At 66.2% G+C, this 55062-nt stretch carries 54 protein-coding genes (2 of these 54 only partly in view); 22 read left to right on the forward strand and 32 right to left on the reverse strand.

Annotated elements, in window-relative coordinates:
* Positions 1-287 carry the final stretch of an amino acid deaminase gene (locus ACZ5R1_RS18925; protein WP_115946721.1) on the forward strand. Its footprint begins 922 nt before the window's first position, so the window shows 287 of its 1209 coding nt (coding positions 923-1209); its start codon lies beyond the left edge, outside the window; the stop codon is at positions 285-287.
* A 170-nt stretch (positions 288-457) separates the two neighbouring features.
* Here the strand turns inward: ACZ5R1_RS18925 and ACZ5R1_RS18930 are convergent, their stop codons facing one another.
* The 4 genes from ACZ5R1_RS18930 to hrpB all read right to left on the reverse strand — a co-directional run bounded on the left by ACZ5R1_RS18930 (position 458) and on the right by hrpB (position 5394).
* On the reverse strand, positions 458-886 hold the full coding sequence (locus ACZ5R1_RS18930; protein WP_027598506.1) for a pyridoxamine 5'-phosphate oxidase family protein: 429 nt from the start codon (positions 884-886) through the stop codon (positions 458-460).
* Between the two features lie 112 nt (positions 887-998).
* Positions 999-1937 carry an AraC family transcriptional regulator gene (locus ACZ5R1_RS18935; protein ID WP_115946720.1) on the reverse strand — a complete coding sequence of 313 codons (939 nt, stop codon included), beginning with the start codon at positions 1935-1937 and terminating at the stop codon, positions 999-1001.
* Between the two features lie 12 nt (positions 1938-1949).
* Positions 1950-2780, reverse strand: coding sequence for an oxidoreductase (locus ACZ5R1_RS18940; protein ID WP_027598504.1), 831 nt, complete (start codon positions 2778-2780; stop codon positions 1950-1952).
* A gap of 109 nt (positions 2781-2889) precedes the next feature.
* Complete coding sequence (gene hrpB / locus ACZ5R1_RS18945) at positions 2890-5394, reverse strand: ATP-dependent helicase HrpB (protein WP_267399408.1); 2505 nt, start codon at positions 5392-5394, stop codon at positions 2890-2892.
* A 102-nt stretch (positions 5395-5496) separates the two neighbouring features.
* Here hrpB and ACZ5R1_RS18950 point away from each other — a divergent pair, with 102 nt between their 5' ends.
* The 5 genes from ACZ5R1_RS18950 to ACZ5R1_RS18970 all read left to right on the forward strand — a co-directional run bounded on the left by ACZ5R1_RS18950 (position 5497) and on the right by ACZ5R1_RS18970 (position 9557).
* Positions 5497-5922, forward strand: a complete 426-nt coding sequence (locus ACZ5R1_RS18950; RefSeq protein ID WP_027598502.1) for a hypothetical protein — start codon at positions 5497-5499, stop codon at positions 5920-5922.
* Positions 5922-6836, forward strand: coding sequence for a cation diffusion facilitator family transporter (locus tag ACZ5R1_RS18955; RefSeq protein WP_042136792.1), 915 nt, complete (start codon positions 5922-5924; stop codon positions 6834-6836). Before ACZ5R1_RS18950 ends, ACZ5R1_RS18955 begins: the two co-directional genes overlap by 1 nt.
* An 80-nt stretch (positions 6837-6916) precedes the next feature.
* Positions 6917-8446 carry an apoptosis inducing factor family protein gene (locus ACZ5R1_RS18960; RefSeq protein ID WP_074584122.1) on the forward strand — a complete coding sequence of 510 codons (1530 nt, stop codon included), beginning with the start codon at positions 6917-6919 and terminating at the stop codon, positions 8444-8446.
* A gap of 9 nt (positions 8447-8455) precedes the next feature.
* The gene (locus ACZ5R1_RS18965) at positions 8456-8926 is read left to right on the forward strand and encodes a metallophosphoesterase family protein (RefSeq protein ID WP_027598499.1); all 471 of its coding nucleotides are present in this window, start codon (positions 8456-8458) and stop codon (positions 8924-8926) included.
* A gap of 10 nt (positions 8927-8936) precedes the next feature.
* On the forward strand, positions 8937-9557 hold the full coding sequence (locus tag ACZ5R1_RS18970; RefSeq protein ID WP_042136787.1) for a flavin reductase family protein: 621 nt from the start codon (positions 8937-8939) through the stop codon (positions 9555-9557).
* Positions 9558-9616: 59 nt separating this feature from the next.
* Here ACZ5R1_RS18970 and ACZ5R1_RS18975 read toward each other — a convergent pair whose 3' ends face one another.
* From ACZ5R1_RS18975 to ACZ5R1_RS19005, 7 genes are all read right to left on the reverse strand, one after another.
* Positions 9617-10555, reverse strand: a complete 939-nt coding sequence (locus ACZ5R1_RS18975; protein ID WP_115946718.1) for a glutathione S-transferase family protein — start codon at positions 10553-10555, stop codon at positions 9617-9619.
* Positions 10543-10863, reverse strand: a complete 321-nt coding sequence (locus tag ACZ5R1_RS18980; protein ID WP_256594448.1) for a GIY-YIG nuclease family protein — start codon at positions 10861-10863, stop codon at positions 10543-10545. The genes ACZ5R1_RS18975 and ACZ5R1_RS18980 overlap by 13 nt, the downstream gene beginning before the upstream one ends.
* Before the next feature lie 2 nt (positions 10864-10865).
* Positions 10866-11558: a phosphatidylcholine synthase gene (gene pcsA, locus ACZ5R1_RS18985; protein WP_085982652.1), complete on the reverse strand. Its 693-nt coding sequence runs from the start codon at positions 11556-11558 to the stop codon at positions 10866-10868.
* 264 nt (positions 11559-11822) lie between these two features.
* On the reverse strand, positions 11823-12590 hold the full coding sequence (locus ACZ5R1_RS18990) for an amino acid ABC transporter ATP-binding protein (protein WP_027598495.1): 768 nt from the start codon (positions 12588-12590) through the stop codon (positions 11823-11825).
* 10 nt (positions 12591-12600) lie between these two features.
* Positions 12601-13701, reverse strand: a complete 1101-nt coding sequence (locus ACZ5R1_RS18995; RefSeq protein ID WP_027602996.1) for an amino acid ABC transporter permease — start codon at positions 13699-13701, stop codon at positions 12601-12603.
* Between the two features lie 9 nt (positions 13702-13710).
* Positions 13711-14898 carry an amino acid ABC transporter permease gene (locus tag ACZ5R1_RS19000; RefSeq protein WP_027598493.1) on the reverse strand — a complete coding sequence of 396 codons (1188 nt, stop codon included), beginning with the start codon at positions 14896-14898 and terminating at the stop codon, positions 13711-13713.
* Positions 14899-14997: 99 nt separating this feature from the next.
* Positions 14998-16026 carry an amino acid ABC transporter substrate-binding protein gene (locus ACZ5R1_RS19005; RefSeq protein ID WP_027602995.1) on the reverse strand — a complete coding sequence of 343 codons (1029 nt, stop codon included), beginning with the start codon at positions 16024-16026 and terminating at the stop codon, positions 14998-15000.
* 384 nt (positions 16027-16410) lie between these two features.
* Here ACZ5R1_RS19005 and ACZ5R1_RS19010 point away from each other — a divergent pair, with 384 nt between their 5' ends.
* The 3 genes from ACZ5R1_RS19010 to rhlB all read left to right on the forward strand — a co-directional run bounded on the left by ACZ5R1_RS19010 (position 16411) and on the right by rhlB (position 19806).
* Positions 16411-17055: an alpha/beta hydrolase gene (locus tag ACZ5R1_RS19010; protein WP_027598491.1), complete on the forward strand. Its 645-nt coding sequence runs from the start codon at positions 16411-16413 to the stop codon at positions 17053-17055.
* Between the two features lie 199 nt (positions 17056-17254).
* Positions 17255-18205 (forward strand): GGDEF domain-containing protein, encoded by a 951-nt coding sequence (locus tag ACZ5R1_RS19015; RefSeq protein WP_037007679.1) that lies wholly within the window; start codon positions 17255-17257, stop codon positions 18203-18205.
* A gap of 95 nt (positions 18206-18300) precedes the next feature.
* On the forward strand, positions 18301-19806 hold the full coding sequence (gene rhlB, locus ACZ5R1_RS19020) for an ATP-dependent RNA helicase RhlB (RefSeq protein ID WP_027598489.1): 1506 nt from the start codon (positions 18301-18303) through the stop codon (positions 19804-19806).
* A 285-nt stretch (positions 19807-20091) separates the two neighbouring features.
* On the opposite strand, the gene moaE is transcribed toward rhlB, so the two are convergent.
* The 4 genes from moaE to ACZ5R1_RS19040 all read right to left on the reverse strand — a co-directional run bounded on the left by moaE (position 20092) and on the right by ACZ5R1_RS19040 (position 22755).
* On the reverse strand, positions 20092-20547 hold the full coding sequence (gene moaE / locus ACZ5R1_RS19025) for a molybdopterin synthase catalytic subunit MoaE (RefSeq protein ID WP_027602992.1): 456 nt from the start codon (positions 20545-20547) through the stop codon (positions 20092-20094).
* A 2-nt stretch (positions 20548-20549) separates the two neighbouring features.
* The gene (locus ACZ5R1_RS19030; RefSeq protein WP_115946716.1) at positions 20550-20801 is read right to left on the reverse strand and encodes a MoaD/ThiS family protein; all 252 of its coding nucleotides are present in this window, start codon (positions 20799-20801) and stop codon (positions 20550-20552) included.
* Complete coding sequence (gene moaC / locus ACZ5R1_RS19035; RefSeq protein WP_027598486.1) at positions 20798-21277, reverse strand: cyclic pyranopterin monophosphate synthase MoaC; 480 nt, start codon at positions 21275-21277, stop codon at positions 20798-20800. The genes ACZ5R1_RS19030 and moaC overlap by 4 nt, the downstream gene beginning before the upstream one ends.
* A gap of 86 nt (positions 21278-21363) precedes the next feature.
* Positions 21364-22755 (reverse strand): PhoH family protein, encoded by a 1392-nt coding sequence (locus ACZ5R1_RS19040; protein WP_007161876.1) that lies wholly within the window; start codon positions 22753-22755, stop codon positions 21364-21366.
* Positions 22756-23108: 353 nt separating this feature from the next.
* On the opposite strand from ACZ5R1_RS19040, the gene yaaA reads away from it, so the two are divergent.
* The 6 genes from yaaA (at position 23109) to ACZ5R1_RS19070 (ending at position 29972) form a co-directional block, all read left to right on the forward strand.
* Positions 23109-23888, forward strand: coding sequence for a peroxide stress protein YaaA (gene yaaA, locus ACZ5R1_RS19045; protein ID WP_115946715.1), 780 nt, complete (start codon positions 23109-23111; stop codon positions 23886-23888).
* Positions 23889-24284: 396 nt separating this feature from the next.
* Positions 24285-25745, forward strand: coding sequence for a mannose-1-phosphate guanylyltransferase/mannose-6-phosphate isomerase (locus ACZ5R1_RS19050; RefSeq protein ID WP_027598484.1), 1461 nt, complete (start codon positions 24285-24287; stop codon positions 25743-25745).
* A 116-nt stretch (positions 25746-25861) separates the two neighbouring features.
* Complete coding sequence (locus tag ACZ5R1_RS19055; RefSeq protein WP_037007677.1) at positions 25862-26725, forward strand: TIGR01459 family HAD-type hydrolase; 864 nt, start codon at positions 25862-25864, stop codon at positions 26723-26725.
* 25 nt (positions 26726-26750) lie between these two features.
* Positions 26751-27725: a 2-hydroxyacid dehydrogenase gene (locus tag ACZ5R1_RS19060; RefSeq protein ID WP_115946714.1), complete on the forward strand. Its 975-nt coding sequence runs from the start codon at positions 26751-26753 to the stop codon at positions 27723-27725.
* 230 nt (positions 27726-27955) lie between these two features.
* A complete protein-coding gene (locus ACZ5R1_RS19065; protein WP_042136772.1) occupies positions 27956-29476 on the forward strand; it encodes a fumarate hydratase in 1521 nt (506 codons plus the stop codon).
* Between the two features lie 127 nt (positions 29477-29603).
* Positions 29604-29972 (forward strand): putative quinol monooxygenase, encoded by a 369-nt coding sequence (locus ACZ5R1_RS19070; protein ID WP_027598480.1) that lies wholly within the window; start codon positions 29604-29606, stop codon positions 29970-29972.
* Here ACZ5R1_RS19070 and ACZ5R1_RS19075 read toward each other — a convergent pair.
* The 4 genes from ACZ5R1_RS19075 to ACZ5R1_RS19090 all read right to left on the reverse strand — a co-directional run bounded on the left by ACZ5R1_RS19075 (position 29947) and on the right by ACZ5R1_RS19090 (position 35760).
* Positions 29947-31197, reverse strand: a complete 1251-nt coding sequence (locus ACZ5R1_RS19075) for an acyltransferase family protein (RefSeq protein ID WP_042136768.1) — start codon at positions 31195-31197, stop codon at positions 29947-29949. The two genes, ACZ5R1_RS19070 and ACZ5R1_RS19075, sit on opposite strands and share 26 nt — an antisense overlap.
* A 148-nt stretch (positions 31198-31345) precedes the next feature.
* Positions 31346-32500 (reverse strand): phospholipase D-like domain-containing protein, encoded by a 1155-nt coding sequence (locus tag ACZ5R1_RS19080; RefSeq protein WP_115946712.1) that lies wholly within the window; start codon positions 32498-32500, stop codon positions 31346-31348.
* Positions 32501-32674: 174 nt separating this feature from the next.
* Entirely contained in the window at positions 32675-34813 is a 2139-nt protein-coding gene (locus ACZ5R1_RS19085; protein ID WP_169853363.1) for a putative bifunctional diguanylate cyclase/phosphodiesterase, read from the reverse strand.
* A 251-nt stretch (positions 34814-35064) separates the two neighbouring features.
* Positions 35065-35760, reverse strand: coding sequence for a YiaD family glycine zipper/OmpA-like lipoprotein (locus tag ACZ5R1_RS19090; protein ID WP_007161866.1), 696 nt, complete (start codon positions 35758-35760; stop codon positions 35065-35067).
* Between the two features lie 218 nt (positions 35761-35978).
* Here ACZ5R1_RS19090 and ACZ5R1_RS19095 point away from each other — a divergent pair, with 218 nt between their 5' ends.
* Genes ACZ5R1_RS19095 through ACZ5R1_RS19105 form a run of 3 tightly spaced genes read left to right on the forward strand, consistent with a single transcriptional unit; the run spans position 35979 to position 38514 of the window.
* Positions 35979-36269: an ArsR/SmtB family transcription factor gene (locus ACZ5R1_RS19095; protein WP_007161865.1), complete on the forward strand. Its 291-nt coding sequence runs from the start codon at positions 35979-35981 to the stop codon at positions 36267-36269.
* A gap of 16 nt (positions 36270-36285) precedes the next feature.
* Positions 36286-37449, forward strand: a complete 1164-nt coding sequence (locus ACZ5R1_RS19100) for an MFS transporter (RefSeq protein ID WP_115946710.1) — start codon at positions 36286-36288, stop codon at positions 37447-37449.
* Positions 37450-37464: 15 nt separating this feature from the next.
* Positions 37465-38514, forward strand: a complete 1050-nt coding sequence (locus tag ACZ5R1_RS19105; RefSeq protein ID WP_007161863.1) for an alkene reductase — start codon at positions 37465-37467, stop codon at positions 38512-38514.
* 167 nt (positions 38515-38681) lie between these two features.
* Here ACZ5R1_RS19105 and ACZ5R1_RS19110 read toward each other — a convergent pair whose 3' ends face one another.
* From ACZ5R1_RS19110 to secA, 4 genes are all read right to left on the reverse strand, one after another.
* A complete protein-coding gene (locus ACZ5R1_RS19110; RefSeq protein WP_007162675.1) occupies positions 38682-39629 on the reverse strand; it encodes a Nudix family hydrolase in 948 nt (315 codons plus the stop codon).
* Positions 39626-40264, reverse strand: coding sequence for a glutathione S-transferase family protein (locus tag ACZ5R1_RS19115; RefSeq protein WP_027598473.1), 639 nt, complete (start codon positions 40262-40264; stop codon positions 39626-39628). The genes ACZ5R1_RS19110 and ACZ5R1_RS19115 overlap by 4 nt, the downstream gene beginning before the upstream one ends.
* 82 nt (positions 40265-40346) lie before the next feature.
* Positions 40347-41564, reverse strand: a complete 1218-nt coding sequence (argJ, locus tag ACZ5R1_RS19120) for a bifunctional glutamate N-acetyltransferase/amino-acid acetyltransferase ArgJ (protein ID WP_027598472.1) — start codon at positions 41562-41564, stop codon at positions 40347-40349.
* Positions 41565-41752: 188 nt separating this feature from the next.
* Positions 41753-44494: a preprotein translocase subunit SecA gene (gene secA, locus ACZ5R1_RS19125; protein ID WP_027598471.1), complete on the reverse strand. Its 2742-nt coding sequence runs from the start codon at positions 44492-44494 to the stop codon at positions 41753-41755.
* A gap of 234 nt (positions 44495-44728) precedes the next feature.
* On the opposite strand from secA, the gene ACZ5R1_RS19130 reads away from it, so the two are divergent.
* On the forward strand, positions 44729-45205 hold the full coding sequence (locus ACZ5R1_RS19130) for a DciA family protein (protein ID WP_027602978.1): 477 nt from the start codon (positions 44729-44731) through the stop codon (positions 45203-45205).
* On the opposite strand, the gene ACZ5R1_RS19135 is transcribed toward ACZ5R1_RS19130, so the two are convergent.
* The 4 genes from ACZ5R1_RS19135 to ACZ5R1_RS19150 form a co-directional block, all read right to left on the reverse strand.
* Positions 45202-45381: a hypothetical protein gene (locus tag ACZ5R1_RS19135; RefSeq protein WP_042136758.1), complete on the reverse strand. Its 180-nt coding sequence runs from the start codon at positions 45379-45381 to the stop codon at positions 45202-45204. The two genes, ACZ5R1_RS19130 and ACZ5R1_RS19135, sit on opposite strands and share 4 nt — an antisense overlap.
* A gap of 211 nt (positions 45382-45592) precedes the next feature.
* Complete coding sequence (gene yjiA / locus ACZ5R1_RS19140; RefSeq protein ID WP_027602976.1) at positions 45593-46585, reverse strand: GTPase; 993 nt, start codon at positions 46583-46585, stop codon at positions 45593-45595.
* A 57-nt stretch (positions 46586-46642) separates the two neighbouring features.
* Positions 46643-46846: a YbdD/YjiX family protein gene (locus tag ACZ5R1_RS19145; protein ID WP_007162682.1), complete on the reverse strand. Its 204-nt coding sequence runs from the start codon at positions 46844-46846 to the stop codon at positions 46643-46645.
* Between the two features lie 12 nt (positions 46847-46858).
* Positions 46859-48916 (reverse strand): carbon starvation CstA family protein, encoded by a 2058-nt coding sequence (locus ACZ5R1_RS19150; protein WP_115946709.1) that lies wholly within the window; start codon positions 48914-48916, stop codon positions 46859-46861.
* 166 nt (positions 48917-49082) lie between these two features.
* On the opposite strand from ACZ5R1_RS19150, the gene ACZ5R1_RS19155 reads away from it, so the two are divergent.
* The 3 genes from ACZ5R1_RS19155 (at position 49083) to ACZ5R1_RS19165 (ending at position 51604) form a co-directional block, all read left to right on the forward strand.
* Positions 49083-50456 carry a cache domain-containing protein gene (locus tag ACZ5R1_RS19155; protein ID WP_115946708.1) on the forward strand — a complete coding sequence of 458 codons (1374 nt, stop codon included), beginning with the start codon at positions 49083-49085 and terminating at the stop codon, positions 50454-50456.
* Entirely contained in the window at positions 50453-51091 is a 639-nt protein-coding gene (locus ACZ5R1_RS19160) for a response regulator (RefSeq protein ID WP_027602973.1), read from the forward strand. The genes ACZ5R1_RS19155 and ACZ5R1_RS19160 overlap by 4 nt, the downstream gene beginning before the upstream one ends.
* A 147-nt stretch (positions 51092-51238) precedes the next feature.
* On the forward strand, positions 51239-51604 hold the full coding sequence (locus ACZ5R1_RS19165; protein WP_115946707.1) for a PilZ domain-containing protein: 366 nt from the start codon (positions 51239-51241) through the stop codon (positions 51602-51604).
* 411 nt (positions 51605-52015) lie between these two features.
* Here ACZ5R1_RS19165 and ACZ5R1_RS19170 read toward each other — a convergent pair whose 3' ends face one another.
* The 5 genes from ACZ5R1_RS19170 to ACZ5R1_RS19190 all read right to left on the reverse strand — a co-directional run.
* Complete coding sequence (locus ACZ5R1_RS19170) at positions 52016-52726, reverse strand: copper resistance protein B (RefSeq protein ID WP_115946706.1); 711 nt, start codon at positions 52724-52726, stop codon at positions 52016-52018.
* Between the two features lie 86 nt (positions 52727-52812).
* A complete protein-coding gene (gene radA / locus ACZ5R1_RS19175; RefSeq protein WP_027598463.1) occupies positions 52813-54174 on the reverse strand; it encodes a DNA repair protein RadA in 1362 nt (453 codons plus the stop codon).
* Positions 54175-54293: 119 nt separating this feature from the next.
* Positions 54294-54563 (reverse strand): hypothetical protein, encoded by a 270-nt coding sequence (locus ACZ5R1_RS19180; protein WP_007162689.1) that lies wholly within the window; start codon positions 54561-54563, stop codon positions 54294-54296.
* A gap of 148 nt (positions 54564-54711) precedes the next feature.
* Positions 54712-54921: a hypothetical protein gene (locus tag ACZ5R1_RS19185; protein ID WP_058792900.1), complete on the reverse strand. Its 210-nt coding sequence runs from the start codon at positions 54919-54921 to the stop codon at positions 54712-54714.
* 94 nt (positions 54922-55015) lie between these two features.
* Positions 55016-55062 carry the end of a YdcH family protein gene (locus tag ACZ5R1_RS19190; RefSeq protein ID WP_115946705.1) on the reverse strand. Its footprint extends 193 nt past the window's final position, so the window shows 47 of its 240 coding nt (coding positions 194-240); the start codon falls outside the window, past its right edge; it ends in the stop codon at positions 55016-55018.

The following is a 55062-nucleotide window of genomic DNA, read 5'->3' on the forward strand; positions in this document are numbered from 1 at the left end:
CCCTGGGCAAGCGCGACATCGCCCACGATGCCGGCCTGCCGCTGCCGCTGCGCCGCTACCGGCCCGGCCAGACTGCAGCTGAAGCCATCGATGTCAGCGGCTGCACGGTCACGGCCATAATGGACCAGCACGCCTTCATGGTCGTCGCCCCGGGGACCGCACTGGCCATCGGCGATCTCATCGCCCTGGGCACCTCGCACCCCTGCCTGACCTTCGACAAGTGGCGCCAGGGCTGCATCGTCGACGAAGGTCTGCAGGTCGTGGAGACCTTCGCGACCTGCTTTTAGGCTTGTTCGAAAGGTCGTCGAACGAAGGTCAGGCAAGGCAAAAATCTGTGAGGAAGCGGATCGGACTCGCGCTCGAGTTTACGAATGGTAAATGAGCATTCCGACTGGGCTGGCATTCCAGCAGATTTTTAACGCAGCATGACCGAGTGCAGGCACCTTTCAGACAAAGCCTAGGGGCGCAGCTCGCCCTCTTCCTCCCCATCCCAGTAACGGATGCGCTCGGCATGCACCTTGATGAGGATCATGCCGGGCGTGTCGGTGCCCTGGGGAAACCAGCGGTCCAGACTCTTGGTCCAGTGCGCCTCGAATTGCGCCTTGTCGCGGATCAGCTCGGCGTGCCCTTCGATGCCGATGAAGATGCCGGGCTTGCCGAGCAGGCTCTTGCCTTCGCTGAAGCTCAGTCCCACCGCCGGATCCTGCTCGATGTCCCGGATCTTGGCCGAGTCCTCGTAGGCATAGAACCAGGAGTCCCCGTCGTATTCGACGTCGCCGTTGTTGCTCATCGGCCGGCTGGTCAGACGCCCGGTACCGGTGGTCAGCATGCAGAAATCCAGATCGCGCATCGCTTTGGAAAGGTCGTGCAGGGTCTTGTCGGCCATGGGGGTCGCTCCGGTTGGGCGGGCAGGCAGTGCCCGTATGCACTCAGACCGGGGGCGGCCGCCGCTTGGTTCCGGCGCAGCGGCGTCGCCCGGACTTTTCGGACGGACAGCCCTAGTGGGAAGCGACATAGACCGCCGTCGCCGGCGGTGCCGGCAGCGCATAGGTGGCCTTCATCCAGTCGATCTCCGCCAGCGGGGTCCGGCCGAACAGCCGCTTGAATTCGCGACTGAACTGGGAGGCGCTCTCGTAGCCTACGGCAAAGGCCGCGTTCGCCGCCGGGAGGGCGTCGCGCAGCATCAAGAGCCGCGCCTGGTGCAGACGGGTCGACTTCAGATACTGCATGGGCGTGGTGCCGGTAATGTCGCGGAAGTGCCGGTGGAAGCTGGGCTGACTCATGCGCGCTTCCTGCGCCAGCGCGGCGACGTCCAGCCGCTCGGCATAGCGGGCGTGCAGGGTGCGCAACGACCGGGCGATACGGCCGAAACGCCCCTGGCGATCCAGGGCCGCGCGCAACGAGCCGCCCTGGGCGCCGGTGAGGATCCGATAGTAGAGCTCACGCAGCAGCGCCGGCCCCAGCAGCCGGGCATCGGTCGGCACGCTCAGGACCTCCAGAAAGCGCAGCGTCGAGGCGCGCAGCGGCTCGTCGATCGGCGAGGCATAGAGCCCGCGGGGCGCCTCCAGCGCCGGCCCGAGTTCGCTGTCTAGCTGCAGCACCAGGTCGCCGAGCAGCCGAAAATCCAGGCGTAGATAGATGGCCAGCAGCGGTGCCTCCGGACTGGCATCGGTCTCCATGGTGAAGGGCACGGGCACGGAGACCACCAGGTAGTGCTGGGCATCGTACTGATAGACGCGGTCACCGAAGTAGCCGCGCTTGCCGCCCTGGCAGACGATGACAACCCCGGGATCATAGAGCACGGGTACGCCGGTCAGCGGGCGATCCGAGCGCAGGAAGCGCACATCCTCCAGAGGGCTGAGGTTGTAGCCTTCCTGGGGCGCCAGCCTGCCCAGCAGCGTCACCAGCCGGCTGGCAAGGGGATCGCTCGGATTCATGGGGCCTCCGCTTCAGCCATCGGTGGAAAGGGTCAGGGCTTCCCAGCGGTCGATTTCCCGGCTGGCCGTGGCCAGGCGTTCGCGAACCAGGTGCAAGGCATCGCTCCCCAGCAGCAAGTGCGTTGGCGGCGCCGGCAGGGCGATGAGCTGCAGCAGCGCCTGGGCCGCCTTGCGTGGATCGCCCAGCTGCTTGCCGCTCTTGGCCTCCCGCGCCGCCCGGATCGGCGTGAACTGCTCGTCGTAGTCGGCGATGCCGCGTGCGCTGCGACGCATCGAGCGACCCGCCCAGTCGGTGCGAAAGGAGCCGGGTGCCACGGCGGTGACCCAGACGCCGAAGGGTACCAACTCCTGGCCCAGGGCCGCCGAGATACCCTCGAGGGCGAACTTGCTGCCGCAATAGTAGGAGATACCCGGCAGGGTAATGGTGCCACCCATCGAGGTGATGTTGATGATATGACCGCGGCGCCGTTCGCGGAAGGACGGCAGGAAGGCCTTGGTCATGGCGACCGCCGCGAAGACGTTGACCTCGAATTGCTGGCGCAGCTCTTCCAGCGGCGATTCCTCGAGAATGCCCTCATGGCCGTAGCCGGCGTTGTTCACCAGGACATCCACCGGACCGTGGGCTGCCTGAACCTCGGCCACCACTGTCGCCAGGCGCGCATGGTCCGTGACATCCAGCAGCACGCCATGGGCCCGGTCCGACAAGGCCGCGAAGGCCTCCAGATCGGCTTCCCGGCGCAGCGTGCCGATGACGCGGTGGCCGGCCGCCAGGGCTTCCCGCGCCAGGGCATTGCCCAGGCCGCTGCTCACGCCGGTGATGAAAAGGGTCTTGTGCTCGTTCATGGTCCACTCCCATCGTTGGAAGCGGCCATGCTAGCGCCGGTGTCTGGCGCCCCCACTGCCGGATCGTCTGGGTGTCTTGCCTAATCCTCTCGGCATCGACGCTCCGTGCTCAGGTCCCCCGCGGCTTGGCCCGCGCCGTGGGTTCGGCGATCAGGGGATCGTCCGGCCAGTAGTGCTTGGGATAGCGGCCCTTGAGATCCTTCTTCACCTCGCCGTAGGTATTGGCCCAGAAGCTGGCCAGGTCCTGGGTGACCTGCACCGGTCGCCGCGCGGGCGAGAGCAGGTGCAGCTTGACCGCCAGCCGCCCTCCGGCGAGGCGCGGGGTGTCGGCCAGGCCGAACAGCTCCTGCAGCCGCACTGCGAGCACCGGTGGCTGCTCGCTATAGTCCAGGCGAATAGTGGAACCGGAGGGCACCGCCAGGCTGCGTGGCGCCAATTCGTCCAACTGGCGCGGCAGCGGCCAGGGCAGCAGCCCCTGGAGCATGGCCGCCAGATCTAGATTGGCGAAATGGGCCAGGCGGCTGACGCGATCCAGATAGGGCAGCAGCCAGACTTCCAGGCTGGCCAGCAGGGCGGCGTCGCTCACGTCCGGCCAGTCGCTCGTCGGCTGCTGCTGCAGATCCAGCTGGCGCAGCAGCGCCACCCGCGCCTGCCACTGGCGCAGCTCCGGCGTCCAGGGCAGCAGCTCCAGCCCCTTGCGCCGCACCAGTCCGAGCAGGGCCCGGCTGCGGGCGGCGGTGTCCAGATTCTTCAAGGGTTCGCGACTCAGCACCAGCTGGCCGATCCGCCGCTGGCGTTCGGCGCGCAACACCCCTTCGCGCTCGTCCCAGTCCAGTTCGTCGTGGCCTGCCACCTGCTCGGCCAGCGGCCCCTCGAACAGCGCCGGATCCAGTTCCGCGGCCAGGTAGATACGCTCTTCGCGCTGGCCCTGGCGACTGCCCAGATCGGCCACCACCAGCCAGGGCGATTTCATCAGTCCATCCGGTTCGCCAAAGCTGGCGGCCCGGCCATTGGCCAGGCGATAGTCCTGGCCGCCGGCCTTGCGCTGCTGGGCGATGCGATCCGGATAGGCGCAGGCCAGCAGCGCACCGGTCCAGCGCGGGTGCTCGGGATCGGCCACCGGCTGCCCGGCCGGGCCACGCAACAGGCCGCGATACTGGCGGACCAGCTGCCGAATCCGCGCCACGCCGCCGCGCGGACCTCGGCCTTCACCGGCCAGGAGCAGCAGGCGGGTGTGCAGATCGGCGCCCTGCCCCGGGGCCAGGTCGCGCTCGCCCAAGAGCGCGGCGACCTCGCAGGCACGCTCGGCCAGGCCCCAGGCCTGCCCCCGCAACAGCAGGTGCGCCAGCCGCGGATGAGCCGGCAGGCCGCTCATGGCCTGGCCGTGAGGGGTGAGCACGCCCTGGTCGTCCAGGGCGCCCAGGCGCACCAGCAGATCGCGGGCCTGCGCCAGGGCGGCGGCGGGTGGCGGATCGAGCCAGGCCAACTCCTCGGCGTTCATGCCCCAGCGCGCCAGTTGCAGCGCCAGTCCGGCCAGATCGGCCTGGAGGATCTCGGCGCTGTCATAGGCCGGCAACTGCTGATGCCCCTCCTCCGACCAGAGTCGATAGCAGACGCCCGGCTCCAGGCGGCCGGCGCGGCCCTGGCGCTGGGTCGCCGAGGCGCGGGAAATGCGCCGGGTGGTCAGGCGGGTCATGCCACAGCCGGGATCGAAGGCCGGCACTCGCGCCAGGCCCGCGTCCACCACCACCCGCACCCCTTCGATGGTCAGACTGGTCTCGGCGATGCTGGTGGCCAGCACCACCTTGCGGCTACCTGGCGGCGCCGGCTCGATGGCCGCACGCTGGGCGGCCAGTTCCAGCTCGCCATGCAGCGGACAGAGCAATACCCCGGCGGGCAGCTGCTCCGCCAGGCGCTCGGCGGTGCGGCGGATCTCCGCCTGGCCGGGCAGGAACACCAGCAGGCTGCCGGCTTCCTCGTCCAGCGCCTGGAGCACCGTGGCGGCCACCCGCGCTTCCAGGCGCTCGTCCTGGCCGAGCGGCCGGCTCCAGCGGGTCGTCACCGGAAACATCCGTCCTTCGCTGCGCACCACCGGCGCGCCGCCGAGCAGCGCGGCGAGGCGTTCGCCTTCCAGGGTGGCCGACATCACCAGCAGCTTGAGCGGGGTATCGCGCAGCAGTTCGCGACCGCTCAGGGTCAGCGCCAGGGCCAGGTCGGCGTCCAGGCTGCGTTCGTGGAATTCGTCGAAGATCACCAGGCCGACGCCGTCCAGCGCCGGATCGTCCTGCAGGCGCCGGGTGAGGATGCCCTCGGTCACCACCTCGATACGGGTGCGCGGCCCGACCCGGCTCTCCAGGCGGATGCGATAGCCCACCGTCTCGCCGACGCCTTCGCCCAGCTCCGCGGCCAGGCGCTCGGCGGCAGCGCGCGCCGCCAGCCGGCGCGGCTCCAGCAGCAGGATGCGCTGGCCGGCCAGCCAGGGCTCCTGCAACAGCGCCAGGGGCACCCGGGTGGTCTTGCCGGCCCCGGGCGGCGCTTCCAGCACGCAGTCGTCGCGGTGGGCGAGGGCCTGGCGCAGCTCGGGCAGGACAACATCGATGGGCAAGGGCGTCATTGGGCACGGCCGGTGGTCTCAACGGGGCGGGCAGTATAAAGCGTCTCGCCCGCCGTGATTCCGGCCGCTATAGTGGCGGCCTCATCCAACCGGAGGTTGTCTATGTCGATGCGTACCCGCGCGGTGTGTGGCGTCCTCGCCGCCGCCCTGTTCACCCAGCTGACCGCTTGCGGCTCGCTGTTCTATCCCGAGCGTCGCGGCCAGATCACCGGCAGTGGCCGGATCGATCCGGGCATCGTCGCCCTCGATGCCATCGGCCTGCTGTTCTACATCATTCCCGGCCTGATCGCCTTCGGCGTGGACTTCGCCACCGGCGCCATCTACCTGCCCGACAACAAGCGCGCCGAGGTCGATCCCGGCGAACTGAACAAGGCGGTCAATCCGGACGGCAGCGTCGATCGCGCGCGCCTCAAGGCCATCATCCAGCAGGCCACCGGCCACAGCCTGCCGCTGGACGATCCGCGCCTGCTGCAGCGCAGCGGCAGCAACGAGCAGCTCGCCAGCCTGGGGCTCGCCCCGCGCGCCTGATGAGCGACCCGCACCGCACCGAGCGGCTGCTGCGTCGCGCCACCGCCGCCTCGGTGGCGGTGGCGACGACGCTGATCCTGGCCAAGGCCGTGGCCTGGTGGTTCAGCGGCTCGGTCAGCCTGCTCGCCGGCTTGACCGATTCGCTGCTCGACGGCCTGGCCTCGGTGTTCAACCTGCTGGCGGTTCACTACGCCCTCAAGCCGGCGGACGACGACCACCGCTATGGCCATGGCAAGGCCGAATCCCTCGCCGGCATCGCCCAGGCGGTGTTCATCGGCGTCAGCGCCGTGCTCATCGCCTGGCAGGCGATCGGACGCCTGCAGCAACCCGAGCCCCTGGGCGCCCATGCCCTGGGCATCGCTGTCACCCTGTTTTCCCTGGCCCTGACCGCCGTGCTGGTGGCCTACCAGCAGCACGTCATCCGTCTCACCGACTCCACGGTGGTCCGCGCCGATGCCTTGCACTACCGCTCCGACCTGCTGCTCAACGTCGGCATCCTGGTCGCCCTGGCGCTGACCGGCTTCGGCTGGTACTGGCTGGATCCGCTGTTCGGCCTGGCCATCGCCCTCTACATCCTCTGGAGCGCCTACGGCATCGCCCGCGACTCCTTTGGCGTGCTGATGGACCAGGAACTGCCCGCCGACATCAGCGAGCACATGCTGCAGCTGGCCTGCCAGGTGCCGGGCGTGGAAGGTGCACACGACCTGCGCACCCGCCTATCCGGCAATCATTGGTTCGTGCAACTGCACCTGGAGCTGCCGGGCGAAATGAGCCTGTCCCGCGCCCATGTGCTGTGCGACGAGGTGGAAGCCGCCATCCGCGCCGAATATCCCCAGGCTGAGGTCTTGGTCCACGCCGATCCGCTGGACGCACCCGACGTTCCGCACCGACATCCGCTGCCGCCCGCCACCTGAGCGGAACCCGGCGCCGCTGCGCTCTCTCGAATCTGCTGAGCCTGATTCAAGAGAGCGCCCAGACGGCGCCGGAGTCCACCATGAAAGCCATGCATCCGGTCGTGCGCCTCGCCGACCTGCGCGAAGACCGTGGCACCGCGGTCAAGATCGAAGACACCGAGATCCTGCTGCTGCGCGTCGGCGACGAGGCCCGCGCCTTCCAGGCCAAATGCCCCCACGCCGGCGCGCCCCTGGCCGACGGCGCGGTCTGCCAGGGGCGCCTGGTCTGTCCCTGGCACAAGGCGAGCTTTGCGGTCGAGGATGGCAGCCTGTGCGAACCGCCGGCGCTGGACGCCCTGCAGCGCTATCCGGTGGAGGTGCGCGATGGCGAGGTGCTGGTCGGCCGCGAACCCCTGCCCGCACAGGCGGCGGAATCCCGGCCCGACGACCGCCTGTTCGTCATCGTCGGCGCCGGCGCCGCAGGTACCGCCGCGGCCGCCGCCCTGCGCGAATTCGGCTATGGCGGACGCCTGTTGCTGATCGGTCGCGAACCGGGCGAGCCCTATGACCGGACAGCCCTGTCCAAATTCGTCCTCCAGGGCGACAAGGCCCCCGACGAAGCCCCGCCGCTGCGCGAGCCCGAGTTCTTCCGCCAGCAGCGCATCGAACGCTTGCATGCCGAGGTGACCCGCCTGGATTCCCAGACCCGTCAGCTGGAACTCGCCAACGGCCAGACCCTGAGCTACGACGGCTGCGTGCTCGCCACCGGTGGCGAACCCAAGCCGCTAGACGTTCCCGGCGCCCAGCTCGAGGGCATCCACCTGCTGCGGACCCGCGCCGACGCGGCCGCGATCCTCGCCGAGCTGCCCGCCGAGGGCCGCGCGGTGATCGTCGGTGCCAGCTTCATCGGCCTGGAAGCCGCGTCCGCCCTGCGCAAGCAAGGCCTGGCAGTGGACGTGGTCTCCCCAGCCTCCCTGCCCTTCGTCAAGCAGATGGGCGAGACCCTCGGCCAGCACTTCAAGACCCTGCACGAGGCCAATGGCGTGACCTTCCACGCCCCCAGCGAGGTAGTGGGCTTCACCGGCGACGCTCACGTCCGCCAGGTCAGCCTCAAGGACGGCAGCCAATTGCCCGCCGACCTGGTGCTGGTGGGTACCGGCATCACGCCGGCCACCACTTTCCTCACCGATCTGCGCCTGGCGGATGACGGCAGCGTCCCGGTGGACGCCGAGCTCCGGGCCGCCGAGGACCTCTACGCTGTCGGCGATCTGGCCACCTTTCCCTTCGCCGGTCAGCCGACCCGCATCGAGCACTGGCGCCTGGCCCAGCAACACGGCCGCCTGGCGGCGCGCAATCTGCTGGGCCACGCCGAACGCTACGCGGACGTGCCCTTCTTCTGGACCCTGCATCACGGCAAGCGTTACGAATACCTTGGCCATCCCCGCCACTGGGACGACATGCATTTGGACGGCAGCCTCGGCGACCAGACCTTTGTCGCCCTGCTGCTGGCCGAGGATCGGGTGGTGGGCGTGGTGGCCTGCCAACGGGAACGCGCCACCGCCATCCTGGCCCAGCGTATGCGTCAGCCGCTGGGACGCGCCGAGGCCCTGGACATCGTCCAGGCCAATTGAGGAGTCGCCATGGCCAATCCCTATCGCGTCGGCCTGATCGCCGATACCCATGGCCTGCTCCGGCCCGAGGCGCTGGAGGCCCTCGCCGGCAGCGACTTCATCCTGCACGCCGGTGACATCGGCAAACCCGAGATCCTCGATGCCCTGCGCGAGCTGGCACCGCTGGCGGTGGTCCGGGGCAACAATGACGACGTGCCCTGGGCCGACGACATCCCCGAGCGCGTCACCCTGACCCTGGACGGCATCGACATCCATATGCTGCACATCCTGCCCGAGCTCGACCTGGCCGCCGCCGGTGCCCAGGTAAGGGTGGTGGTCAGCGGGCACTCGCACAAGCCGCTGATCGAAGAGCGCGATGGCGTACTCTACATAAACCCCGGCAGCGCTGGCCCACGGCGCTTTCGGCTGCCGATCAGCGTTGGCCGCCTGACCCTGGACGCCGGCCAGATCCAGGCCGAGATCCTGGAACTCACCCCCTGAAGGAATCCCGATGAGCATCGATTACCACTTCTACGAACCCAGCCAGGGCCACGGCCTGCCCCACGATCCCTTCAACGCCATCATCGCGCCGCGTCCCATCGGCTGGATCTCCTCCCAGAGCGAAACCGGCGTCCTGAACCTCGCGCCCTACAGCTTCTTCAATGCCTTCAACTACAAGCCGCCGCTGATCGGCTTTTCCAGCCAGGGCTACAAGGACAGCGTGGCCAACATCGAGCGTACCGGCGAATTCGTCTGGAACCTGGCCACCCGCGAACTGGCCGAGGAAATGAACACCAGCAGCGCCATGGTCGGACCCGAGGTGGACGAATTCGCCCTGGCTGGCCTGGAGCCTGCCGCTTCGACGGTGGTCAAGGTGCCGCGTGTCGCCCGTGCCCAGGTGGCCTTCGAGTGCCGGCTGAGCCAGATCGTCCGCCTCAAGACCGCCGCCGGGGACGAACTGGATCAGTGGCTGGTGCTGGGCGAGGTGGTGGCCGCCCACATCGACAAGCGCCTGCTCAAGGACGGCATCTACCAGACCGCGGCCGCTCGCCCCATCGTCCGCGGCGGTGGCCCGGCCGACTATTTCGAGATCACCGAGGCCGCACTGTTCCGCATGCGCCGCCCGGACTGAGCGCTAGGCTCTGAAATGCAAAACGGCGCCCTCGGGCGCCGTTGTCGTTGTCGCGACCCCTAGCCCGCTGCACTGACGCGGAAATTCAGGCGCGGGAAATGCACCTGGATCGCCCCCAGATGCTCGTCGTGACGGCGGATCACCAGAGCCTCGCTATCGGCATGCACCAGTTCACCCACCACCGGATCCACCCCATAGTCGGTTGCCGCCACACTCACCCGGTCACCCCAGGCGAAGCCTTCCACGGCGAGGGCCTGGTCGCGCGGCAAGGCCAGGGGCTCCGCCGCCCTGGCGATCTCCAGCGCCTCGGCGGCGCCGAGTTCCTCATGGGTACCATGACCGAACCCCAGCACCCGGGCGAACCAGGCGGCGATCTCGGGGCGCTCGTCGACCAGGGACGCCAGTTGCGGCGTGCTCTTGAGAAACCAGAAGTTGTGCGCCAGGGCGATGTCGGCCACCGAGGGCGCGCCGAACAGGAATTCGCCGGTGCTGCGCTGGAGCTGGGTCTCCAGGCGGGTCAGCAGGGTCGGCAACTGTTGCCGGGCCTGCTCGGGACTCAGCCGGCTCAGGCTGCCACCGCTGAACAGCGCCTTGCGGTCGTCCAGGAACGCCTGGGCCTGCTCCGGCGGCAGGCTGGCCAGGCGCGGGCCCATGATCTCCGGCTGGAACATCAGCGCCACGGCATGCTGGAACAGCACCGAGTCCGCCCAGGCGGCAAAGGCGGCCACCACCGCTTCCTGGCCTTCCGGAAACAGCGCCGGCACGGCCTTTTCCGCCTCCAGGCGACGGGCGATCAGGGCCGTGTCGCAATAGACATCTGCCCCCACCTGCAATACCGGCGTCTTGCGATAGCCACCCGTGAGCGCCACCAGCTCTGGCTTGGGCAGCATCCGCGGAATGATCACCGAACGCCAGGCCAGCCCCTTGAAGCCCAGCAGCAGGCGCGCCTTCTCGGCGAAGGGCGATTGCCAGTAGTGATGCAGAATCAGCTCGGACATGACAGCTCTCCTGAAGGGGCCGCGGACGCCAGGCCGGCGCGGGCCAGCACCAGGGATTCCTTGGCTTTTTTGGGCAGCTTCTTGATCTGGATTTCGCGACGCAGGGCGGTCGACTTGTCGCCACAGGCTTCCACATAGACCAGCGCCTGGGCCGGACTGGAGGCGAAGAAGCGGGCACCGCGGCCACTGCGGTGCTGGGCGAAACGGCGCTCGGGATCATCGCTGATGCCGCAATAGAGCGCCTGATTCTCGGCACGCACCAGGTAGACATACCAGGTGCGCGCGGGTGGCAGGGGGATGTCGCTCACCGTCAGGCGAACCACTCCCGGGCGGTACGCCAGACGCACACGCCGACGAAGTAGATGCCGCTGGCGAACCAGAGGACCATCAGCCACAGCGGCTTGTCGGGATGCACGAATACCATCATGGCGCTGCTGAGCAGCCAGATGGAGGTCACGGTGATGTTCACCGCCATCAGCTGGCGCACGCGGAAGGGATGCAGGAACTTGACCCGGGTCAGGGTCAGGGCGGCCAGCACCAGCACCACCGCCATGCTGAACCAGGGCGCCAGGTCCAGTACGTAGAAATACAGCGCCACCACGTTCCAGGCCGCGGGAAAGCCAACGAAATAGTTGTCGGCGCTCTTCATGTTCACATTGCAGAAACAGAACAGCGACGACAATAGGATGATGCCCACCGCCACCAGTTCGAAATGCGGCGGCAAGGGCACGAAGCGATAGATGAAGATGGCCGGAATGAACACATAGGTCAGGTAGTCGACCACCAGGTCCAGCGCCGAGCCGTCGAAATGGGGCAGTACCCGCTTGACTTCGAACTTGCGCGCCAGGGTGCCGTCGAGACCGTCGACGAGCAGGGCGATGCCCAGCCACATCAGGCAACCCTTGGGTTGACCGTCGACCAGAGCGAGCAGCGCCAGAAGCGCGAGGATCACACCACTGGAGGTCACCGCGTGGGCGCCCCAGGCCTTGGCTTTTGTCAGCATGAGCGGATGGGAAATGGAGTTCACGGGCGTCTCTCTATGATGACGGCTTCGACTGCCCAGCGCACCGCCCGTTCTGGCGATACGCTACGAAATCGACAATGAAGCCGGTGAACGGCAAGGCGGACCTTGACCGCCGACCCCGGAAACCGGGCGCCAAACGTCGAGGATACCGCGCCTTGCGGCCCTTTGCCCGCCTTCCCGCCGAACGCCCGTGACTGGGTTCGCAGGACGACCGGGGCGGACAGGTCTCCGCCCCGGCCGCGCTTAGTGCAGGATCTGCCCGAGGAACAGGCGGGTACGCTCGTTCTGTGGGTTGTCGAAGAACTGGTCCGGGGCGGCCTGTTCGACGATTTCGCCCTTGTCCATGAAGATCACCCGGTTGGCCACGGTGCGGGCGAAGCCCATCTCATGGGTCACGCAGAGCATGGTCATGCCGTCCTGGGCCAGACCGATCATGGTGTCCAGCACCTCCTTCACCATCTCCGGATCGAGCGCCGAGGTCGGCTCATCGAACAGCATGATGCGCGGCTGCATGCACAGCGCCCGGGCGATGGCCACGCGCTGCTGCTGGCCGCCGGACAGCTGGCCCGGAAATTTGTTGGCCTGCTCGGGAATGCGCACCCGCTGCAGGTAGTGCATGGCGATTTCTTCGGCCTGCTTCTTCGGCATCTTGCGCACCCACATGGGGGCCAGGGTGCAGTTCTGCAGCACGGTCAGGTGCGGGAAGAGGTTGAAGTGCTGGAACACCATGCCCACTTCGCTGCGAATGGTCTCGATCTGCTTGAGATCGTTGGTCAGCTCGGTGCCATCGACGATGATCTGGCCCTTCTGGTGTTCTTCCAGCCGGTTGATGCAACGGATGGTGGTGGACTTGCCCGAGCCGGACGGCCCGCACAGCACGATGCGCTCGCCCTGGGTCACGGTCAGGTTGATGTCCTTGAGCACGTGGAACTGGCCGTACCACTTGTTCACGTCCTTGAGCTGGATCATGACCTTGCTGCTGTCGACCTGCTGCTTGTTGCTTACGTTCATCTGATGACTCCTAACGCTTGTGGCCGGTGTTCAGCTTGCGCTCCAGGCGAGCGGAATAGCTGGACATGGCGAAACAGAAAACCCAGTAGATCAGCGCGGCGAACACATAGCCCTCTGTGGACATGCCCAGCCAGGCCGGATCCGAGGTGGCGCGCTTGATGCTGTTGAGCAGGTCGAACAGGCCGATGATGATCACCAGGCTCGAATCCTTGAACAGCGCGATGAAGGTGTTGACGATGCCCGGGATCACCAGCTTGAGCGCCTGCGGCAGGATCACCAGGCCCATGGTTCGCCAGTAGCCCAGGCCCATGGCGGCAGCGGCCTCGTACTGGCCCTTGGGAATGGCCTGCATGCCACCGCGGACCACTTCGGCGATGTAGGCCGCCTCGAAGATGATCACCATGACGATGGCGCGCAGCAGCTTGTCGAGGTTCATGCCCTCGGGCAGGAACAGCGGCAGCATCACCGACGACAGGAAGAGCACCGTGATCAGCGGGATGCCCCGCCAGAACTCGATCATGGTCACCGAGATGACCTTGATCGCCGGCAGCTTCGAGCGGCGGCCGAGGGCCAGCAGGATGCCCAGCGGCAGCGCGCCGACGATGCCCACCGCCGCGATGACGATGGTCAGCATCAGGCCGCCCCACTCGCTGGTGGGGACCACTCGCAGGCCCAGACCACCGTACAGCAGCCAGAAGGCCACCAGCGGGTAGATCACCAGCAGGGACAGGCCGTAGCGAGCCTTGTGCTTGAAGCTGTCGAGGAACAGCGGAATAGCGCCGACCACGGCCAGCACCACGGTCAGGTCGAACCGCCAGCGCTGGTCTTCCGGGTAGAAGCCGTACATGAACTGGCCGATGCGTTCCTTGATGAACACCCAGCAGGCACCGCCCGGCGCGCAATCGGACCGGGTCGTGCCACTCCAGGTGGCATTGAGGAAGGCCCAGTTCACCACCGGCGGCACGATCAGCCAGACCAGGTAGAGGCCGAGCAGGGTCAGCAGGGTATTGCCGACGCTGGAAAACAGGTTGCCACGAATCCAGGCCAGGGCACCGACGCTGGAGGGTGGCGGCGGCAGGTCCGGTTTGAAGGTATGGGTCTGGTTACTCATACGCGCTCCTTAACGCTCGATCAGCGCGATGCGCTTGTTGTACCAGTTCATCAGGATGCTGATGCTGATGCTGATGGCCAGGTACACGCTCATGGTGATGGCCATGGTCTCGATGGCCTGGCCGGTCTGGTTCAGCGTGGTGCCGGCGAACAGCGCCACCATCTCCGGATAGCCCACCGCGGCGCCCAGGGAGGAGTTCTTCATCAGGTTCAGGTACTGGTTGGTCAGCGGGGGAATGATCACCCGCAGCGCCTGGGGAATGATCACCAGCCGCAGGGTCAACCCGGGACGCAGGCCCAGGGAGCTGGCTGCCTCGGTTTGACCATGGCTGACCGCCTGGATACCGCCCCGTACCGTCTCGCCGATGAAGGCCGCGGTATAGACCGATAGGGCCAGCGCCAGGGAGACCAGTTCCGGAATGATCACCCAGCCACCGCGCAGGTTGAAGCCTTGCAGCTCCGGCAGCTCCCAGTGGAACGGCTTGCCGAACACCAGGGTCGCCAGCAGCGGAATGCCGATCAGCAGCGCCAGGATCGTCCACAGCACCGGGAAACGTTCACCGGTGGCGTGCCGACGCTTGCGGGCCCAACGGAACACCACGACGCTCGCCACGACGGCGATCAGAAAGGCGATCAGGCCCGGAATGAAGCCCGCATCGGCGCTCGGGGCCGGCATGTACAGGCCGCGGTTGTTGACGAAGAAGGCGTCACCCAGGCTCAGACTCTGGCGCGGGCCAGGCAGCGGCGCGAGGACGGCGAAGTAGACGAAGAAGATCAGCAGCAACGGCGGAATGTTGCGGAAGATCTCGATATAGACCGTGGCGACCTTGCGCAGCAGCCAGTTGTTGGACAACCGCGCCACGCCCACGGTGAAGCCGATGATTGTCGCCAGCACGATGCCGATCACCGAGACCAGCAGGGTGTTGAGCAGACCGACCAGGAATACCCGGCCGTAGGTGTCACCCTCGGTATAGGGAACGAGGTGCTGGGGAATGCCGAAGCCGGCGGAGTTGTTGAGGAAGCCGAAGCCCGAGGTGATCCCCCGGTGAGACAGGTTGGTCTGGGTGTTGTTGAACAGGAACCAGCCGAAGGCCACGACGGCGACTACGGCGACGACCTGGAACAGCCACGAACGCACCTGAGGGTCGGTCAGTAGCGACCCACGGACTGGTGGCGAGGTTTTGCTAACGTTTTGCATCTACTGGAAGCCTCATTAAATCCTCGCCCCGCAGCGCGAACAGCGCTGCAGGGCGAGAATCTGCACATCCGGAAGGTGTCGGCGACTAGGGCGCCGAGATCAACGGACCGGCGGGGAGTACTGCAGGCCGCCTGCGTTCCACAGGGCGTTGAGACCACGCTTGATCTTCAGATCGGAACCCATGCCGACGTTACGTTCGAAGACTTCGCCGTAGTTGCCGACCTGCTTGACGATGTTCAGCGCCCAGTCCTTCGGCAGCTTCAGGTCCTTGCCGAATTCGCCATCGGTACCCAACAGGCGACGCACGTCAGGATTCTTGGAATCCTTGGCCTGGGCTTCCACGTTGGCGGAGGTCAGGCCCATTTCCTCGGCGCTGACCATGGCGAACTGAGCCCACTTGACGATGGTGAACCAGTCTTCGTCGCCACGACGGACGGCGGGAGCCAGGGGCTCCTTGGAGATGACCTCGGGCAATACGACGTAGTCGTCGGGCTTGGCCAGCTTGATGCGCTGGGCGTACAGCTGCGACTGGTCGGAGGTCAGCACGTCGCAACGACCGGCTTCCATGGATTTGGCGCTTTCGTCGGAGGTGCTGTAGGTGATGGGGGTGAACTTCATGCCGCTCGAGCGGAAGTAGTCAGCCAGGTTCAGCTCGGTGGTGGTACCGGCCTGGATGCACACGGTGGCACCGTCCAGTTCCTTGGCGCTCTTCACACCCAGCTTCTTGTTCACCAGGAAGCCCTGGCCATCGTAGTAGGTCACGGCGGTAAACATCAGGCCCATGCCGCCATCGCGGGAGCTGGTCCAGGTAGTGTTGCGCGACAGGACGTCGATCTCGCCGGACTGCAGCGCGGTGAAGCGCTCCTTGGCGGTGAGGGGGGTGAAACGCACCTTGGAGGCATCGCCGAACACGGCGGCGGCGACGGCGCGGCAGACGTCCACGTCGATACCCTTGTATTCACCCTTGGAGTCGGTGAAGGAGAAACCCGGCAGGCCATCGCTGACGCCGCATTGCACGAAACCCTTGTTCTTCACTGCATCCAGAGTAGCGCCCGCATGAGCCATGCCGGACAGGCCCAGAGCAGCGGCGGTGGTCAGAATTGCCAGGGTAGACTTCACCATCTTCATCGATAAGCTCCACTTTGTTTATGAATTACGTTTCCAGTCGCACGGCAGCACGATGTCTCTCGCCTGATTGCCGTGTAACTCGCCCACCCGATCCCTGGGCGTCCTCTATCAAGGGATGGAGGAGACGCGCTGGAAGGCGTGACGAAGCAGTGAGTCAGTGTTACCTGTTAGTGCACTACCTGGCCGCAGCCTAGATGAGGCAATTTGCGGACCAGTGAATGCGACAGCTGCTCACTTCGCTCAAACCCGGCAATCGCGTGACTTCGAGCAAAAAGCCGAACAACAGAATTACGAAAATGCGACACGCATTTTGTGCACCATCTGTTACCACACCCATTTTTAGTGGCACCAAACTGGAGCAAAGCCTTGGAAAATTCGCCTCTTGTGCTGGAATCGCCCAGCGGAACCGCCGATAGCTGCGTCATTTGGTTGCATGGCCTGGGTGCAACCCAGCATGACTTCGAACCCGTTGCCGAATTGTTGCAGCGCAGCCTGACGTCGACCCGATTCGTCCTGCCCCAGGCGCCCACCCAGGCGGTCACCATCAATGGCGGCTGGGCCATGCCGTCCTGGTACGACATCCTGGCCATGAATCCGGCCCGGGCCATCGACCGCGCCCAGCTGGACGCCTCGGCCGCCACGGTACGGGCACTGATCGAGACCCAGCAGGCCCAGGGCATTGCGGCCGAACGCATCGTGCTGGCCGGCTTTTCCCAGGGCGGCGCCGTGGTCCTGCACACCGCCTACAACACCGCCTGCCCGACACTGGGCGGCGTCATGGCGCTGTCGACCTATGCGCCCAGCTTCGAGGACGCCCAGGTCAATCGGGGCGGGGCCACCCCGGTGCTGTGCCTGCACGGCGAGCAGGACGACGTGGTACCCCTGGCCCTGGGGCGGGCCGCCTACGAGGCGCTGGTGGCCGCGGGCGTGGAAGCGCTCTGGCACAGCTACCCCATGCGCCACGAGGTCATCCCCGCGGAGATCCAGGACATCCAGGGCTGGCTGCTGGCACGTCTCGGCGGAAAATAAGGGGCGAATTGCCGGACCGCTTCGTTTTTGGAAACCGGTCGACAATTTGCAGAATCTGGACGCGAAGGGAGGCCTGGAAAGGGCAAAGCGAACGAACTTTGAGGTACCCATCCGGTCCAGTGTGGGTGCCTGAAGGTCGTGATGTGCATGGAGCAGCTATGGCCCGAGTTTTCCTTTCAGTCCCCGGGGTGATCCTTTGATGGCTGCCCCCTTGTCGGTCTGGTTGGCCGAAGTCCCGGTCGATTCCCTGAAGGACCTGCGCCTGTTCAAGGGCGTGGAGACCCATCTGCTGGAAGCCCTGATCGCCCGCTCGGCCACGCGCAGCCTGGTCGCTGGCGAGTGCCTGCTCTCGCCCGCCATGCTGAACCAGTACATGTATCTGATCCTGGAAGGTCGCCTGCGGGTCCACCTGGGCTCGCCGGACAATCCGCCCATCTATCTGCTGGGTCCGGGCGAATGCTCGGGCGAGATCAGCTTCATGGACAGCGAGCGACCCAGCGCCCACGTCATCGCCGAGGCCGACACCCAGGTGCTCTGCCTGCACCGCGATCTGGTGCTGGAACTGATCGAGCGCTCCTCCAAGGCCATGCACAACCTGCTCGGCATCCTCTGCGAGCGGATGCGCCGTGGCAACCAGCTCATCGTCGATACCGAACGCAATGCCAATGTCGACACCCTGACCGGCCTCTTCAATCGTCGGCGGCTCGAACAGCTGTTCGAGCGCGAGAGCACCCGTTGCGCCTTCAATCGGCAGCCCTTGAGCCTGCTGATGCTGGATGTGGATCACTTCAAGCGCTACAACGACACCCATGGGCACCTGGCGGGCGACTACGCCCTGTGCCTGGTGGCCAACACCCTGCGCGACCAGCTGAGACCCAAGGACAGCATGGCGCGCTATGGCGGCGAGGAGTTCGTCATCCTGCTGCCGGAGATCGACCGCGACGAAGCCATCGCCATCGCCGAGCGCCTGCGCCAGAGTCTGGCGGAGATCAAGGACTTCTATTCGCCCTGCGGCAAGCTGCCGGGGGTGACCGTGTCCATCGGCCTGGCCCAGATGCGCAAGGCCGACTCCCTGGACGAACTGGTAGGGCGTGCGGACAAGTCGCTCTACCAGGCCAAGGATGCCGGGCGCAATCGGATCAGCGGCTGAGCGGATTGCGCTTGCGTTCGGCAGGTAGTTGTTGCCGGGCACGTAGGTTGCTTTACACTGCGGTCTCATTCCGCTTTCGATGATCGAGACCCTCCGTGCTCAAGGCACTCAAAAAATTTCTGGGCAAGGATCAGGAGGTCGCTCAGCCGACTCCCTCCCCTGCGCCCCAAGCTACCCCCAGCGTCGCTCCTGCCGCCCCCTCCTCTTCTGCACCCATCGCGCCCGAGCCCCAGGCCGAGCGGGCGCCGCGCAAACCGCGCAACTCAGGCGAATCGCGCAGCCAGGAGCCGCGCGCCCAGGCTGAAAAACAGGAACCCCGCGCGCAGGCGGAAAGAGCCGCCAAGCCGCGTCGCGAACGCAGTCCGCGCAAGCCCAAGCCGGTCGACACCTGGAAACTGGAAGACTTCGTGGTCGAGCCGCAGGAAGGCAAGACCCGCTTCCACGACTTCAAGCTGGATCCGCGGCTGATGCACGGCATCCATGACCTCGGCTTTCCCTACTGCACGCCGATTCAGGCGCAGGTGCTGGGCTTCACCCTCAAGGGCAAGGACGCCATCGGTCGCGCCCAGACCGGTACCGGCAAGACCGCCGCCTTCCTGATCTCGACGATCACCCAGTTGCTGACCACCCCGCCGCCCAAGGAAAGGTACATGGGCGAACCGCGTGCACTGATCATCGCGCCGACCCGTGAACTGGTGGTGCAGATCGCCAACGATGCCCTGGACCTGGCCAAGTACACCGGTCTCAACGTCATGAGCTTTGTCGGCGGCATGGACTTCGACAAGCAGCTCAAGCAGCTCGAAGCGCGCTATTGCGACATCCTGGTTGCCACCCCGGGCCGCCTGCTGGACTTCAATCAGCGCGGCGAGGTGCACCTGGACATGGTGGAGGTGATGGTGCTGGACGAGGCCGATCGCATGCTGGACATGGGCTTCATTCCCCAGGTTCGCCAGATCATCCGCCAGACCCCGCCCAAGAGCGAACGCCAGACCCTGCTGTTCTCCGCCACCTTCACCGACGACGTGATGAACCTGGCGCGGCAGTGGACCACCGATCCGGCCATCGTCGAGATCGAGCCGGAAAACGTGGCCAGCGATACCGTCGAGCAGCACGTCTACGCGGTCTCTTCCAGCGACAAATACAAGCTGCTCTACAACCTGGTGGCCCAGAACAACTGGGAGCGGGTGATGGTGTTCGCCAACCGGCGTGACGAGGTGCGCCGTATCGAGGAACGCCTGACCAAGGACGGCATCAGCGCCGCCCAGATGTCCGGCGACGTGCCCCAGCACAAGCGCATCAAGACCCTGGAAGGCTTCCGCGCCGGCAAGATCCGCGTGCTGGTGGCCACCGACGTGGCCGGTCGCGGCATTCACGTCGACGGCATCAGCCACGTGATCAACTTCACCCTGCCGGAAGATCCGGACGATTACGTGCACCGCATCGGTCGTACCGGTCGGGCTGGCGCCAGCGGCACCTCGATCAGCTTCGCCGGCGAGGACGACGCCTTCGCCCTGCCGCCCATCGAGACCCTGCTGGGTCGCAAGATCTCCTGCGAAATGCCCCCGGCCGAATTGCTCAAGTCGGTGCCGCGGCAGCGCTGAGGCAGACGCGTTGGAACGCCACTCTAAGTGGCCTACCAACGCGACCGCTTGCTGAACCTCTCTTACCGTGGCCATGGCGGTCCGCCGATGCGGCCGCTCCTACACCTGTATCGCGCCTCTGTAGGAGCGGCCCATGGCCGCGATAAGTGTTAGCGCTGCGCACGCGCGGTGATTGCCAGCCGCTGGAAGCCACCTGTCGTAGGGTGGATGACGGCGTAGCCTCATCCACCGCCAGCCTTGAAGCAGCAGGTGGAAAACGCTTACGCGGCTTTCCACCCTACCCCATCACTCTTTCGTCCAACGCCCCGCGGCATCCTGGTCGCTGGCGCGACCCTCCACCCAGCGCGGGCCTTCGGCCGTATCTTCCTTCTTCCAGAAGGGTGCGCGGGTCTTGAGATAGTCCATCACGAAATTGCAGGCGTCGAAGGCGGCCTGGCGATGGGCGCTGGCGGTGCCGACGAAGACGATGGGCTCGCCCGGTTCCAGGCGACCGACGCGATGCAGGATATCGACCCCGAGCAGCGGCCAGCGCTGCTTCGCCTCTTCGACGATGCGCGCCAGGGCCTTTTCGGTCATGCCGGGAAAGTGTTCGAGGAACAGCCCGCCGACGTCGCGCCCGTCGTTGAAATCCCGCACGTACCCCACGAAACCCACCACGGCACCGATACCGGTGTTGGCGGCATGCAGGGCATTGAGTTCCTGGCCGGGATCGAAGGCCGCGGCCTGCACACGAATGGCCATGGCTAACCTCCGGTCACGGTGGGAAAGAAGGCGACCTCGTCGCCGTCACGCAGCGGCTCGGCCAGGCCACAGAGTTCTTCGTTGCGCGCGCACATCAGTCCCCGCTCACCCAGGGTCTCGGCCCAGCTGCCGCCGCGCTGGACCAGGTGCTCGCGGAGGTCACCAACGGTGGCCAGCTCAGGCGCCCAGGCCAGGCTATCCTCGGCGCAGCCCAGCATTTCGCGATAGCGGGCGAAGAATTGCACGCGGATCATGCCGGTTGCTCCTCGGCGCGAAAGTGACCGCTCTTGCCGCCGCTCTTTTCCAGCAGTCGTACCGCCTCGATGGTCATGCCCCGATCGACCGCCTTGCACATGTCGTAAAGGGTCAGGGCCGCGACGCTGGCGGCGGTCAGGGCTTCCATTTCCACCCCGGTCTGGCCGGACAGCTTGCAGGTGGCGGTGATCCGCACCCCATCGGGCGCTTCGGCGGCCAGTTGGACCTTGACGCCGGTCAGCATCAGCGGATGGCAGAGCGGGATGAGGTCGGCGGTCTTCTTGGCCGCCTGGATGCCGGCGATACGGGCCACGGCGAAGACATCGCCCTTGGGATGGCCACCGCTCTGGATCAGATCGAGGGTTTCCGGACGCATGCGCACCCGGGCTTCGGCGGTGGCTTCACGGAAGGTCACCTGCTTGTCGGTGACATCGACCATGTTGGCACGGCCTTGGGAATCGAGATGGGTCAGCACGGCATGACTCCTGGAAAAGACCTGCCATTGTAGACCCGCGGTTGGGGATTTGATCCCCGCCCTTGGCCGGACGGGGATCGGGGGAGTTACAGATGGGCCTCGGCGTATTCGGCGAGGACGGAACGGGGCACGCCCTGCAGGGTGATGTGCACCCCGTGGTTGAAGCCCTTGAAGCGCTCGGAAAGATAGGTGAGGCCCGAGCTGGTGGCCGAGAGGTAGGGCGTGTCGATCTGCGCCAGGTTACCCAGGCAGATCACCTTGGAGCCGCTGCCGGCACGGGTGATGATGGTCTTCATCTGGTGCGGGGTGAGGTTCTGGCATTCGTCGATGAGGATCAGACTCTGCTGGAAACTGCGGCCGCGGATGTAGTTCAGCGACTTGAACTGCAGCGGTACCTTGCTGAGGATGTAGTCCACGCTGCCGTGGGGGTTGTGGTCATCCATGTGCAGGGCTTCGAGGTTGTCGGTGATGGCGCCCAGCCAGGGCTCCATCTTCTCGGCCTCGGTCCCGGGCAGGAAGCCGATGTCCTCGTCCAGGCCCTGGACGCTGCGGGTGGCGATGATCCGCCGGTATCTCTTGGTGACCATGGTCTGTTCGATGGCCGCGGCCAGCGCCAGGATGGTCTTGCCGGAACCCGCCGCACCGGTCAGGTTGACCAGGTGGATATCCGGCTCCAGCAGGGCGAACAGCGCCAGCGCCTGATAGATGTCACGTGGCTTGAGGCCCCAGGCTTCCTGGTGCATCAGCGGTTCCTGGTGCATGTCGAGCAGGATGACCTCGCCATCGCGCACCGCCTTGACCCAGCCGACGAAGCCCTGCTCGTCGAGCACGAAGTCGTTGACGTTGAAGGGCGGCATCTCGGCCGCCAGCTGCACCCGGTGCCAGACCCGGCCCAGCTCCTGCCGGCTTTCCACCTTGCTCACGTTGTCCCAGAAGGACCCCGGCAGATTGTGATAACCCTGGGACAGCAGGGAGACGTCGTCGAGCAACTGGTCGGTCTGGTAGTCTTCGGCGGCGATGCCGCAGCCCCGCGCCTTGAGGCGCATGTTGATGTCCTTGGTCACCAGCACGACCCGCTCCTGGGGATGCTGGGTACGCAATTCGACGAGCTGGTTGATGATGCGGTTGTCGTTGATGTCGTCGGGCAGACAGGCCATGGGCCCGGCGCGACGCCCCATGAGGATGGACAGCCGCCCCTTGGCCTCGCCCTTGCCGCGGGGGATGGGTACGCCCCGCTCGACGTCCTCGGGCGAGGATTCGGCGAGGACACTGTCGATCAGGCGGATCGCCTGCCGGCATTCGGCGGCAACGTTGTGCTTGCCGGTCTTGAGCTTGTCGAGTTCCTCCAGGACCGTCATGGGAATGGCGACGTGGTGCTCCTCGAAATTGAGCAGCGCGTTGGGGTCGTGGATCAGTACGTTGGTGTCGAGCACATAGAGGGTGGGCTGGGTGGGGCGGGAACGTCCGTGATCATCCATACTCGGTCACCTCGTAGAAACGCTTGACTCGCAAGCCTGTCGACGGAGCGCCAGACGACGCTCCGCTGCGAAAGGTGCCGTCGCTCCAGCAACGGGTTCACGGACCGGCCAACATGAGGGCACGGGACCCGAGAGATGCGACGGACACTTCGGTAATAACGCAAAAGGTCTGAGGCACAAAGGCTTTTTTTGGCGGTAAGCGGTTTTTTTCGCGGACCGGTATTTCCTGCTGCCTGGCCTGGCAACCTCGCCCCGGGAGCGTGGTCAATACCTATCGATCCCATCGGCAAGGTCCACTGGAGCCCAGCGGCGGAGGCTTCTAGAATGGCGCCTCGCCAAGAGGAGCCAAGCCGATGCTGATGGTGATTTCACCCGCCAAGACGCTGGACTACAGCACGCCGCCGAGCACGTCCCGCCATACCCTGCCGCAATACCTGGAGCACTCCCTTGAGCTGATCGACGGACTCCGGCAGCTCGCGCTGGCGGAGGTCGCCGCGCTCATGGGGGTGTCCGACAAGATCGCTACCCTGAATGTCGCCCGCTTCGGCAGCTGGACCCCGGACTTCACACCGGAGAATGCCAAGCAGGCGCTACTGGCCTTCAAGGGCGACGTCTACACCGGCCTGGCCGCCGAAGACTTCCAGGAAGAGGATTTCGACTTCGCCCAGCGCCACCTGCGCATGCTTTCCGGACTCTATGGCCTGTTGCGGCCGCTGGACCTGATGCAACCCTATCGCCTGGAGATGGGCACCAAGTTCGCCAACGCACGCGGCAAGGACCTCTACGCCTTCTGGGGCGAGCGTATCAGCGACTGGCTCAAGGCGGATCTTGCGGCTCAGGGTGACGATGTCCTGCTGAATCTGGCCTCGAACGAGTATTTCAGTGCGGTACGCCGCGCGCGCCTGCAGGCCCGGGTCGTGGACGTGGAGTTTCGTGATCTCAAGAATGGCGACTACAAGATCATCAGCTTCTATGCCAAGAAGGCCCGCGGCCTCATGGCGCGGCACGTGATCAAGCAGCGCGTCACTGCGGTGGACGACCTGCGCGACTTCGACGACCAGGGTTATCGCTATTCGAGCGAGCGATCCGGCCCAGACAAGCTGGTATTCTTGCGAGATAAACCTCTTGAATAGCCAGATAATCGACGGATGGCAACGAAGGATGTCTGCTTTGCCTTCAAACTGGTTAAGCAGTCACAATGAGCAGGATGAGTCCGTGAAAGACTGTCATCTCCCTCCAATAAAAAAGGTTTCAGCCCCGTAGCGGAGACGTTTCAGGCGCGAAAAGTTGCCGGACATCTCAAAACCGCTGCCTTTCCGGAAAAAGGAAAATTCGCTGAGAACCACTTTCGTTTGATTCTGTCTTTGTCTGGTCCTTGCCCTGGGTCATGCTGGCCAAAGGCAATCAGTCCGCACGTTCAATTTGTACCGGTCGACCTGTCGGCCGGTTGATCTTTCGAAGCATGGACGCTTCGTCCCGACCTCAGGGACAGCGGCCACAAATCAGCAGACGCTGAAGGAGTAACGCCCATGATTCCCGTCATCCTGTCCGGTGGTAGCGGCTCGCGACTCTGGCCCCTCTCGCGCAAGCTCTACCCCAAGCAGTTCCTGGCACTGACCAGCGAACAGACCATGTTCCAGGAGACCATCAATCGCCTGGGCTGCGAGGGCAGCATCGATTGCCCCATCATCGTCTGCAACGCTGAACACCGTTACCTGGTGGAAGAGCAGCTCAAGGCCGTCGAGTGCAAGCCGCAGGCGCTGATCATGGAGCCCTTCGGTCGCAACACCGCGCCGGCCGTGGCCATCGCCGCCATGCAACTGGTCGCTGACGGCAAGGACGACCTGATGCTGGTGCTGCCCGCCGATCACGTGATCGAGGACGAAGCCGAATTCAAGGCCGCCCTGCAACAGGCCGCCGCCGCCGCCGAGCGTGGCGAGATGGTGCTGTTCGGTATCCCGGCCACCGCGCCCGAGACCGGCTACGGCTACATCAAGACCGGTTCCAACGACGGCCTGCCCCAGGGCGTGTCCCGCGTCGAGCGCTTCGTCGAGAAGCCCGATGCCGTCACCGCCACCGAATACGTGGCTTCCGGCGACTACTGCTGGAACAGCGGCATCTTCCTGTTCCGCGCCAGCCGTTTCCTGGAAGAGCTGAAGAAGCACGACACCGACATCTATGACACCTGCCTGCTGGCGCTGGAGCGCAGCAGCATCGACGGCATCAACATCAGCATCGATGCCGCCACCTTCGCCGTCTGCCCGGACAACTCCATCGACTACGCGGTGATGGAAAAGACCACCCGCGCCTGCGTGGTGCCCATGAGCGCCGGCTGGAACGACGTCGGTTCCTGGTCCGCGCTGTGGGACGTGCATGCCAAGGACAACAACGGCAACGTCATCAAGGGCGACGTCGTCCTGCATGACAGCCGCAACTGCCTGGTGCACGGCAACGGCAAGCTGGTGACCCTGGTCGGTCTGGACGACGTGGTCGTGGTGGAAACCAAGGACGCCGTCATGATCGCCCACAAGGACAAGGTCCAGGACGTCAAGAAGCTGGTCAACACCCTCGAGAAGCAGAACCGCAACGAGGTCAAGGCCCACCAGGAAGTCTTCCGTCCCTGGGGTTCCTACGACTCCATCGACATGGGCCAGCGTTTCCAGGTCAAGCGCATCACCGTCAAGCCGGGCGCCCAGCTGTCGCTGCAGATGCACCACCACCGTGCCGAGCACTGGATCGTGGTCTCGGGTACCGCCGAGGTCACCTGTGACGACAAGGTCTTCCTGCTGACCGAAAACCAGTCCACCTACCTCCCGATGACCTCCGTGCACCGCCTGGCCAACCCCGGCAAGGTACCGCTGGAGCTGATCGAAGTGCAGTCCGGTGGCTACCTGGGCGAGGACGACATCGTCCGCTTCGAAGACATCTACGGCCGCGTCGACACCCAGGCCCTGGAAGTCGCCAAGGCAGGCAAGGCGTCTACCCGCTAAGCCTCGCTGTACGGCAATGAACAGACACCGGCTCCGGCCGGTGTCTGCGTTTTCGGCAACCGCTCGGCAAAACCGGTTAGGCTTGTCGTTTCCCCTTTCGCCATCGGATTCGCCGCATGACCGCTCCCACCCTGCTCCGCCTCGATCAACTGGACGAGGCCCTGGCCGCCTACGACGGCTTCATCCTCGACCTCTGGGGCGTGCTGATCGACGGCTACGAAACCTTTCCCGGCGCTCGCGCCTGGCTGGAGCGCCGCGCCGCCGAAGGCAAGCCGGTGTGGTTCCTCAGCAATGCCTCGCGCGATGCGGACGGCATGGTCGAAGAACTGGGCAAGCTGGGCGTGCCGCGCGAGCTCTTCGCCGGCATCACCACCTCGGGTCAGCTGGCCATCGATGCCTTTCAGCAGGACCCGACCTTCAGCGAAGGCGGCATCTACCTCTCCGGCCCTGGCACCGGCCAGGTCGGCTGGCCTGCGGAAATCCGCGCGCGCTTCGTCGAGGACATCGAGCAGGCAGCCATCATCCTGGGCGTCGGCAGCTTTCCGGAAGACGAACTGGAGGCGCGCTTCGCGCCCCTGGCCATGGCGCTGGACAAGCCCTTTCTCTGCGCCAATCCGGATCGCAACGTGGTGTCCGGGGGTCTACCCTTCTATGCAGCCGGCAAGCTGGCCGATCGCTTCGCCGCCCTGGGAGGCGCGGTCACCTGGTATGGCAAGCCCGATCCCTATGCCTTCCATTGCGCGGCAGGCGCCCTGGCCGAGCGTGGCGCCAAGCGCCTGCTGTTCGTCGGCGACTCGCTGGTGACCGATGTACCCGGCGCGGTGGCGGCGGGCATCGACTGCCTCTGGCTGGCGGCCACCGGCATCCACCGCGAGGCCCTCGGTCTGGACTTCAACCAGGAGCCGACCCGCGAGGGACTCGAGCCGCTGCTCAGGCAACACCCGGAGCGGCCGCGCTTCGCCGCGGCTGGTCTGGCCTAATCCTTTTCCGCACGCCGAGGTATCGATGAGCAAGAAGCACGTAGTGGTCTTCAACCGCCTGCCCGAAACGCTGGTGGAACGTTTGCGCGAACATTTCTCCGTCGAGGTGATTTCCGCCAGTGCCAACATCGACCTGTTCGCCGCTTCCGCAGCCAAGGCCCAGGGCCTGATCGGCGCCAGTCGCAAGCTGGGCGAGAAGGAGCTGGAAATGGCCACGACCCTGGAAGCCATCGCCAGCGTCTCGGTCGGCTACGACAGCTATGACGTGGACTACCTGACCGAGCGCGGCATCCTGCTCACCAATACCCCGGACGTGCTCACCGATACCACCGCCGACCTCGGCTTCACCCTGCTGGTGAGCGCCGCCCGGCGGGTGCCGGAGCTGGACGCCTTCGTCAAGGCCGGACACTGGCGCAAGGGTATCGGCGAAGAACACTTCGGCACCGACATCCATGGCCGTACGCTGGGCATCGTCGGCGCCGGTCGCATCGGCGCGGCCATCGCCAAGCGTGGCCACTTCGGCTTCGACATGCCGATCCTCTATACCGCCAACAGCGCCAAGCCCGAGCTGGAAGAGCAGATGGGGGCCCAGCGCCGCGAGCTGGACGAGTTGCTCAAGGAAGCCGACTTCGTCTGCCTGGTGGTGCCCCTGTCGACCGCCACCGAAGGCCTCATCGGCGCCCGCGAACTGGGGCTGATGAAGTCCAGCGCCATCCTGATCAACCTGGCGCGCGGCCCGGTCATCGACGAGCCGGCGCTGATCGAGGCGCTGCGTCAGGGCCAGATCCGCGGCGCCGGCCTGGACGTCTATACCCGCGAGCCGCTGGAAGCCTCGCCGCTGTTCGAACTGCCCAACGTGGTCACCTTGCCGCACATTGGCTCGGCCACCCATGAGACCCGCTACGCCATGGCCGAACGCGCGGTGAACAACCTGATCGCAGCCCTCACCGGTGAGCGTCCGACCGACCTGGTCAATCCGGCGGCGCTGGATCGCCGCTAGGCGCTGATCGCCCACCGTCGACCCAGGTGGCGTGCCGTCCGGGCGCTTAAAGGCTATACTGCCGCGCCGCTCTCGGGTCGGCCGCCCTGGCCGGGTGGGCCTCTCTCAGTGTGTCAGGCCACCCCTCCGATCGGGCTCCTTCGCGGCCCGGTCCGTGCGACCCGAATTGCGCGCCCGTCTCGCCACCGCCCGTGGCCGAGACGCAAGAAACCGCCAAGAGGAGCGCGTACATGACCGTGATCAAGCAGGATGACCTGATCCAGAGCGTTGCCGACGCCCTGCAGTTCATCTCCTATTACCACCCCGTCGATTTCATCCAGGCCATGCACGAGGCCTATCTGCGCGAAGAATCCGCCGCCGCGCGCGATTCCATCGCCCAGATCCTGATCAACTCGCGGATGTGCGCCACCGGCCACCGGCCGATCTGCCAGGACACCGGCATCGTCACCGTCTTCGCCAAGGTCGGCATGGACGTGCGCTGGGACGGCGCCACCCTGAGCCTGGACGAGATGATCAACGAAGGCGTGCGCCGCGCCTACAACCTGCCGGAAAACGTCCTGCGCGCCTCGATCCTGGCCGACCCGGCCGGTGCCCGCAAGAACACCAAGGACAACACCCCGGCGGTGATCCACTACCAGATCGTTCCCGGCAACACCGTGGAAATCGACGTCGCGGCCAAGGGCGGCGGCTCCGAGAACAAGTCGAAGATGGCCATGCTCAACCCGTCCGACTCCATCGTCGACTGGGTGCTCAAGACCGTGCCGACCATGGGCGCCGGCTGGTGCCCGCCGGGCATGCTGGGCATCGGCATCGGCGGGACCGCCGAGAAGGCCGCGGTGCTGGCCAAGGAATCGCTGATGGACGAGATCGACATCCATGAGCTGAAGGCCCGCGGTCCGCAGAATCGCCTGGAAGAGCTGCGCCTGGAGATCTTCGACAAGGTCAACCAGCTGGGCATCGGTGCCCAGGGCCTGGGCGGCCTGACCACGGTACTGGACGTCAAGATCAAGGACTACCCGACCCACGCCGCCTCCCTGCCGGTGTGCATGATCCCCAACTGCGCCGCCACCCGTCACGCCCACTTCGTGCTCGACGGCTCCGGCCCCGCCAGCCTGGAAGCCCCGCCGCTGGACGCCTATCCGGAAATCGTCTGGGAAGCCGGTCCGAGTGCCCGTCGGGTCAACCTGGACACCCTGACCCCGGAAGAGGTGCAGAGCTGGCAGCCGGGCGAGACCGTGCTGCTCAACGGCAAGATGCTGACCGGTCGCGATGCCGCCCACAAGCGCATGGTCGACATGCTCAACAAGGGCGAGCCGCTGCCGGTGGACCTCAAGGGCCGCTTCATCTACTACGTCGGCCCGGTCGATCCGGTGGGCGACGAGGTGGTCGGCCCGGCCGGTCCCACCACGGCGACCCGCATGGACAAGTTCACCCGCCAGATCCTCGACCAGACCGGTCTGCTGGGCATGATCGGCAAGTCCGAGCGCGGCCCCATCGCCATCGAGGCGATCAAGGACCACAAGGCCGTCTACCTGATGGCCGTCGGCGGCGCCGCCTACCTGGTGGCCCAGGCCATCAAGGGCGCCAAGGTCCTGGCCTTCCCGGAACTGGGGATGGAAGCCATCTATGAGTTCGAGGTGAAGGACATGCCGGTGACCGTGGCCGTGGACACCCGTGGCGAGTCGGTGCACATCACCGGTCCGCAGGTGTGGCAGAAGAAGATCGCCGACAGCCTGGCCGTCGAGATCTAAGCGCCCGTCGCGACAGAAAAGCCCAGCCCCATGCTGGGCTTTTCTTTGGGCGCACGTCCGTCAGCCGGCGGGAGCACTGCCGACCGGCCGAGGTCGCATGCAGACCATCCCCGACCCCGGAGCCCCCATGCCCACTCTTCCCAGCGATTCCGTTTGCAGCCTGGCCCCCGTCTTCGCCGTCCAGCCCGATCAGCTCGAAGCCTTCAAGCGCCTGGGCGAGGCCATGCTGGAGCGCACCCGCAACGAACCCGGCTGCCTCTACTACGGCTTCTGTTATGACGGCACCACGGCGCGTTGCCGCGAAGGCTATCGCGATGCCCAGGCGCTGCTGGCGCACCTGGACAACGTCGGCGATCTGCTGGAGCAGGCCCAGGCCATCGCCACCCTGGAGCGCTTCGAGGTATTCGGTGCGGCCGATCAGCTGGAGCAGCTGCGCGAGCCGCTGGCGGCCCTGAACGCCCGTTTCTTCGTCATGGCCGCAGGCTTCCGCCGCTAGCCTGGGGCGGCTGCTGCGGCGGCGCCAGGCGCGGCAGCAGTACCGCGAGGATGCGCTTGCGGGTCGGCACCACCAGCCGCTCCTGGAACAGCACGCAGAGCACCACCACCGCCAGCAGGAACAGCCAGTACCACTCGATGGAGTTGGTATAGGCCCCGGCGGCGGCGATGCAGACCTCGCGATCGCCACTGAGGCAGGCCTTGAGATTGCCGCCGATCAGCTGTTCCAGGGTCATGTAGATCCCCGACAGGGGCACATGCAGGGCGAACATCGACAGCGACGCACCGCCGAGTCGTGGCGACCAGTGGCGGATGCGTTCGCTGGCCGGCTCCTGCGCCAGCGCGGCCAGATAGACCAGAATCAGCTGCGACGGCAGGAACAGGCCGTTGTGGAACAGAAAGTACCAGAACTTGGGTCCATGGGTGAACAGCGCCGTGCCCAGGGCGAAACTCAGGATCAGGTAGCTCGCCAGCAGCAGCCGCTGCCGCTCCGAGGGTATCCAGCCCCGCGCGTGCTGGCGACGGAAGATGGCGTACAGCAGGATGCCGGCGAGAAACTCCGGCAGCCGGAACAGCGGCACGCGCTGCAGCAGGCCGGTAAAGGGCATGCCGTAGTTCTGGTGCAGGATCACCAGCAGCGGCGGAATCAGATAGAGCACCCAGACCAGCAGCAACAGCTGCCAGGGGCGCTCGCTGGTCATCAGCCGCGGGGCCAGCTTGGGAAAGGTCAGATAGAAGAAGAACAGCGCCGAGATCGACCAGAGCGGCGCGTTGAAGGTCAGGTAGTAGGGATTCCAGGCCTGCAGCATGAACAGCTGCAGCACGGCGTTGAAGGCCAGCTCCGCGTTGCTCATGAAGTGCTGGAACAATTCGGGATGGGTCCGCGCCAGGGGCTCGTTGGTGTCGAACACCACGAAGCGGATGCTCGCCGTGGCGGCGCCCGGTGGAATCCCCAGACTGCCGATCCAGGTCACCACCGCCATCGCCAGCAACAGGGCGAAGATGTGGATCGGATAGAGGTTGGCGAAACGCTTGACCCAGAAACTGCGCGCCGGCTCGCGCAGGCTGCCGCGGCCGCAATAGACGTGGGCGAGCAGAAAGCCGGATAGCACGAAGAAGGTGCTGGTGGCGAAGAAGCCCATGCTGGTGATCTCGTCCAGCAGGGGGATGGTCTTGCGCTCGGGATAGAAATGGATGGTGTGGTAGACGACCACATAGAAACCCATCAGGAACCTGAGCCACTCCAGACCGATGAAGCGATGTTTATCTAAAGTCTGCACTAAGGCGTTACTCGTCTGGCCTCGTCCGCGGGACGATGGGTCCGGCCTACAGCGCCGGATCGGTTATGTTACCCGCACCTGACACCCGGGGCTGCTAACCGCGCCCCAGTACACCGATCACCAGGCGATCCAGCGAACCCCAGAGCCACTCGCGTGCTCGCCGCCACCAGGGCCGACTGCGCCAGAATTCCAGGGTGATCTCGCGACTCTGGGCGAAATCCTTGACGAAGCTGGCCGCCACCGCCTGACTCAGGCCGCGATCCACCGCCTCGACATTGGCCTCCAGGTTGAACCTCAGATTCCAGTGATCGAAATTGCAGGAGCCGACGCTGACCCAGTTGTCCACCAGGACCATCTTGGCGTGGATGAATCGCGGCTGGTATTCGTAGATGCGCACACCGGCGCGCAACAGGCTGCGGTAGTAGCGCTGCCCGGCGAACCGCACCGGGGGATTGTCGGTGTGGCGACCGGTGAGCAGCAGGCGCACGTCGACACCGCGCCGGGCCGCGCGTCGGAGCGCCCAGCGCACGCGCCAGGTCGGCAGGAAATAGGGGGTGGCGAACCAGATGCGCTCGTGGCCACCCACCAGGGCGCGAATCAGCGCCTGCAGGATGTCGCGGTGCTGACGGGCATCGGCATAGGCGACCCGGCCCTGCCCTTCCTGGGCGGCGGGTGGCGGCGGTGGCCGCTCGCGACCCCGCCGCGGGCGTGGCTTCCAGGCGCGGCGGCGACCCACCGCTTCCCATTGCCGTTCGAACAGCGCCAGCCAGTCCTCCACAAGGGGTCCCTGGATGCGTACCATCACCTCGTGCCAGTTGCAGTCGCTCTTGGCCGGATCCCAGAAGTCATCGGTCGCGCCGCTGCCACCGACGAAGGCCTCCTCGCCGTCGATGATGAAGATCTTGCGATGGTCGCGGTGCAGGTTGTGCAAGCCGTGACCGAAGCGCACGGGGTTGAAGATGCGTAGCTCGGCGCCCGCCTCTTCCAGCTGGCGGCGCAAGCCGGCGTCCATGCGCAGGGTGCCGAAGCCATCGAACAGGCAACGCACCGCGACGCCGCGTCGGGCCGCTTCGGTCAGGGCCACGAGCAACTGCTCGGAGCAACTGCCGGCTTCCACCAGATAGAGTTCGACATCGATCCGGCGACTGGCGCCCGCGATGGATTCGAGCATGGCCGGGAAGAACCGACCGCCGTCCACCAGCAATTCGAACCTGTTGTTTTCCCGCCATGGAAAGACGGCGCCCCGCATGCTTCCTACTCCGTGCCTGTGGCCATTGCATAAGAAGGCGCGGACGGGGGTTCGTTCAGTGGCAGGCGTGGTTTGGCTGGCCAGGGGAGCACCGCCGGCTCTGGCGCGGCGCCTGCTCGACGGCCTGCGCCGATGGACGGAGGGGCCTGCCCCTGGAGCAGGCCGTCAGCGCGCCTAGAGCGTGGGCTCGGGGCGTCGGGCGGTCCAGTCCACTTGCTGGGGAAAGCGACCGGTCACCTCGGCGCTCAGCGGCCGGGAGACCAGGAAGCCCTGCATGATCTCGCAGCCGTGCTCGATCAGCCAGTCGCGCTGTTCCAGGGTCTCCACCCCTTCGGCGATGACCTCCAGATCCAGGTTGCGACCCAGTTCGAGGATGGTGCTGACGATGGCGGCGTCGCGGGAGGAATCCAGCATGTTGGCGATGAACAGCTGATCGATCTTGAGGGTGTCGAGTTCGAAGTGGCGCAGATAGGCCAGCGACGAATAGCCGGTGCCGAAGTCGTCCACCGCGATGCGCACGCCGAGGGCGCGCAGTTGCGACAGCTGTGCGCGGGTGTAGTCGATGTCGTGCATCAGCGCCGACTCGGTCACCTCGATTTCCAGCTGCTCGGGTCGCAGCCCATGGGTCTCGATGATCTGGCGCAGGCTTTCCGCCAGTTGCGGCATGCCGAACTGCACCGGACTGAGGTTGATGCTCAGCAGCAATTCGTCGCCATAGATTTCCTGCAGGGACTGCAGCTTGGTCGCGCCTTCGCGGAAGATCCAGTCGCCGATGCGGTTGATCAGCCGGGTCTCTTCCAGCAGCGGGATGAAGACGCTCGGCGAGACCTTGCCGGCCACCGTGTGCTCCCAGCGCAGCAGCGCCTCGAAGCCGCGGAGACGGCCGTCGCGCAGATAGACCTGCGGCTGGTAGGCGAGCACGAAGTCCTTGTTGTCGATGGCGTTGCGCACGCTTTCTTCGAGCATCAACCGGGAACGGGCGCGGCCGTTCATGTCCGGCGAGAAGAAGCGGTATTGCTGGCGCCCGCCGCGCTTGGCCTCGTACATGGCGATGTCGGCGGATCTCAGCAGGCCGTCCACGGTATGGCCGCAGTCGGGATAGCTGGCGATGCCGATGCTGGCGCCCAGGCTGACTTCCATGCCGTCGATGCGATGCACCGTGGCCAGCAGCTCCAGCAGCTTCTCGGCCACGCGGGCAGCGTCCTCCGGATGCTCCAGGGAATCGAGCAGCGCGGTGAATTCGTCACCGCCCATGCGCGCCAGGATGTCGTAGGGCCGCATGCAGCTCTTGAGCTGCTCGGCGACGATGCACAGCACCCGATCCCCGGCTTCGTGACCGAGGGAATCGTTGATGCGCTTGAAGCCGTCGAGATCGATGTAGAGCACCGCCATGCGCTTGCCGTTGCGGCCGCTGCGCGCCAGCGCCGCTTCCAGCGTCTGGTTGAAGCCGCGGCGATTGAGCAGACCGGTCAGGGCATCGGTGACGGCCTGGGATTCCAGCTGGTCCTGCAGCTCGCGCATGCGCGACATGTCCAGGGCGATGATGACCATGGCCCGCTGCATGCGCGGCAGCGGCGCGCAGGACAGCGCCACCGGCAGGCTGTCGCCACGATTGGTGCGCAGGCGGGCATCGTGCAGGCGATAGGTCTCGCGGCGGTCGTAGTGCTCCATGAAGGGCGAGGTCTGCCAGTCGTCGAGACCGCTGCCGCCTTCGAGGAAGTCGAGGAAATTGGCGTGCACCAGGTCGCTGACGCTGCATCTCAGCATGCGGGCGATGGCGGCGTTGGCGAAGGTCACCCGACCCTGTTCGTTGACGGTAAGGATGCCTTCGGCGGCATTGTCGAGCAGCGAATCGCTGAAGGACTTGGCCAGTTCCAGCTGCTGGGTGGCCTGCAGCAATTCGCGGCGATTACGCTCGTGATCGAGCAGCGAGCGCACCTTGTGCCTGAGGATATTGGGATCGACCGGCTTGAGCAGATAGTCGACCGCGCCGGTGGCATAGCCCCGCAGGACCGATTCGTAGGAGTGGGCTTCGGCGGAGACGAAGATGATCGGGGTGAAGCGGGTGCGCAGGTTGCTGCGCATGATGCGCGCCACCTCGAAGCCGTCCATGATCGGCATCTGGACGTCGAGCAGCACCAGATCCACGGTTTCGTCCAGCAGGTATTGCAGGGCACGCTCACCCGAAGCGGCCGTGATCACCCGCCAGTTTCCGACCTCCAGTACCGCCTGCATGGCGAGCAGGTTCTCCAGGCGGTCGTCGACCACCAGCAACACCGGACCTTGCTCTGTCTGCGGCAACGGGCACTCCATCAAGCCTCTTCTCCCCGCGGCCTCTGCCGCCGTGCAGCAGCCATGCGCGGCTGGCTACCTCTTCCCGTCGTGACCGTTATGCGACGCGTCGCTCTCAACCCTACTAGGGTAGCAGCCGGACAGGGGTCTGCCGCCTGCCGATTGGCAGGCGGGACCCTTCGCGACGTCTATCAGAGCGCAAAATGAAAAAGCAGTTTCCGCCAGGCTGCACGAAGGCGCGGAAACTGCCGGTCGCCGGCGACGAGCGGTCGCTACTGGGCGGGGGTGCCGGTGGCTCCGGGCAGGGGGCGCAGATTGACTTCGACGCGGCGATTCTGCGCGCGGCCATCGGCGGTGGCGTTGCTGGCGATGGGGGCATCGGGACCGGCGCCCCGGGTGCTCAGGCGCGCCGCGGGTACGCCCTGGGCGGTCAGGTAGCCGGCGACGTTCTGCGCCCGGCGCTGGGACAGCTCGACGTTGTGGGCACGGCTGCCGGTGCTGTCGGTGTAGCCGACGATCTCGATGCTGTTCTGATCGAATTGCTTGAAGGAATTGGCCAGGTCGTTCAGCGGCTTGTAGAAGCTGTTGGCGATATCGGCGGAATCGGTGGCGAAGGTGATGTTGCCGGGCATGATCAGCTTGATGTCGTCGCCCTGGCGCTGCACCTCGACGCCGGTGTTTTCCATCTGCCGGCGCAACTCGGCTTCCTGGCGATCGGCGTAATAGCCGTAACCGGCGGCGGCCGCACCCACGGCGGCGGCGCCGATCAGCGCACCCTTGCCGCGGTGGTTGTGATCGATGGCGGCACCGGCGACGGCACCGGCCAGGGCACCCAGGCCACCGTACTTGGCGGTCTTGGAGGTACCACCGCTGGCCTGACCCTGGTTTTCGTAGGGATTGGGGGATGCGCATCCGGCCAGGGTGGCCAGGGCCAGGCTGGCGAGAAGGATACGGGTGGGCAGCGCCATGTCTTTGCTCCTTGGAAATCCATTGCGGCGAATGGGGCCGCACCCGGCAATTCTAGCCGCGTGATCTGAATCGCAACTGAACGAAGCGGCGCTCGCGGACACTTATCGCGATAGTGACCCTCTAAGTCCGCGATAGGCAGAATCGAAGATGGATAGCTTGCATATCGATTTTTCGCGATCTAAGGTTCGTTACAACCCAATATGACGATGCGACCGTGATGGACGAGATCCTCAAAGCCCTGGCCAATCCCCTGCGCCGCCAGATCCTCGGCTGGCTGCGCGATCCCCGGCAGTATTTCCCGCACCAGGAACACGACCTGGGTACGGGTGTCTGTGCCGGACAGATCGAAGCCCGTGCCGGACTCTCGCAGTCCACGGTCTCGGCGCACCTGGCGGTGTTGACCCGGGCTGGCCTGGTCACCACGCGGCGCATTGGCCAATGGGTGTTCTACCAACGCGACGAGGCCGCCATCCAGGCCTTTCTGCAACGTCTCGCCCGCGAACTCTAGTCTGCAAGGAATCCTGATGCCCGCTTCTCTCATCGTGCTGGCGCTGAGCGCTTTCGCCATCGGCACCACCGAATTCGTCATCATGGGGCTGCTGCCCAATGTCGCCGCCGATCTCGGCGTGTCCATTCCCAGCGCCGGCTGGCTGGTCACTGGCTATGCCCTGGGCGTGGCCGTCGGCGCGCCCTTCATGGCACTGGCCACCGCCCACTGGCCGCGCAAGCGCGCCCTGCTCGCCCTGATGGGCATCTTCATCGTCGGCAATCTGCTCTGCGCCGTGGCCAGCGGCTACAACATGCTGATGCTGGCGCGGGTGGTCACCGCCCTCTGCCATGGCGCCTTCTTCGGTATCGGCGCGGTCGTCGCCGCGAGCCTGGTCCCGGAGAATCGCCGCGCCTCAGCGGTGGCCCTGATGTTCACCGGCCTGACCCTGGCCAATGTGCTGGGCGTGCCCCTGGGTACCGCCCTCGGCCAGGCCGCCGGCTGGCGCTCGACCTTCTGGGCGGTGGTGGCGATCGGCGTGGTCGCCCTGATCGGTCTCTGGCGGGTGCTGCCGGCCGACCGCAACCAGCCGCGCGCCGACCTGCGCCGGGAATTGCTCGCCTTGCGCGGCCTGGGCTTCTGGCTGGCACTGTCGATGACGGTGTTCTTCGCCGCCTCCATGTTCGCCCTCTTCACCTATGTGGCGCCGCTGCTGCAGGAGGTCACCGGCGTCTCGCCGCGTGGCGTCACCGGTACCCTGCTGCTGATCGGTCTGGGCCTGACCCTGGGCAACTTCATCGGCGGTCGACTGGCCGACTGGCGCCTGGCCACCAGCCTGGTGGGCATCTTCGTCGCCCTGGCCCTGACCTCCGCCGCCCTGCGCTGGACCGGCCATGCTTTCCTGCCCGCCGAGATCACCCTCTTCCTCTGGGCCGCGGCCGCCTTCGCCGCCGTGCCGGCCCTGCAGATCAACGTGGTCACCTTCGGCAAGGACGCGCCGAATCTGGTCTCGACCCTCAACATCGGCGCCTTCAACGTGGGCAATGCCCTCGGCGCCTGGGTCGGCGGCCTGGTGATCGACCACGGCCTGGGTCTTACCGCGGTACCCCTCGCCGCCAGCGGGCTCGCCCTGCTGGCCCTTATCGCCACCCTGCTGACCGCCAACCAGGCCCGCAAGAGCGGCCTGGCGACCGCCAGCTAATCAAGAGAGCTAGCCATGACTCAGCTGTTCGACCCGATCAAGATCGGCGCCCTGGAACTGCCCAACCGCGTCATCATGGCGCCCCTCACCCGCTGCCGCGCCGAACCGGGACGGGTCCCGGGCGACCTGATGGTCGAGTACTACGTGCAACGCGCATCCGCCGGCCTGATCATCACCGAGGCCACCTCGGTGGACCCCATGGGCGTGGGCTATCCCGACACCCCCGGCATCTGGTCCGACGAGCAGGTGGCCGGCTGGCAGCGCGTGACCACCGCCGTGCACAAGGCCGGTGGCCGCATCGTGCTGCAACTCTGGCACGTGGGCCGCATCTCCGATCCCAGCTATCTCGACGGCGAACTGCCGGTGGCGCCGAGCGCCATCGCCGCCCAGGGGCACGTCAGCCTGCTGCGCCCCAAGCGTGACTATGTCACCCCGCGGGCGCTGGAAACCGCCGAGATCCCCGGCATCGTCGCCGCCTATCGCCATGGCGCCGAGAACGCCAAGCGCGCCGGCTTCGACGGCGTCGAGGTCCATGGGGCCAATGGCTATCTGCTCGACCAGTTCCTGCAGAGCGACACCAACCAGCGCACCGACAACTACGGCGGCTCCATCGAGAATCGCGCTCGGCTGCTGCTGGAAGTGACCGATGCCTGCATCGACGTCTGGGGCGCCGATCGCGTCGGCGTGCACCTGTCCACCCGTGGCGACATGCACACCATGGGCGACAACGACCCCGCCGCCACCTTTGGCCATGTCGCCCGGGAGCTGGGGCAGCGCCAGGTCGCCTTCATCTGCATCCGCGAAGCGGCCGGCAGCGACAGCCTTGGCCCGGACCTCAAGGCGGCCTTCGGTGGCGTCTACATCGCCAACGAGAAATTCGACAAGGCCAAGGCCAATGCCTGGCTGGACGAAGGCAAGGCCGATGCCGTGGCCTTTGGCGTGCCTTTCATCGCCAACCCGGACCTGCCGCAACGCCTGGAACAGGACGCCGCGCTGAACGAGCCGCACCCGGACACCTTCTACAGCAAGGGCCCGGTGGGCTACATCGACTATCCGCGGCTGTAGGTTTTTCCGTGGATAAAAAAAGCCCGCCTGTTGGCGGGCTTTTTTTGTGCCGATATCGCGGCCATGGCGGTCCGCCGATGCGGCCGCTCCTACAGGTGTTCGGTGCCCCTGTAGGAGCGGCCGCTACGGCGCACCGGCCTGGCCGCGATTGGATTACACCATTTGTCTCAAACGCCCCCAGGCCAGAACGCCCGGATCGCCGCCACGCCCTGGGCGCCGGCCTGCCAGGCGCTGGTGAGGTCATCCTCGCCCAGCCCGCCGAGCAGATAGGCCGGCAGATTGCAGTCGGCCAGCAGCTGCTGGGCCTTGACCCAGCCCAGGGTCGGGGCGCCGGGATGGCTCGTGGTGGGCATCACCGGCGACAGGGTGACGAAGTCCACGCCCATCTGCTGGGCCAGGGCCAGTTCCTCGGCGTCATGGCAGGAAGCCGCCAGCAGACGGTGCTCTGGAAAAGGCCGGCCATTGGGCGCATAGCGGCGCAACTGCTCGGCGGTCAGGTGCCAGCCCGCCGCGGGAAAATCCCCCAGCCACTCCAGCGGCCCCTTGAGCATCAACTGGGCGCGGCCGGTGCAGAGGCCCTGGACATCGCCGGCCAGGTCGCGGTACTGGGGATCGAAGTTGTCCGGCGTGCGCAGCTGGACCAGGCGGATGCCGCTGTCCAGCGCCCGGTGCAGGCCATTGAGCAATTCCGCGGTGGTCAGCTCGCCGGGGGTGATGAGGTAGCGCTCGGGCAGCCGCGCCGCCTGGACGATGGGCCGGTTGGCCGCCGGGAAGTCGTAGTCGGCCAGTTCGCGAGGCGCGACCCAGGCCAAGGGCTGGCCTTCGGCGCCATGGGCGTCACCGGTGAAGGCGTCCACCTGCCAGACATCCAGCAGTACCGCCTGGTCGGGATAGTCGTGGCGCACCTGCAACAGCGGCCGCGCCCTTGTCACCTGGATGCCCAGTTCCTCGGCCAGTTCGCGGGCGAGGGCCGCGGCCGGGGCCTCACCGGCCTCGACCTTGCCTCCGGGGAATTCCCAGAGACCGCCCTGGTGCTTGTGCGCCGGGCGCTGGGCGATGAGGATCCGGCCCTGGGGGTCGCGGATCACCGCGGCGACGACATGCAGACGAGTCATGCGCTCTGCTCCTCGGTTTCAGCCTCCGCCAGCCAGCGCTGGAAGGCCGGCCAGGCGTAGATGGTTTCGACATAGGCGGCCGCCTCGGCCGACAGCTCCACCCCGTAGCTGCGGAAGCGACTGGCGACCGGAGCATAGAAGGCATCGGCAATGGTCGGCGTACCGAACAGATAGGGACCCTGCTGGCCATAGCGTTCGCGGCATTCGCGCCACAGGCGCTGGATGCGCTGGATGTCTTCCACCGCCTCGGCGGTGGTCGACTTCAACCGCTGGCGGCGACGCAGATCCATGGGCAGCTCGCGGCGCAAGGCCAGGAAGCCGCTGTGCATCTCGGCGCACAGCGCCCGGGCATGGGCGCGGGCCAGCGTCTCGGCGGGCCACAGCCCGGCGTCGGGATAGGCCTCGGCGAGGTATTCGACGATGGCCAGGGAATCCCAGATGGTGCCCTCGGCCAGCTTGAGCACCGGCACCTTGCCGGTGGGCGACTGGGCCTTGAGCAAGGCGCGGCTGTTGGGCGCATAGAGCGGGATCGACACCTCTTCAAAGGCGGCGCCGCTGAGCTCCATGGCCAGCCAGGCCCGCAACGACCAGGAGGAGAAATTCTTGTTGCCGATCACGAGTTGCAGCTGGGACATGCGGGGATTCCTCGAAACGATGCGGCCCGCGAGGACCGCCGCAGGCGCCCGCCGGAGCGGACGCCAAGGCGTCGGGTAGCCGTCAGGTACGGTACTCGGCGTTGATCTTCACATAGTCGTGGGAGAGGTCGGTGGTCCAGATGGTCTCGCTGTGGCTGCCGCGACCCAGCTCGATGCGGATCTCGATCTCGGCCTGGGCCATGACCCGCGCGCCCTGCTCTTCCGTATAGGTGGCCGCGCGACCGCCCTGCTGGCAGATCTGCACGCCACCCAGGAAGACGTCGATCAGGCTGACGTCCAGCTGGGGCACGCCGGCCCGGCCGACGGCGGCGAGGATGCGCCCCCAGTTGGGATCGGAGGCGAACAGCGCGGTCTTGATCAGCGGCGAATGGGCCACGGCGTAGCCGACGTCCAGGCATTCCTGGGCATTGCCACCGCCATTGACCTGCACGGTGACGAACTTGGTGGCACCCTCGCCGTCACGCACGATGGCCTGGGCCAGTTCGGCGAATACCGCGAACACCGCCTCGCGCAGCTGCTCGAAGGCCGCGCCGTTGGGCTGGGTGATCTCCGCCATGGCCGCCTGACCGGTGGCCACCAGCATGCAGCAGTCGTTGGTGGAGGTGTCGCCGTCGATGGTGATGCGGTTGAAGGAGCGGTTGGCGGCGTCGGCCAGCAGATCCTGCAGCAGGCCCCGGGCGACCTTGGCGTCGGTGGCCACATAGCCGAGCATGGTCGCCATGTTCGGCTTGATCATGCCGGCGCCCTTGCTGATGCCGGTCACGGTGACGGTGGTGCCGTCCACCTGGAACTGGCGGCTGGCGCCCTTGGGCAGGGTATCGGTGGTCATGATACCGGTGGCGGCGGCGGCCCAGTTGTCCTCGGCCAGATCGGCCAGGGCGGCCGGCAGCGCGGCTTCGATCTTTTCCACCGGCAGCGGTTCGCCGATCACGCCGGTGGAGAACGGCAGTACCGCCTCTTCGCCGACGCTGGCCAGCGTCGCCAGGGTCTTGGTGGTGCGCTCGGCCGCGGCCAGGCCGGGCTGTCCGGTGCCGGCGTTGGCATTGCCGGTGTTGGTCAACAGGTAACGCACGGGGCCGGCGAAGCGCTGACGGGCAATGATCACCGGGGCCGCGCAGAAGGCGTTCAGGGTAAAGACCCCGGCCACGCTGGAGCCTTCGGCACAGCGCATCACCACCACATCCTTGCGCCCGGGGCGCTTGATGCCGGCGGAGGCGATACCGAGTTCGAAACCGGGAACCGGGTGCAGCGTGGAGAGCGGACCGAGACCGACAGCCATGGGAAAACTCCAGTGAAAGAAAAGGAAACGCCGCGAGCGGAAAACCGGTCGCGGCGTGGAAAGCAGCCTTCCAGCGCCCGCCTCGCCCAGCCGGGGCAAGGGGCGCAAACAGCCTAGCGAGTGGAGTTTACAACCTGTCGGCGGCTATGCCGACAGGTTGCCGTCGCCTCGACTGCCTGGGCAGGCCTTCAATCGAGCTTGCCGTGGCACTGCTTGTACTTCTTGCCGGAACCACAGGGGCACGGCTCGTTGCGACCGATCTTCTGGTCATTGCGCTGGGGCTGCAAGGGCACCACGGTGTCTTCGCCCTGCTCGTCCTCGAGCACCTCGGGGTCGACCAGCGAAGGCGCCTCGGCATGCTGGAACTGCATGCGCTCGGCCATGGCCTCGGCCTCGCGGCGCATGCGCTCCTCTTCCTCGGCCGGATCTTCGCGACGCACCTGGACGTGGGACAGGACGCGGATGGTGTCGCGCTTGATGCTGTCCAGCAGCTCCTGGAACAGGGTGAAGGACTCGCGCTTGTATTCCTGCTTGGGGTTCTTCTGGGCGTAGCCGCGCAGATGGATACCGTGGCGCAGGTGGTCCATGGTGGTGAGGTGGTCCTTCCAGAGGTCGTCGACCACCCGCAGCAGCATCTGCTTCTCGAAGTTGCGCAGGGCCTCGCGACCGGCGAGGTCTTCCTTTTCCATGTAGGCGGCTTCGAGCTGCTCAAGGATCTTCACCCGCAGGGTGTCCTCGTACAGCTTGTCGTCTTCGTCCAGCCACTGGCCGATGGGCAGTTGCAGGCCGAAGACGCTGTACAGCTCGGCTTCCAGGCCGGGGATGTCCCACTGCTCGGGCAGCGATTGCGGGGGGATGTGTTCGTTGATCACCTGGGTCAGAGTTTCCTCGCGGAAGCCCTTGATGGTGTCGCCGACGTCTTCGTTGGCCAGCAGGGTATCGCGCATGTGATAGATCACCTTGCGCTGCTCGTTGGCCACGTCATCGTATTCCAGCAACTGCTTGCGGATGTCGAAGTTGCGGCCTTCGACCTTGCGCTGCGCCTTTTCGATGGCGTTGGTGACCATGCGGTGCTCGATGGCCTCGCCGCCCTGCATGCCCAGGGCCTTCATGAAGTTCTTCACCCGGTCGGAGGCGAAGATGCGCATCAGGCTGTCTTCCAGCGACAGGTAGAAGCGGCTGGAACCCGGGTCGCCCTGGCGACCGGCACGGCCGCGCAGCTGGTTGTCGATCCGGCGGGATTCGTGGCGTTCGGAGGCGATCACGTGCAGGCCGCCGGCGTCGATGACCTGCTTGTGGCGCGCCTGCCAGGCGGCCTTGATCGCGGCGATCTGCTCCTCGGAAGGATTCTCCAGGGCCGCGACTTCCACTTCCCAGTTGCCGCCGAGCAGGATGTCGGTACCGCGACCGGCCATGTTGGTGGCGATGGTCACGGCGCCCGGACGCCCGGCCTGGGCGATGATCTCGGCTTCGCGTTCGTGGTACTTGGCGTTGAGCACCTTGTGCTCGATGCCGGCCTGGGTCAGCAGCTGGTCGACGTACTCGGAGCTCTCGATGGAGGCGGTACCCACCAGCACCGGGCGGCCTTCGGCCTGGCACTGCTTCACGTCCTCGATGATGGCCTGGTACTTCTCGGCCTGGGTCAGGTAGACCAGGTCGTTGAAGTCCTTACGGGCGATCTCGCGGTGGGTCGGGATGACCAGCACGTCGAGGTTGTAGATCTGGCGGAATTCGAAGGCCTCGGTGTCGGCGGTGCCGGTCATGCCACCGAGCTTGTTGTAGAGGCGGAAGTAGTTCTGGAAGGTGGTCGAGGCCAGGGTCTGGCTCTCGGGCTGGATCGGCAGTCCTTCCTTGGCCTCGATGGCCTGGTGCAGACCTTCGGAAAGGCGGCGACCCGGCATGGTCCGGCCGGTGTGCTCGTCGATCAGCAGCACCTGGTCCTGCTGGACGATGTACTCGACGTTGCGATGGAACAGGGTGTGGGCGCGCAGACCGGCGAACACGTGGGTCAGCAGGCCCAGGTTGTGCGCCGAGTAGAGGCTCTCGCCCTCGGCCAGCAGCCCGGCCTCGGTGAGCATCTCCTCGATGTACTGGTGACCCAGCTCGGTGATCTCCACCTGGCGGGTCTTTTCATCGATGGTGTAGTGGCCGACCTGGGTCGGATTGCCTTCCTCTTCCTCGATGTGCTGCTGCAGACGCGGGATCAGCTGGTTGATCTTCTGATAGAGCTCGGAGCTGTCTTCGGCCTGGCCGGAGATGATCAGCGGGGTCCGGGCTTCGTCGATGAGGATGGAGTCCACCTCGTCGACCACCGCGAAGTTCAGCTCGCGCTGGTACTTCTCGGCCATGCTGAAGGCCATGTTGTCGCGCAGGTAGTCGAAGCCGAATTCGTTGTTGGTGCCGTAGGTGATGTCCGAGGCGTAGGCGGCGCGTTTCTCTTCCGGCGGCTGGAACGGCAGGATGATGCCCACCGACAGGCCGAGGAATTCGTACAGCGGCCGCATCCAGTTGGCGTCGCGGCGGGCCAGGTAGTCGTTCACCGTGACCACGTGGACGCCCTTGCCGGACAGCGCATTGAGGTAGACCGGCAGGGTACCCACCAGGGTCTTGCCCTCACCGGTGCGCATCTCGGCGATCTTGCCTTCGTGCAGCGCCGCGCCACCGATCAGCTGGACGTCGAAGTGGCGCATGCCCATGACGCGCTTGCCGGCCTCGCGGACCACGGCGAAGGCTTCCGGCATCAGGGCATCGAGGGACTCGCCCTTGGCCACGCGCTGCTTGAATTCCTCGGTCTTGGCGCGCAGTTGCTCGTCGCTCAAGGAGGCAATCTGGGATTCCAACGCATTGGTGGCCACCACGACCTTGCCTAGGCGTTTGACATCTCGTTCGTTCTTGCTTCCAAAGAATTTCTTCAACAAAGGCGCAAACATATCGACTGGAATTCTTCCGCTGGAATGAGGGGAGCGAAACGGGCGGCAAGGCCTCTGCAGAGCCTGGCCAGACGCCTGGGCGCGGGGGTTGAGACCCGCGGTGTCCCGCGATGGTAATCGGGCATTCTACTCGGAAATGCCGATGAGGAAAGAACGACGGGCCCCCAGCCGCCAGGACGCCAGAGCGATCTGTTACCATCGGCGTCTTCTCTTCGCCCATCGCGAGTCCTGCGCATGGCCTTTCGCCCTCTCTCCGCCGTCGCTCCCGCTGCTCTGCTGCGCCAGGCCAAACCGCTCAAGTCGCTGTTTCGCGAAGCCGAGCGACTGGGGCGCCTGCAACAGTTGCTGGAAGAACAGCTGCAACCGGCTGCCCGCCCCCACTGCCGGGTGGCCAGCTGGCGCGAGGGCACTCTGCTGCTGGTGGTCAACGATGCCCACTGGGCGACGCGGCTGCGCTATCAGCAGCGCCGCCTGCTCAGACTGCTGCAGCAGGCGCCGGAATTCGCCGGCCTGATGCGCCTGCAATTCAAGATGCAGCCGAGTCCCGGCGTCGCCACCCGGGTCCGACCGGTGCGCCAGGTCAGTCAGGTGGGCGCCGACAGCCTGCGCGACGTGGCCGCCGGCATCCGCGACCCCAAGCTCAAGGCGGCCCTGGAACGCCTGGCCAGCCGCGCCGCGCCCAAGGCGCCTGCCGCGGACGGCGACGCCTAGGGCCAGCCCACCAACAGCCGCCCGGCGATGCCGGCCAGACTGCCCATGACGACCAGGGCGATGCGCCGCGCCCAGCGGCGCGCGCGCGTCTCCCGGTGCGGCAACAGGTGATCGATCAGCAAGGCGCCCAGCAGGATCAGGCCACCGGTAGCCAGGGCTTGCCATAGCAAGAGCATGCAGAGCGTCCTCGGTGAGGGATATTTCGTTCGGTGGCGCTACGCCTCGTCCGGCGTCATTGACCGGGTTGCCGCCACCCCATTGGCGCCGACACCGCGCTCAGGCATGGCCGGACGCCCGGATCGCTGAAGCCCGTATCGAAGGCGCCCTGGGATTCTGCGCCCCGCGGCGCTATCCGTCCTGATTTTGTTGCTAACGATCCAGCCCGCCTCAGGTGCGTGCCACCGCCCGCTCGAAGGCGGCGCGGATGCGCTCTTCCGGCAGGTCCATGCCGATCAGCACCACGCGGCTTTCGCGTTCCTCGTCGGCCAGCCAGTCACGCTCCCAGTCGGCGGCATAGATCTGCTGCACGCCCTGGAACAGCAGGCGGCGCTCCTCGCCGGCGATATTGAGCAGCCCCTTGTAGCGCAGCAGGTCGCAGCCAAGGGTGTCGAGCAGCATCTCCATGACCTTGCCGATCTTGTCCTGATCGTAGGGGCGCGACTCGCGGATGGCGATGGACTGGATGCGCTCGGTGAGGCTGACGGCTTCCGAAACCGGGCGCAGCGGGCGAAACAGCGTGGGCGGCGCCAGGTCTTCGTCGTGCAGGTTGAACCCCCGGATGTCCAGCAATTCGGCCAGCTCGATGCGGCCATGATCGACATGGCGGATGGGCGCACGGCGATTGATGCGCTGCAGGCGATTCTCCAGCGCCTCGACGGCGGCCGGCTCGGCCAGGTCGAGCTTGGTCAGCAGCAGGCGATCGGCGAAACCGATCTGCGCCTGCAGCAGCGGATCGCTCAGTTGCTCGCTGGCGTGGACGGCGTCCACCAGGGTCAGTACCCCGTCGAGCAGATAGCGCTCGCGCAGCAGGTCGTCGGTAAAGAAGGTCTGGGCCACCGGACCGGGATCGGCGAGACCGGTGCATTCCACTACCAGGCGCTCGAAATCCAGTTCGCCGCTGTCCAGCCGCTCCAGCAGCACGGTCAGGGCATAGGCCAGGTCCTTGCTGCCGGTGCAGCAGACGCAGCCGTTGGCGACCTTCATCAGTTGTACGGCGCCAGCGTCTTCCAGCAATTCGCCGTCGACGTCGAGGGCGCTGAATTCGTTTTCGATCACGGCGATCCTGAGGCCGTGCTCGGCCTGCAGGATGTGCTTGAGCAAGGTGGTCTTGCCGGCGCCGAGAAAGCCGGTCAGGACGGTGACGGGGATGGGTTCGTGCATGGCAACTCCAGACAGAAAGAGGCCGGGCTCGAGGCCCGGCCTGGAGGAGACCCTGGGTCAGCAGCAGCGTATGGCGCCGGACTTGCCGCCACCGTAACGCGCTTCCTGGCGCTCGCGGAAGAAGGCTTCGTAGCTCATCACCGGCTGGTCCGGGTGCTTGCCGCGCATGTGCTCGACATAGGTGTCGTAGTCGGGCATGCCCACCAGCATCTTGGCGGCCTGCCCCAGGTACTTACCCATGCGACCCAGGTCATTGAACATAGGGATTCTCCTTTAAACGCCCGCGGCCGGCTGGAACGGGGTCTCGCGATCGCTGCGCTCGGGCTTGGCCAGGGCGGCGCGACCGACCTTGATGGAAAAGAACAGGATGCTCATCACCACCACCAGGAACAGCACCGAGAGGGTGGCGTTGGTGTAGGCGTTGAAGACGATGTGCTGCATCTGCTCCATGCTCTTGGCCGGGGCGATCACCTGGCCCTGGGCCATGGCGGTGCTGTACTTCTTGGCCAGGGCCAGGAAGCCGACCGCCGGATTGGAATCGAACAGCTTGATCAGGCTGGCGGTGGTGGTGCAGATCAGCAGCCACACCGCCGGCACCAGGGTCACCCAGACATAGCGCTGGCGCTTCATCTTGATCAGCACCACCGAGCCCAGCATCAGGGCGATACCGGCGAGCATCTGGTTGGAGATGCCGAACAACGGCCAGAGGGTGTTGATGCCGCCCAGCGGATCGACCACGCCCTGGTACAGCAGCCAGCCCCAGAGGGCGACGCAACCGGCGGTGCCGATGACGTTGGCGGTCCAGGAGTCGGTGCGCTTCAGCGCCGGTACGAAGCTGCCCAGCAGGTCCTGCAGCATGAAGCGTCCGGCGCGGGTGCCGGCGTCCACCGCAGTCAGGATGAACAGCGCCTCGAACAGGATGGCGAAGTGGTACCAGAAGGCCATGGTGTTCTCGCCCGGCAGCACGTTGTGCATGATCTGGGCGATGCCCACCGCCAGGGTCGGCGCACCACCGGCACGGGCCAGGATGGTGTGCTCGCCGATCTCGGCGGCGGTGGCCTGCAGCATCTCGGGCGTCACCACGAAGCCCCAGGTGCTGATCTTGGCGGCCACCGACACCACGTCGGCGCCGACCACGGCGGCCGGGCTGTTCATGGCGAAGTAGACGCCCGGCTCGATCACCGAGGCGGCGACCATGGCCATGATGGCGACAAAGGACTCCATCAGCATGGCGCCGTAGCCGATGTAGCGGGCATGGGTTTCCTTGGCGATCAGCTTGGGGGTGGTGCCCGAGCTGATCAGGGCATGGAAGCCGGACACCGCCCCGCAGGCGATGGTGATGAACAGGAAGGGGAACAGGGTGCCCTTCCAGACCGGACCGGTGCCGTCGACGAACTGGGTCAGGGCCGGCATCTTCAGCATCGGCATGGTCACCAGGATGCCGATGGCCAGGGCGATGATGGTGCCGATCTTGAGGAAGGTGGACAGGTAGTCACGCGGGGCTAGCACCAGCCAGACCGGCAGCACGGCGGCGACGAAGCCGTAGCCGATCAGCATCCAGGTGATCTGCACGCCGGTGAAGGTGAAGGCCGGGCCCCAGACCGGATCGGCGGCGACCAGGCCACCCACCCAGATGGAGGCCAGCAGCAGCACCACGCCGATCAGCGAGATCTCGCCGATGCGCCCGGGGCGGATGTATCTCATGTAGACGCCCATGAACATGGCGATCGGCAGGGTGGCGATCACGGTGAACATGCCCCAGGGACTCTCGGCCAGGGCCTTGACCACGATCAGCGCCAGCACCGCGAGGATGATGATCATGATCAGGAAGCAGCCGAACAGGGCGATGGTGCCAGGGATGCGCCCCATCTCCTCGCGCACCATGTCGCCCAGGGAGCGGCCGTTGCGGCGGGTGGAGAGGAACAGGATCATGAAGTCCTGCACCGCGCCGGCAAAGACCACCCCGGCGATCAGCCAGAGGGTGCCGGGCAGATAGCCCATCTGGGCGGCGAGCACCGGGCCCACCAGCGGACCGGCGCCGGCGATGGCGGCGAAGTGGTGGCCGAAGAGGATGTGCTTGTTGGTGGGGACGTAGTCCAGGCCGTCGTTGTTGAGCACGGCGGGCGTGGCTCTTTTGGCGTCCAGGCCCATCACCCTGGTGGCGATGAACAGGCTGTAGTAGCGGTAGGCAACGAGGTAGATCGCCACGGCGGCGACCACGATCCAGAGGGCGTTGATCGCTTCGCCTCGACTCAGCGCCACGGTACCCAGCGCGAAGGCGCCCAGTACGGCAACGGCGAACCAGGCAAGATGGCTGGCCATTCGGGTCATGCTTGTTCTCCTGCCGCGCACCGGTGGCCGCGGCGATACTTGTTATTGTGAGAGCCCACAGCGGAGCCATATTACTATCGGCGGCTGGACGCGACAGCGAAATTCGCAGAACTACCCAAGGCCCGCTACGTAGTTCTACGTAGCCGCCAGCCCGGACAGGTTACCGATGCAGCTCAAATACAAGATGGTCGCCCTCGGACTGCTGCCGCTGCTGCTGGCGGTCGCCGCGGTCTGCCTGGTGGTGCTGGAACAGAGCCAACGCCTGGGGGAGCAGCAGGCACGGCTGCTGGAACACAGCATCCTCGGCAGCAAGAAGACCGAGTTGCGCAACTATGTGGAGATGGGCGTCAGTGCCATCCAGCCGCTGTACGGCAGCGGTCGCGACGACGAGGACACCAAGGCCAGGGTACTGGCGCTGCTGGCCAGCCTGAATTTCGGCAGCGACGGCTACTTCTTCGTCTACGACCAGCATGGCCGCAATCTCATGCATCCGCGCCAGCCCGAGCTGGTCGGCCAGGATCTCTGGCAACTCACCGACGGCAACGGCCTGCTGGTGATCCAGGCGCTCCTGCGCAGTGCCAGCCAGGGCGACGGCTTCCAGCGCTATGGCTGGCAGAAGCCCTCCAGCGGCCAGATGGCGGAAAAGCTCGCCTACGTGACCCAGCTGCAGCGCTGGGGCTGGGTGCTGGGCACCGGCCTCTATCTGGACGACGTGGACGCCGCCCTCGCCCAGGTGCGCCACGACGTGGCCGCTGGCATCCGCACCACCCTGCTGGCCAGCGCCGGGGTGGCCCTGGTGGCGGTGCTGCTGGTGTTCGCCGGCGGCCTGACGCTCAATGTCAGCGAGCACCGCCTGGCCGATCGCAAGCTCAAGCAGCTGACCCAGAGACTCATCACCTCCCAGGAAGAGGAAAGATCGCGGCTGTCGCGGGAATTGCACGACGGCATCAGCCAGCTGCTGGTGTCCATCAAGTTCCAGTTCGAACTGGCCAGCCGCGAACTGGGGACCGGCAAGCCCAGCGCCGGCGAGACCCTGCGCGAAGGCACCCAGCGCCTGGCCGCCGCCATCGGCGAGATCCGCCGCATCTCCCACGACCTGCACCCTTCGCTGCTGGATACCCTCGGCCTGCCCGCGGCGCTCGGGCAGCTGGTGGAGGAATTCCGCCAGCGCAGCGGCCTGGACGTGGACTATCGGCAGACCCTGGACGACAGCACCGCCGGCGGCGACATGGACGTCGCCCTGTTCCGCATCGTCCAGGAGGCCCTGACCAACATCGAGCGCCACGCGGCGGCGCGCAAGGTCGTCATCGACCTGCAGCGCCGCGGGCGCTGGATCTGCCTGACCGTGCACGACGACGGTCGGGGCTTCGATACCGGCCAGGTGGAACATCTCAGCGGCGGCATCGGCCTGCGCAACATCCGCGAGCGGGTGGAGCTATTCGGCGGTCGCTGCGCCATCCAGTCCGGCCCCGGCGGCACGACCCTGGACGTCGTTCTGCTACGCTCGGACCTCCCGGCCGACGAGGAAAGCCCGACATGACGCCCATCCGCATCCTCCTGGTCGACGACCATGCCCTGGTCCGCGCCGGGGTGCGGGCGCTGCTGGGCACCATCGAGCGCTTCGTCGTGGTCGGCGAGGCCGGCAGTGGTGCGGAAGCCCTCGACCTGCTGGCGCGGCTCGATCCGGACATCCTGCTGGTGGACATCGGCCTCAAGGACATCAACGGCCTGGAGCTGACCGCCCTGATCGCCGAGCGTGCCCCGCGCGCCCGGGTGCTGATCCTGAGCATGTACGACAATCGCGAATACGTGAGCACCTCGTTGCGAGTCGGCGCGGCCGGCTATGTGCTCAAGGATGCGCCGTCCGAGGAGATCATCGCCGCGGTGGAAGCCCTGGCGGTCGGCGGGCGCTTCTACAGCAGCGCCATCGCCGCCCGCCTGGGCGAAGGGGGCACCAGTGACGGCGACCTCACCCCGCGGGAGCGCCAGGTGCTGCTGCTCATGGCCCAGGGCCTCAACAACAAGACCATGGCCCAGCAGCTGGGGCTCAGCGTGCGCACGGTGGAAACCCACCGCCTGAGCATCCGCCGCAAGCTGGACATCCAGAAGCCGGCCGATCTGGTCCGCCATGCGCGCGAGTACGGCTGGCGCCCGGAGGGCACCTCCAACGTCTGACGAATTGGGCCGCTGCTCGCCCCCTGGCGACCAATGAGCCCTCTCCTTCTGGCCCCGCTGGTCGCCGCCAGCTACCCTTCCAGGCGCAGTCGATACGGGACGGCCACGGTCGTCTACAGTGATCAGGAAACCTCAGGAAGCCCTTCCATGAACGACACCAACGAGCGTCGCCGCTTTACCCGCTTCACCTTCGATGCCCCTGCCCAGTTGCACCAGTGTGAGCGCCAGTGGGCAGCGCCCGTGGACGACATTTCGCTCAAGGGCGTGCTGCTGGCGCGGCCTGCCGAGTGGTCGGCCCAGCCGAGCGCGACCTATCAGCTGCGCATCCTGCTGAACGACGAGACCCAGGTGAGCATGGACGTGGAGCTGGTACGGGAAACCCCGGAGCAGCTGGCCTTCGCCTGCCGCCAGATCGATCTGGATTCCATCAGCCACCTGCGCCGCCTGGTGGAGCTGAACCTGGGCGACGAAACCCTACTGGAGCGCGAACTGGCGGCGCTGGGTACGCCCTAGGTCTTGGGGTCGACGGTACTGGCTAGCGCTCTATCGTCTGTGCCGATTGCGGCTTATCGCGGTCGCGGGGTGCTCCTACAGGTGTAGGCAGACAGCTGATCGCGATCCTGAAGCCGATGGAGATGAACACCTGCACGGATAGCCCCCTCTCCCCTCGGGAGAGGGTTGGGGTAAGGGTGTCCCTCGCCGCGAAGGCCCAGTGTAAAAGGCTGCGCCGTTTTCCACGCTACTGCTCTGCCTGATCTCTATCGCGGCCATGCCGGTGCGCCGTAGCGATCGCTCCTACAGGTACACGGAAAGCGCTGCAGGAGTGACCCGTGGCCGCGATAGAACAGCCAGGTCACCTCTGCCTACCACCTGAGCGAGGGCGCCTGTCCGAAGCGAAGGGCGAAGTCTTCCGTAGGACCGGGCCTAGAACTCCAGGTGCAGACCCACCACCAGGCGGGCGTCGTGGGTGTCTTCGCCCTCTTCCCGCGCCATGGCGGCGGTGTTGCCGTGGGTGGCGTCCCAGGACACCCCGACATAGGGCGCGACCTCCGGGGTCACCTGGTATCTCAGGCGCAGCCCGGCTTCGCTTTCGGCGAAACCGGCGCCCTGGCCGCGGGACTCGTCGTTGCGACCGTAGAAATTGAGTTCGGTATGGGGCTGGAGAATCAGCCGCTGGGTCAGGGCCCAGTCGTATTCGGCTTCCAGGCGCAGGGCGGTCTGATTGTTTTCGCCGAAGAAGGCGGTGATCTCGATGTCGAGATCCTCGGGATCGTGTTCCTGGATGCCCAGGGCGGCCCAGGTCTGCGGCGAGCCGGGTTTGAAATCCTGGCGGATGCCGGCCACGCTGCCCCAGCCCTTGGCCAGGGCGTGCCCCCAGAGCGCCTGCACCTCGGCCTGCTCGGTGTGGCCGTTGGTGCGCTCGCCCTGGCTGCGAAAATCCAGGCGATTGGCGCCGCCGCCCAGGGCCCAGCCTTCCAGATCCCAGTTGAAGACGCTGCCTTCGTCGGCATGCTGCCACTCCAGCTGATCCACCTCCAGACTGGCCGGCGCGGAGCTGCTGGGATCGGCGGCCTGGACCAGGGCACTGGTAGCGAAGCCGGCAAGGAATACGGAAAGCGGGAGCAGACGAGACATGGCGGGTATCCAGGGTCATGGAAGCGCCTGATAGACCACCCTGCCCCGCCGAGAGTTTTAAAAAATATTACAAAAGCCGCCAAGGGCTATTCGAACAGGGCATCCAGCGCCTGCTCCAGACGCGTCACCGCGACCACCTGCAAGCCGGGTGGCGGGTCCTTGGGCGCATTGCCCTTGGGCACGATGGCCCGCTTGAAGCCGTGCTTGGCCGCCTCCTTGAGCCGTTCCTGGCCACTGGGCACCGGGCGGATCTCACCAGACAGGCCGATCTCGCCGAACACCAGCAGGTCGTGCGGCAGGGCGCGGTCCCTCAGGCTGGAGATCACCGCCGACATCAGCGCCAAGTCCACCGCCGTCTCCAGCACCTTGACCCCGCCGACCACGTTGATGAAGACGTCCTGATCGTAGGTGGGAATGCTGCCATGGCGGTGCAGCACCGCCAGCAGCATGGCCAGGCGATTCTGGTCCAGGCCCACGGTGACCCGCCGCGGATTGGCCAGGTGACTGGTGTCCACCAGGGCCTGCACCTCCACCAGCATCGGCCGCGAGCCCTCCCAGGTCGCCATGACCACGCTGCCGGCCACTGCCTCCTGGGCCCGGTTGAGAAAGATCGCCGAAGGGTTGGAGACCTCCTTGAGGCCCTTGTCGGTCATGCCGAACACGCCCAGTTCGTTGACCGCGCCAAAGCGGTTCTTGACCGCTCTCAGCATGCGCAGGCGGCCGTCGGATTCGCCCTCGAAATAGAGCACGGTGTCGACCATGTGCTCCAGCACCCGCGGTCCGGCCAGGGCGCCTTCCTTGGTGACGTGGCCGACCAGGAAGATGGCGGTGCCGGTCTGCTTGGCGAACCGCACCAGCAGGGCCGCGCTCTCGCGTACCTGGGCCACGCCGCCGGGCGCGGACTGCAGCTGCTCGGTGAAGATGGTCTGGATGGAGTCGATCACCATGACCCGCGGCTTTTCCTGGCGGGCGGTGGCGACGATGGACTCGATGCAGGTCTCGGTCATGACCTTGAGCTTGTCTTCCGGCAGGCCCAGGCGGCGGGCACGCATGGCCACCTGCTGCTGGGATTCCTCGCCGGTGACATAGAGCGCCGGCATGCGCGCGGCCAGGTGGCAGAGGGTCTGCAGCAGGATGGTGGACTTGCCGATGCCGGGATCGCCGCCGATCAGCACCACGGAGCCATCCACCAGGCCGCCACCCAGCACCCGGTCGAGTTCGGTGGAATCGGTGGTGAAGCGCGGGGTTTCCTCGACGCTGACCTCGGCCAGGGTCTTGATGGTCGCCTGGGCTCCGGCCCAGCCGGCGCGTCCGGAAGGGACGGCGGAAGTCTCGACGACGGTTTCCACCAGGGTGTTCCAGGCGCCGCACTCACCGCACTGGCCCGCCCACTTGGGAAAGGTGGCGCCGCATTCGGTGCAGCCGTAGAGACGCTTGGCCTTGGCCATGGCGGAATTCTCCAGTCGAGAAGGGAAGACGCCCAGCATAACACGACTGGATGCATAGACAGTAAAAAGGCGCACTCCCGCGGGGGAGCGCGCCTTTTCTCGAACGGCAGGCTTGGGCCTTAGTTGCCCTCGCCACCCGGCTGACGCAGCATGGTCAGGGCCTGGTTGGCCTGCGCGATGCACTTCTTCTCGTCACCGGCTTTCTGGGCAGCCATGGCATTCTTGCGGAATTCGGCGATCTGCTGGGCCTGGGAACTGCCCGGGCCGATCATGTTGGTCTTCATCTTGCTGGCATCGTCCAGCTTCTGCAGCTGGACCGCGCACAGATCCTTGGCGAATACGGGGGCGGCGGCAAACATCATCAGGGCGATCAGGGCGGTACGCTTCATGGGGACATCCTCGTTGAGAGGGCCAGGTAGGCCGGATAAACCTCGCTCACCCCGCGAAAGTAGCCTGGGGTAACCCATTGACCGCCGGGCACCGCTGGTCGTTCATCGCGCTGTCATCAGGCTCTGCAGGGGGTTCGCCGATCAGCCGCTAGTGCTTGAGCGTCGACACCATTTCCGCATCGCCACGCAACCAGACAGGCAGCGCCTGTTGCCAGCGCTGCTGTTCGAGCAGTTGCAGGTCGGCCAGCAACCGGCTGTATTCGGCGAATTCGAGCTGCACGCGACGGCGCTGGGCTTCCACGGCCGCCTCGGTGATCCACAGGTGCCACTGCTGGTACATCGCCACTTCGTCGGTCATCGGCTCCTCTCCTGGGAGGCCATGATGGCAACGCCAGCGGCTCTTGCCAATCGCGCCAGGCAGGGCTCGACGCTGCCGGTCGAGCCCGGTACGGCTAGGACGGGTATTTCAGCTGCTGAGCGATCTTGTCCTTGAGCAGGA

The sequence above is a fragment of the Pseudomonas sp. Pso3 genome, from assembly GCF_055393275.1.

Excerpts from the sequence above, each read along its gene's own strand:
- ACZ5R1_RS18930 (WP_027598506.1), bottom strand. The coding sequence starts at position 886 with ATGGCCGACAAGACCCTGCACGACCTTTCCAAAGCGATGCGCGATCTG.
- ACZ5R1_RS18935 (WP_115946720.1), bottom strand. The coding sequence starts at position 1,937 with ATGAATCCGAGCGATCCCCTTGCCAGCCGGCTGGTGACGCTGCTGGGC.
- ACZ5R1_RS18940 (WP_027598504.1), bottom strand. The coding sequence starts at position 2,780 with ATGAACGAGCACAAGACCCTTTTCATCACCGGCGTGAGCAGCGGCCTG.
- hrpB (WP_267399408.1), bottom strand. The coding sequence starts at position 5,394 with ATGACGCCCTTGCCCATCGATGTTGTCCTGCCCGAGCTGCGCCAGGCC.
- ACZ5R1_RS18950 (WP_027598502.1), top strand. The coding sequence starts at position 5,497 with ATGTCGATGCGTACCCGCGCGGTGTGTGGCGTCCTCGCCGCCGCCCTG.
- ACZ5R1_RS18955 (WP_042136792.1), top strand. The coding sequence starts at position 5,922 with ATGAGCGACCCGCACCGCACCGAGCGGCTGCTGCGTCGCGCCACCGCC.
- ACZ5R1_RS18960 (WP_074584122.1), top strand. The coding sequence starts at position 6,917 with ATGAAAGCCATGCATCCGGTCGTGCGCCTCGCCGACCTGCGCGAAGAC.
- ACZ5R1_RS18965 (WP_027598499.1), top strand. The coding sequence starts at position 8,456 with ATGGCCAATCCCTATCGCGTCGGCCTGATCGCCGATACCCATGGCCTG.
- ACZ5R1_RS18970 (WP_042136787.1), top strand. The coding sequence starts at position 8,937 with ATGAGCATCGATTACCACTTCTACGAACCCAGCCAGGGCCACGGCCTG.
- ACZ5R1_RS18975 (WP_115946718.1), bottom strand. The coding sequence starts at position 10,555 with ATGTCCGAGCTGATTCTGCATCACTACTGGCAATCGCCCTTCGCCGAG.
- pcsA (WP_085982652.1), bottom strand. The coding sequence starts at position 11,558 with ATGCTGACAAAAGCCAAGGCCTGGGGCGCCCACGCGGTGACCTCCAGT.
- ACZ5R1_RS18990 (WP_027598495.1), bottom strand. The coding sequence starts at position 12,590 with ATGAACGTAAGCAACAAGCAGCAGGTCGACAGCAGCAAGGTCATGATC.
- ACZ5R1_RS18995 (WP_027602996.1), bottom strand. The coding sequence starts at position 13,701 with ATGAGTAACCAGACCCATACCTTCAAACCGGACCTGCCGCCGCCACCC.
- ACZ5R1_RS19000 (WP_027598493.1), bottom strand. The coding sequence starts at position 14,898 with ATGCAAAACGTTAGCAAAACCTCGCCACCAGTCCGTGGGTCGCTACTG.
- ACZ5R1_RS19005 (WP_027602995.1), bottom strand. The coding sequence starts at position 16,026 with ATGAAGATGGTGAAGTCTACCCTGGCAATTCTGACCACCGCCGCTGCT.
- ACZ5R1_RS19015 (WP_037007679.1), top strand. The coding sequence starts at position 17,255 with ATGGCTGCCCCCTTGTCGGTCTGGTTGGCCGAAGTCCCGGTCGATTCC.
- moaE (WP_027602992.1), bottom strand. The coding sequence starts at position 20,547 with ATGGCCATTCGTGTGCAGGCCGCGGCCTTCGATCCCGGCCAGGAACTC.
- ACZ5R1_RS19030 (WP_115946716.1), bottom strand. The coding sequence starts at position 20,801 with ATGATCCGCGTGCAATTCTTCGCCCGCTATCGCGAAATGCTGGGCTGC.
- ACZ5R1_RS19040 (WP_007161876.1), bottom strand. The coding sequence starts at position 22,755 with ATGGATGATCACGGACGTTCCCGCCCCACCCAGCCCACCCTCTATGTG.
- yaaA (WP_115946715.1), top strand. The coding sequence starts at position 23,109 with ATGCTGATGGTGATTTCACCCGCCAAGACGCTGGACTACAGCACGCCG.
- ACZ5R1_RS19050 (WP_027598484.1), top strand. The coding sequence starts at position 24,285 with ATGATTCCCGTCATCCTGTCCGGTGGTAGCGGCTCGCGACTCTGGCCC.
- ACZ5R1_RS19055 (WP_037007677.1), top strand. The coding sequence starts at position 25,862 with ATGACCGCTCCCACCCTGCTCCGCCTCGATCAACTGGACGAGGCCCTG.
- ACZ5R1_RS19060 (WP_115946714.1), top strand. The coding sequence starts at position 26,751 with ATGAGCAAGAAGCACGTAGTGGTCTTCAACCGCCTGCCCGAAACGCTG.
- ACZ5R1_RS19065 (WP_042136772.1), top strand. The coding sequence starts at position 27,956 with ATGACCGTGATCAAGCAGGATGACCTGATCCAGAGCGTTGCCGACGCC.
- ACZ5R1_RS19070 (WP_027598480.1), top strand. The coding sequence starts at position 29,604 with ATGCCCACTCTTCCCAGCGATTCCGTTTGCAGCCTGGCCCCCGTCTTC.
- ACZ5R1_RS19075 (WP_042136768.1), bottom strand. The coding sequence starts at position 31,197 with ATGGGTTTCTATGTGGTCGTCTACCACACCATCCATTTCTATCCCGAG.
- ACZ5R1_RS19080 (WP_115946712.1), bottom strand. The coding sequence starts at position 32,500 with ATGCGGGGCGCCGTCTTTCCATGGCGGGAAAACAACAGGTTCGAATTG.
- ACZ5R1_RS19085 (WP_169853363.1), bottom strand. The coding sequence starts at position 34,813 with ATGGAGTGCCCGTTGCCGCAGACAGAGCAAGGTCCGGTGTTGCTGGTG.
- ACZ5R1_RS19090 (WP_007161866.1), bottom strand. The coding sequence starts at position 35,760 with ATGGCGCTGCCCACCCGTATCCTTCTCGCCAGCCTGGCCCTGGCCACC.
- ACZ5R1_RS19095 (WP_007161865.1), top strand. The coding sequence starts at position 35,979 with ATGGACGAGATCCTCAAAGCCCTGGCCAATCCCCTGCGCCGCCAGATC.
- ACZ5R1_RS19100 (WP_115946710.1), top strand. The coding sequence starts at position 36,286 with ATGCCCGCTTCTCTCATCGTGCTGGCGCTGAGCGCTTTCGCCATCGGC.
- ACZ5R1_RS19105 (WP_007161863.1), top strand. The coding sequence starts at position 37,465 with ATGACTCAGCTGTTCGACCCGATCAAGATCGGCGCCCTGGAACTGCCC.
- ACZ5R1_RS19110 (WP_007162675.1), bottom strand. The coding sequence starts at position 39,629 with ATGACTCGTCTGCATGTCGTCGCCGCGGTGATCCGCGACCCCCAGGGC.
- ACZ5R1_RS19115 (WP_027598473.1), bottom strand. The coding sequence starts at position 40,264 with ATGTCCCAGCTGCAACTCGTGATCGGCAACAAGAATTTCTCCTCCTGG.
- argJ (WP_027598472.1), bottom strand. The coding sequence starts at position 41,564 with ATGGCTGTCGGTCTCGGTCCGCTCTCCACGCTGCACCCGGTTCCCGGT.
- secA (WP_027598471.1), bottom strand. The coding sequence starts at position 44,494 with ATGTTTGCGCCTTTGTTGAAGAAATTCTTTGGAAGCAAGAACGAACGA.
- ACZ5R1_RS19130 (WP_027602978.1), top strand. The coding sequence starts at position 44,729 with ATGGCCTTTCGCCCTCTCTCCGCCGTCGCTCCCGCTGCTCTGCTGCGC.
- ACZ5R1_RS19135 (WP_042136758.1), bottom strand. The coding sequence starts at position 45,381 with ATGCTCTTGCTATGGCAAGCCCTGGCTACCGGTGGCCTGATCCTGCTG.
- yjiA (WP_027602976.1), bottom strand. The coding sequence starts at position 46,585 with ATGCACGAACCCATCCCCGTCACCGTCCTGACCGGCTTTCTCGGCGCC.
- ACZ5R1_RS19145 (WP_007162682.1), bottom strand. The coding sequence starts at position 46,846 with ATGTTCAATGACCTGGGTCGCATGGGTAAGTACCTGGGGCAGGCCGCC.
- ACZ5R1_RS19150 (WP_115946709.1), bottom strand. The coding sequence starts at position 48,916 with ATGACCCGAATGGCCAGCCATCTTGCCTGGTTCGCCGTTGCCGTACTG.
- ACZ5R1_RS19155 (WP_115946708.1), top strand. The coding sequence starts at position 49,083 with ATGCAGCTCAAATACAAGATGGTCGCCCTCGGACTGCTGCCGCTGCTG.
- ACZ5R1_RS19160 (WP_027602973.1), top strand. The coding sequence starts at position 50,453 with ATGACGCCCATCCGCATCCTCCTGGTCGACGACCATGCCCTGGTCCGC.
- ACZ5R1_RS19165 (WP_115946707.1), top strand. The coding sequence starts at position 51,239 with ATGAACGACACCAACGAGCGTCGCCGCTTTACCCGCTTCACCTTCGAT.
- ACZ5R1_RS19170 (WP_115946706.1), bottom strand. The coding sequence starts at position 52,726 with ATGTCTCGTCTGCTCCCGCTTTCCGTATTCCTTGCCGGCTTCGCTACC.
- radA (WP_027598463.1), bottom strand. The coding sequence starts at position 54,174 with ATGGCCAAGGCCAAGCGTCTCTACGGCTGCACCGAATGCGGCGCCACC.
- ACZ5R1_RS19180 (WP_007162689.1), bottom strand. The coding sequence starts at position 54,563 with ATGAAGCGTACCGCCCTGATCGCCCTGATGATGTTTGCCGCCGCCCCC.
- ACZ5R1_RS19185 (WP_058792900.1), bottom strand. The coding sequence starts at position 54,921 with ATGACCGACGAAGTGGCGATGTACCAGCAGTGGCACCTGTGGATCACC.